This window comes from Paenibacillus sp. FSL P2-0322 (assembly GCF_037975315.1).
Lineage (GTDB): Bacteria > Bacillota > Bacilli > Paenibacillales > Paenibacillaceae > Paenibacillus > Paenibacillus polymyxa_B.
On record NZ_CP150243.1, the window covers coordinates 5,107,844 to 5,165,514 of the forward strand.

At 46.5% G+C, this 57,671-nt stretch carries 54 protein-coding genes and 1 pseudogene (2 of these 55 running past the window's edge); 15 read left to right on the plus strand and 40 right to left on the minus strand.

Annotated features, from left to right (window positions below; all coding sequences use genetic code 11):
* Positions 1 to 21, plus strand: the final stretch of a protein-coding gene (locus tag MKY24_RS22685) for a stalk domain-containing protein (protein ID WP_028541813.1). It extends 1,389 nt beyond the left edge of the window; the window shows 21 of its 1,410 coding nt (coding positions 1,390-1,410); its start codon lies off the left edge, out of view; the stop codon is at positions 19 to 21.
* A gap of 184 nt (positions 22 to 205) precedes the next feature.
* Here MKY24_RS22685 and MKY24_RS22690 read toward each other — a convergent pair whose 3' ends face one another.
* From MKY24_RS22690 to MKY24_RS22710, 5 genes are all read right to left on the minus strand, one after another.
* Positions 206 to 1,180: a polysaccharide pyruvyl transferase family protein gene (locus tag MKY24_RS22690; protein WP_023990345.1), complete on the minus strand. Its 975-nt coding sequence runs from the start codon at positions 1,178 to 1,180 to the stop codon at positions 206 to 208.
* Positions 1,155 to 2,534, minus strand: a complete 1,380-nt coding sequence (locus tag MKY24_RS22695; protein WP_279835125.1) for an oligosaccharide flippase family protein — start codon at positions 2,532 to 2,534, stop codon at positions 1,155 to 1,157. Before MKY24_RS22695 ends, MKY24_RS22690 begins: the two co-directional genes overlap by 26 nt.
* Before the next feature lie 73 nt (positions 2,535 to 2,607).
* Positions 2,608 to 3,561, minus strand: a complete 954-nt coding sequence (locus tag MKY24_RS22700) for a glycosyltransferase family 2 protein (RefSeq protein WP_339202392.1) — start codon at positions 3,559 to 3,561, stop codon at positions 2,608 to 2,610.
* A 41-nt stretch (positions 3,562 to 3,602) separates the two neighbouring features.
* A complete protein-coding gene (locus MKY24_RS22705; protein ID WP_264454523.1) occupies positions 3,603 to 4,544 on the minus strand; it encodes a glycosyltransferase family 2 protein in 942 nt (313 codons plus the stop codon).
* 204 nt (positions 4,545 to 4,748) lie between these two features.
* The gene (locus MKY24_RS22710; RefSeq protein WP_068938264.1) at positions 4,749 to 5,549 is read right to left on the minus strand and encodes a DUF1836 domain-containing protein; all 801 of its coding nucleotides are present in this window, start codon (positions 5,547 to 5,549) and stop codon (positions 4,749 to 4,751) included.
* Between the two features lie 206 nt (positions 5,550 to 5,755).
* On the opposite strand from MKY24_RS22710, the gene MKY24_RS22715 reads away from it, so the two are divergent.
* Both MKY24_RS22715 and bacA read left to right on the plus strand, forming a co-directional pair.
* A complete protein-coding gene (locus MKY24_RS22715) occupies positions 5,756 to 7,144 on the plus strand; it encodes a hemolysin family protein (protein WP_175405194.1) in 1,389 nt (462 codons plus the stop codon).
* 125 nt (positions 7,145 to 7,269) lie between these two features.
* Positions 7,270 to 8,067 carry an undecaprenyl-diphosphate phosphatase gene (bacA, locus tag MKY24_RS22720; protein ID WP_013312007.1) on the plus strand — a complete coding sequence of 266 codons (798 nt, stop codon included), beginning with the start codon at positions 7,270 to 7,272 and terminating at the stop codon, positions 8,065 to 8,067.
* 135 nt (positions 8,068 to 8,202) lie between these two features.
* On the opposite strand, the gene MKY24_RS22725 is transcribed toward bacA, so the two are convergent.
* From MKY24_RS22725 to MKY24_RS22755, 7 genes are all read right to left on the minus strand, one after another.
* Entirely contained in the window at positions 8,203 to 8,529 is a 327-nt protein-coding gene (locus MKY24_RS22725; protein ID WP_025721930.1) for a thioredoxin family protein, read from the minus strand.
* Between the two features lie 148 nt (positions 8,530 to 8,677).
* On the minus strand, positions 8,678 to 9,589 hold the full coding sequence (locus MKY24_RS22730; RefSeq protein ID WP_053326119.1) for an aldo/keto reductase: 912 nt from the start codon (positions 9,587 to 9,589) through the stop codon (positions 8,678 to 8,680).
* Between the two features lie 157 nt (positions 9,590 to 9,746).
* Positions 9,747 to 10,490 carry an alpha/beta hydrolase-fold protein gene (locus MKY24_RS22735; protein ID WP_339200938.1) on the minus strand — a complete coding sequence of 248 codons (744 nt, stop codon included), beginning with the start codon at positions 10,488 to 10,490 and terminating at the stop codon, positions 9,747 to 9,749.
* A gap of 33 nt (positions 10,491 to 10,523) precedes the next feature.
* Positions 10,524 to 11,504 (minus strand): siderophore ABC transporter substrate-binding protein, encoded by a 981-nt coding sequence (locus tag MKY24_RS22740; protein WP_028541805.1) that lies wholly within the window; start codon positions 11,502 to 11,504, stop codon positions 10,524 to 10,526.
* Positions 11,505 to 11,516: 12 nt separating this feature from the next.
* A complete protein-coding gene (locus MKY24_RS22745; protein WP_053326121.1) occupies positions 11,517 to 12,275 on the minus strand; it encodes an ABC transporter ATP-binding protein in 759 nt (252 codons plus the stop codon).
* Positions 12,269 to 13,219 carry an iron chelate uptake ABC transporter family permease subunit gene (locus MKY24_RS22750; RefSeq protein WP_339200939.1) on the minus strand — a complete coding sequence of 317 codons (951 nt, stop codon included), beginning with the start codon at positions 13,217 to 13,219 and terminating at the stop codon, positions 12,269 to 12,271. Before MKY24_RS22750 ends, MKY24_RS22745 begins: the two co-directional genes overlap by 7 nt.
* Complete coding sequence (locus tag MKY24_RS22755) at positions 13,209 to 14,162, minus strand: ABC transporter permease (protein ID WP_023990357.1); 954 nt, start codon at positions 14,160 to 14,162, stop codon at positions 13,209 to 13,211. Before MKY24_RS22755 ends, MKY24_RS22750 begins: the two co-directional genes overlap by 11 nt.
* Before the next feature lie 328 nt (positions 14,163 to 14,490).
* Between MKY24_RS22755 and MKY24_RS22760 the strand changes: the two genes are divergently transcribed.
* From MKY24_RS22760 to MKY24_RS22775, 4 genes are all read left to right on the plus strand, one after another.
* Complete coding sequence (locus MKY24_RS22760; protein WP_028541801.1) at positions 14,491 to 15,168, plus strand: response regulator transcription factor; 678 nt, start codon at positions 14,491 to 14,493, stop codon at positions 15,166 to 15,168.
* Positions 15,165 to 16,082 (plus strand): HAMP domain-containing sensor histidine kinase, encoded by a 918-nt coding sequence (locus MKY24_RS22765; RefSeq protein WP_028541800.1) that lies wholly within the window; start codon positions 15,165 to 15,167, stop codon positions 16,080 to 16,082. Before MKY24_RS22760 ends, MKY24_RS22765 begins: the two co-directional genes overlap by 4 nt.
* Before the next feature lie 108 nt (positions 16,083 to 16,190).
* Positions 16,191 to 16,868, plus strand: coding sequence for an ABC transporter ATP-binding protein (locus MKY24_RS22770; protein ID WP_023990360.1), 678 nt, complete (start codon positions 16,191 to 16,193; stop codon positions 16,866 to 16,868).
* Positions 16,865 to 19,405: an FtsX-like permease family protein gene (locus tag MKY24_RS22775; protein WP_023990361.1), complete on the plus strand. Its 2,541-nt coding sequence runs from the start codon at positions 16,865 to 16,867 to the stop codon at positions 19,403 to 19,405. Before MKY24_RS22770 ends, MKY24_RS22775 begins: the two co-directional genes overlap by 4 nt.
* A 189-nt stretch (positions 19,406 to 19,594) precedes the next feature.
* On the opposite strand, the pseudogene MKY24_RS22780 reads toward MKY24_RS22775, so the two are convergent.
* Positions 19,595 to 19,910, minus strand: a pseudogene (locus MKY24_RS22780) (transposase); the annotation flags it as partial.
* A 290-nt stretch (positions 19,911 to 20,200) separates the two neighbouring features.
* Complete coding sequence (locus tag MKY24_RS22785; protein ID WP_264454520.1) at positions 20,201 to 20,668, minus strand: Lrp/AsnC family transcriptional regulator; 468 nt, start codon at positions 20,666 to 20,668, stop codon at positions 20,201 to 20,203.
* Between the two features lie 172 nt (positions 20,669 to 20,840).
* Between MKY24_RS22785 and MKY24_RS22790 the strand changes: the two genes are divergently transcribed.
* Positions 20,841 to 21,038: a hypothetical protein gene (locus MKY24_RS22790; protein ID WP_264454519.1), complete on the plus strand. Its 198-nt coding sequence runs from the start codon at positions 20,841 to 20,843 to the stop codon at positions 21,036 to 21,038.
* Positions 21,035 to 22,555, plus strand: coding sequence for an MFS transporter (locus tag MKY24_RS22795; protein WP_339200940.1), 1,521 nt, complete (start codon positions 21,035 to 21,037; stop codon positions 22,553 to 22,555). The genes MKY24_RS22790 and MKY24_RS22795 overlap by 4 nt, the downstream gene beginning before the upstream one ends.
* A 231-nt stretch (positions 22,556 to 22,786) precedes the next feature.
* Here MKY24_RS22795 and MKY24_RS22800 read toward each other — a convergent pair whose 3' ends face one another.
* Positions 22,787 to 23,317 (minus strand): GNAT family protein, encoded by a 531-nt coding sequence (locus MKY24_RS22800; protein WP_209940463.1) that lies wholly within the window; start codon positions 23,315 to 23,317, stop codon positions 22,787 to 22,789.
* Positions 23,318 to 23,568: 251 nt separating this feature from the next.
* Here MKY24_RS22800 and MKY24_RS22805 point away from each other — a divergent pair, with 251 nt between their 5' ends.
* A complete protein-coding gene (locus tag MKY24_RS22805; protein ID WP_028541795.1) occupies positions 23,569 to 24,540 on the plus strand; it encodes a ring-cleaving dioxygenase in 972 nt (323 codons plus the stop codon).
* Between the two features lie 261 nt (positions 24,541 to 24,801).
* On the opposite strand, the gene MKY24_RS22810 is transcribed toward MKY24_RS22805, so the two are convergent.
* The 7 genes from MKY24_RS22810 to MKY24_RS22840 all read right to left on the minus strand — a co-directional run bounded on the left by MKY24_RS22810 (position 24,802) and on the right by MKY24_RS22840 (position 33,076).
* Positions 24,802 to 25,479, minus strand: a complete 678-nt coding sequence (locus MKY24_RS22810) for a hypothetical protein (protein WP_028541794.1) — start codon at positions 25,477 to 25,479, stop codon at positions 24,802 to 24,804.
* Positions 25,480 to 25,996: 517 nt separating this feature from the next.
* On the minus strand, positions 25,997 to 26,131 hold the full coding sequence (locus MKY24_RS22815) for a hypothetical protein (RefSeq protein ID WP_256026502.1): 135 nt from the start codon (positions 26,129 to 26,131) through the stop codon (positions 25,997 to 25,999).
* A 21-nt stretch (positions 26,132 to 26,152) separates the two neighbouring features.
* A complete protein-coding gene (locus MKY24_RS22820) occupies positions 26,153 to 26,494 on the minus strand; it encodes a hypothetical protein (RefSeq protein WP_339200941.1) in 342 nt (113 codons plus the stop codon).
* Positions 26,495 to 26,570: 76 nt separating this feature from the next.
* Entirely contained in the window at positions 26,571 to 28,268 is a 1,698-nt protein-coding gene (locus MKY24_RS22825) for a M3 family oligoendopeptidase (protein ID WP_339200943.1), read from the minus strand.
* Positions 28,269 to 28,505: 237 nt separating this feature from the next.
* Positions 28,506 to 29,315 carry a pyridoxine/pyridoxal/pyridoxamine kinase gene (gene pdxK / locus MKY24_RS22830; RefSeq protein WP_209940464.1) on the minus strand — a complete coding sequence of 270 codons (810 nt, stop codon included), beginning with the start codon at positions 29,313 to 29,315 and terminating at the stop codon, positions 28,506 to 28,508.
* A 197-nt stretch (positions 29,316 to 29,512) separates the two neighbouring features.
* The gene (locus MKY24_RS22835; RefSeq protein ID WP_023990369.1) at positions 29,513 to 30,919 is read right to left on the minus strand and encodes a hypothetical protein; all 1,407 of its coding nucleotides are present in this window, start codon (positions 30,917 to 30,919) and stop codon (positions 29,513 to 29,515) included.
* A 246-nt stretch (positions 30,920 to 31,165) separates the two neighbouring features.
* Positions 31,166 to 33,076, minus strand: coding sequence for a bifunctional 2',3'-cyclic-nucleotide 2'-phosphodiesterase/3'-nucleotidase (locus MKY24_RS22840; RefSeq protein ID WP_339200946.1), 1,911 nt, complete (start codon positions 33,074 to 33,076; stop codon positions 31,166 to 31,168).
* A gap of 252 nt (positions 33,077 to 33,328) precedes the next feature.
* Here MKY24_RS22840 and MKY24_RS22845 point away from each other — a divergent pair, with 252 nt between their 5' ends.
* The 4 genes from MKY24_RS22845 to phnE (MKY24_RS22860) all read left to right on the plus strand — a co-directional run bounded on the left by MKY24_RS22845 (position 33,329) and on the right by phnE (MKY24_RS22860) (position 36,846).
* A complete protein-coding gene (locus MKY24_RS22845; RefSeq protein ID WP_025722520.1) occupies positions 33,329 to 34,297 on the plus strand; it encodes a phosphate/phosphite/phosphonate ABC transporter substrate-binding protein in 969 nt (322 codons plus the stop codon).
* 133 nt (positions 34,298 to 34,430) lie between these two features.
* Complete coding sequence (gene phnC, locus MKY24_RS22850) at positions 34,431 to 35,201, plus strand: phosphonate ABC transporter ATP-binding protein (protein ID WP_023990372.1); 771 nt, start codon at positions 34,431 to 34,433, stop codon at positions 35,199 to 35,201.
* Positions 35,198 to 36,052, plus strand: coding sequence for a phosphonate ABC transporter, permease protein PhnE (gene phnE, locus MKY24_RS22855; RefSeq protein WP_034095097.1), 855 nt, complete (start codon positions 35,198 to 35,200; stop codon positions 36,050 to 36,052). The genes phnC and phnE (MKY24_RS22855) overlap by 4 nt, the downstream gene beginning before the upstream one ends.
* Positions 36,049 to 36,846: a phosphonate ABC transporter, permease protein PhnE gene (gene phnE / locus MKY24_RS22860; RefSeq protein WP_013312028.1), complete on the plus strand. Its 798-nt coding sequence runs from the start codon at positions 36,049 to 36,051 to the stop codon at positions 36,844 to 36,846. The genes phnE (MKY24_RS22855) and phnE (MKY24_RS22860) overlap by 4 nt, the downstream gene beginning before the upstream one ends.
* An 85-nt stretch (positions 36,847 to 36,931) precedes the next feature.
* Here phnE (MKY24_RS22860) and MKY24_RS22865 read toward each other — a convergent pair whose 3' ends face one another.
* The 14 genes from MKY24_RS22865 to MKY24_RS22930 all read right to left on the minus strand — a co-directional run bounded on the left by MKY24_RS22865 (position 36,932) and on the right by MKY24_RS22930 (position 50,651).
* Positions 36,932 to 38,062, minus strand: coding sequence for an aminotransferase class V-fold PLP-dependent enzyme (locus MKY24_RS22865; RefSeq protein ID WP_209940466.1), 1,131 nt, complete (start codon positions 38,060 to 38,062; stop codon positions 36,932 to 36,934).
* A 162-nt stretch (positions 38,063 to 38,224) separates the two neighbouring features.
* Entirely contained in the window at positions 38,225 to 39,100 is an 876-nt protein-coding gene (gene cysW, locus MKY24_RS22870) for a sulfate ABC transporter permease subunit CysW (protein ID WP_013312030.1), read from the minus strand.
* Positions 39,101 to 39,192: 92 nt separating this feature from the next.
* Positions 39,193 to 40,026, minus strand: a complete 834-nt coding sequence (cysT, locus tag MKY24_RS22875; protein WP_013312031.1) for a sulfate ABC transporter permease subunit CysT — start codon at positions 40,024 to 40,026, stop codon at positions 39,193 to 39,195.
* A 78-nt stretch (positions 40,027 to 40,104) separates the two neighbouring features.
* Complete coding sequence (locus MKY24_RS22880) at positions 40,105 to 41,169, minus strand: sulfate ABC transporter substrate-binding protein (RefSeq protein ID WP_339202395.1); 1,065 nt, start codon at positions 41,167 to 41,169, stop codon at positions 40,105 to 40,107.
* Positions 41,170 to 41,523: 354 nt separating this feature from the next.
* Positions 41,524 to 42,207, minus strand: a complete 684-nt coding sequence (locus MKY24_RS22885) for a hypothetical protein (protein WP_053326131.1) — start codon at positions 42,205 to 42,207, stop codon at positions 41,524 to 41,526.
* A gap of 116 nt (positions 42,208 to 42,323) precedes the next feature.
* Positions 42,324 to 42,512, minus strand: a complete 189-nt coding sequence (locus MKY24_RS22890; RefSeq protein WP_254349014.1) for a hypothetical protein — start codon at positions 42,510 to 42,512, stop codon at positions 42,324 to 42,326.
* A 120-nt stretch (positions 42,513 to 42,632) separates the two neighbouring features.
* Entirely contained in the window at positions 42,633 to 43,682 is a 1,050-nt protein-coding gene (locus tag MKY24_RS22895; protein WP_023990379.1) for a leucine-rich repeat domain-containing protein, read from the minus strand.
* 134 nt (positions 43,683 to 43,816) lie between these two features.
* Positions 43,817 to 45,118, minus strand: a complete 1,302-nt coding sequence (locus MKY24_RS22900) for a pyrimidine-nucleoside phosphorylase (protein WP_023990380.1) — start codon at positions 45,116 to 45,118, stop codon at positions 43,817 to 43,819.
* Positions 45,119 to 45,150: 32 nt separating this feature from the next.
* The gene (gene deoD, locus MKY24_RS22905; protein ID WP_023990381.1) at positions 45,151 to 45,858 is read right to left on the minus strand and encodes a purine-nucleoside phosphorylase; all 708 of its coding nucleotides are present in this window, start codon (positions 45,856 to 45,858) and stop codon (positions 45,151 to 45,153) included.
* Positions 45,859 to 45,949: 91 nt separating this feature from the next.
* Positions 45,950 to 47,134, minus strand: coding sequence for a phosphopentomutase (gene deoB, locus MKY24_RS22910; RefSeq protein ID WP_023990382.1), 1,185 nt, complete (start codon positions 47,132 to 47,134; stop codon positions 45,950 to 45,952).
* 29 nt (positions 47,135 to 47,163) lie between these two features.
* Positions 47,164 to 48,342, minus strand: a complete 1,179-nt coding sequence (locus tag MKY24_RS22915) for a NupC/NupG family nucleoside CNT transporter (RefSeq protein WP_023990383.1) — start codon at positions 48,340 to 48,342, stop codon at positions 47,164 to 47,166.
* 75 nt (positions 48,343 to 48,417) lie between these two features.
* Positions 48,418 to 48,813, minus strand: a complete 396-nt coding sequence (locus tag MKY24_RS22920) for a cytidine deaminase (RefSeq protein ID WP_023990384.1) — start codon at positions 48,811 to 48,813, stop codon at positions 48,418 to 48,420.
* Between the two features lie 30 nt (positions 48,814 to 48,843).
* On the minus strand, positions 48,844 to 49,506 hold the full coding sequence (gene deoC / locus MKY24_RS22925) for a deoxyribose-phosphate aldolase (protein WP_025722509.1): 663 nt from the start codon (positions 49,504 to 49,506) through the stop codon (positions 48,844 to 48,846).
* A gap of 209 nt (positions 49,507 to 49,715) precedes the next feature.
* Positions 49,716 to 50,651 (minus strand): sugar-binding transcriptional regulator, encoded by a 936-nt coding sequence (locus MKY24_RS22930; RefSeq protein ID WP_023990386.1) that lies wholly within the window; start codon positions 50,649 to 50,651, stop codon positions 49,716 to 49,718.
* Positions 50,652 to 50,926: 275 nt separating this feature from the next.
* Here MKY24_RS22930 and MKY24_RS22935 point away from each other — a divergent pair, with 275 nt between their 5' ends.
* Positions 50,927 to 51,340: a chemotaxis protein CheW gene (locus MKY24_RS22935; RefSeq protein ID WP_023990387.1), complete on the plus strand. Its 414-nt coding sequence runs from the start codon at positions 50,927 to 50,929 to the stop codon at positions 51,338 to 51,340.
* Positions 51,341 to 51,400: 60 nt separating this feature from the next.
* Here MKY24_RS22935 and MKY24_RS22940 read toward each other — a convergent pair whose 3' ends face one another.
* The 4 genes from MKY24_RS22940 to ribD all read right to left on the minus strand — a co-directional run.
* Complete coding sequence (locus tag MKY24_RS22940; RefSeq protein WP_023990388.1) at positions 51,401 to 52,519, minus strand: slipin family protein; 1,119 nt, start codon at positions 52,517 to 52,519, stop codon at positions 51,401 to 51,403.
* Between the two features lie 347 nt (positions 52,520 to 52,866).
* Positions 52,867 to 53,004 (minus strand): hypothetical protein, encoded by a 138-nt coding sequence (locus tag MKY24_RS22945; protein ID WP_155990463.1) that lies wholly within the window; start codon positions 53,002 to 53,004, stop codon positions 52,867 to 52,869.
* A 352-nt stretch (positions 53,005 to 53,356) separates the two neighbouring features.
* Positions 53,357 to 56,275: a glycosyl hydrolase gene (locus MKY24_RS22950; RefSeq protein ID WP_339200948.1), complete on the minus strand. Its 2,919-nt coding sequence runs from the start codon at positions 56,273 to 56,275 to the stop codon at positions 53,357 to 53,359.
* A 589-nt stretch (positions 56,276 to 56,864) separates the two neighbouring features.
* Positions 56,865 to 57,671, minus strand: the 3' portion of a protein-coding gene (ribD, locus tag MKY24_RS22955) for a bifunctional diaminohydroxyphosphoribosylaminopyrimidine deaminase/5-amino-6-(5-phosphoribosylamino)uracil reductase RibD (protein ID WP_339200949.1). The gene runs 294 nt beyond the window's last position; only the last 807 of its 1,101 coding nucleotides appear in the window; its start codon lies off the right edge, out of view; its stop codon occupies positions 56,865 to 56,867.

Below are 57,671 nucleotides of genomic sequence, written 5' to 3' on the forward strand. Positions count from 1 at the left end.
GTAACTGTCAATAATCAATAGAAGCCAAGAAAGAACGAGCGATCATCCCATTAAATATGAATAGCCTTAATAGTTCACAAGCTTAACTCTTAACTATCCTTATTAATTTAACACAAGCAAAAATCTCCTATACCAATGAAATGGTCAGGAGATTTTTTGCCGTTATCATACCTTTGAAATTAATCATACGTATCTTTTCTTACTATTAAGATGGCTGCTCCAACGCACTTGGAGCTTCACTAAACAGCTGCGCCTTTGGATTCGGCTGTGTCCAGGTATTATAATATTGCGAGTTCTTGCCGTAGGAATTGTCAATGACAACGTGCGGCATATCAAGCAGACAGGCCAGAATGTGACCGTGCAGCCGTGAAGTGCGAACCTCGCGGTAAGAGCTGAACAGCGTAACCGCTTTGTTCATGAGATGGTCTGTGTACTTGTACCAGAACGTACGTGTAGGCAACGGTCCACCGATTTTCTTATCCAGTCGATAAAACTTCTGGAAATAGACAATTCCCTTCACTTCCAGCGGAGTGAACAAAGTATCCCAGTCCAGCCGGTGAGCGGCATCTGCCTCGTCATCGAACTTCTTTTGTCCACCCACCGTTTCAATATCAGTCCGCAGGAAATACAATACATCCTTCACTGTTTCCGTAGTCGGCTTCAATGGCCAGAGCTGGTGCGCCATATCAGGGCATAGTGTGATACTGCACTGGTTCAGCTTGTCCTTAGCCCACTGATAAGAGCGTGTATCCCGCACAAACATATGTAGATCCGGATGAGCATTGAACAAGGCAGCGACTTCATTAGCCTTCTGTTCAGATTGAAAGTGGATCGTCTGCGGCATAATTACAATTCGGTGGTTAGGGAAATCGCGAACGATGCGTTCTCGCAAATTTTGGTGATTTGAATAGAGATCGCCGAAGTTGCCGCCGCCGTGGCACACGATAATCCAGTCACCCGGAATTTGAAGCCGATCGGGAATATCCATAGCGCTATAACGGGCACGGACACGGATGCCATTATCCTTGAAGAACGCTTCGGTGCCTTTCATGATGAGTACATCCCCACCGTTATTATAGACGGGATAATCGACATAAATGATATTCGAACCTTGGGGGACTACGTCGAGAATGACGCTCAGCTTATTTTTCAGTTTAGCCATGGGATGCAAATTCGGCATCTTTCAGTTCTCCCTTCCTGCGCTTCTTTTGTATAGTCTGAATGACAAATGTAATGTCACTTTTATCAAAAATGATCCGTGATAGCGGAACATTGAAAAACATCGGGAATGAGAACAGTGAGAACGCCAATCGTACACAAGCGCCTACAAGCAAAGCAATCGCAATGCCGTCCAGACCAAAGATCGGTGTACAAATAAAAAATAGACCGACGGTGATCGCATAGGCTACAATTTGCCGGAACAATACCAGTCCCGGACGTCCCAGCGCGTTAAAGGCCGAAGCCAGAATCCATGAGCCGCCACCAATGATACATTCCAGTGACAGCAGGTAGAACGTTAGCGATGCTTCCAGAAAAGCGGGGCCGTACAGCAAACCCAGCATATAGCGTCCAATGAAGAGAGCAGGCACAATGACGATTAGCATCGCAGCCATAGAGATGCGAAAAGCACGACCTACTGTTTCGACAATCTTGCTGTGCTCCATCCCCGTCACCTTAGGAAAAGTAACGTTAGTGACAGCATTTTGCACCACATTGAACACACGAGACAAGGCGTAGACAACAGAGTACAGACCGAACGCTTTGGGTGATAGCAGCGCCACAATAACGATTTTGTCCGTTTGTGTGGACAGCGTCCCCATCAGCTCCATCCCGTAAACCCTCGCTCCATAGCTATAATAAGGACGAAGCACTTGACGGCTGGTAAATGGGCGGAAAGCACGCACATTCATATACTTGCGCAAACGGAGGAACGCCCATACTAGCGCAAGGAAACTCGCGGCAAAATTCACTGCTCCTGCCAGCTGCACATTGAGCAGGCCCATCAGCCACAGTGTCACCAGACCGATGAAATTCAGTAACGGGTAGTAAAACAACAGACCGTTATATACGCTAAAGCGATCCAGCCCTTGCGACAATGCTGTCGTCAGCGCTGTAAGCACTGCCAGCGGTATGGCTGCCGCACAATAAAGCTGGGACAGCTGGATGATATCCGCACCATAACCATTCAGCCACAGCGGCATGCATATCCAGGCCACCGCTCCCGCCAACAAGCTGGCAGGCAACTGAATCCAGAGTGACAACGTCAGTAGTTCTTCCGTCGTGCCTGTTTTCTTCTTGATGTTATAAATTAACGACGTTGGTAATCCGAAGCTCAACACACTGCCGATCAGCGTAGGCCAGAACAGAACTGCCGCCAGTTCTCCTTTCCCCTCTACTCCGAGCATACGTGCGGTCAGGATGGAAGTCAGGGTCGTGACGATTAGCACAAAAAAATTGTTAAAGCTCGTGCGCATGATCGTTTTGGCGAGACTGTCACCCGTGAATACTTTCCTTGCTGCTGTCCATGTGCTCATGTTACGTCCAACTCCTGTTCCTTATTAAGCCTCTCGTCTCTATGCTCACATTGCGTCTTTTGACGCACCTCCATCAGCCTACCGTTTTTTTGGAATTGCGTTCAGGCAACTGTCCCCCGCCAACAGGCTCCTTCTGACTTGAAAAGATCGCTTTCAACGCTCTTCTATAGCCTTGAATGGCAGTATGATTTTTCTTGGGCTTTTCTCTCAAAATCTGATACAACGTCGTCCAGTATAGTGCTGCATAACCAATCGGCCCAGATCCCTCTTCACGCAGGAGATGAATATGATTCATCACCCGCATATAAGTAACCTGCTCCATATTGTCGCGCGAGGACGGCGATTCGTGATGAAGCAGCGTAAGCGCCGGGTTAATGTATAATGGGCCGCTTTTCATTGCGATGCGTGAAAGTAATAAATCCTCGCCTACGCTATAGCTTTGCAACCAAGATACCGGCTCCAGACTGCGAATCGCTTCACGACGAAATGACATATTACAGCCATGGAAAAACTGGGTTCTAAACGTCTTCTTGGCCTTATGCCAGTTATACATCGAGCCGGACTGACCGCTGAGGGACAGCCTTCCTTTGGACAAAGACTGCTGGAATGACAGCAAGCATCGAATTGTTCCCATGAAGCTGTTACTCATTCCCTGTGCGATACCGCCGACACCAGCGGCCTGCGGGTAAGCCTCATAGGTACGCATCAACTCATTCAAATAGTTGCTCGGCAGCTCAACGTCATCGTCAAGGAACAAAATGATGTCACCCTGCGCAAGTTCAGCTGTCTTTACACGAGATAACCATAATCCCGGCTGCTCCTTGCGATGATATCGGTAGGTAATTCCCGCTCTACCCAACTGACGCTCATAACGTTCCAGCACATGCTTTGGCAGTTCTCCGTCGTCAATAATCCATAGCTCGGTTTCACATGCCTCCGGTGCTCCCCCAATGGCAATTGAATTAATGCATCGGGTCAGATCATCAACCCGATTTCGGGTGCACAGAGCAATGGACAAGCTTAACATCATACTCCCCCTTTATCCTGTCAGTGTGTAAAGAAAACAGTTTACTGAACCGCCGGGCCTAAATATTCGTTATATTTTTGCTTGCGCGGGTTCAGAATGAACAACACCCCCTGCTTGTATCCATCTGCGGCATTAAAATTGCGACGCAGCGTTTCTTTGAGCATCAAGTAGGATAAGGTCCATAAAAGGGCTCCATACTGAATCACTCCAGCCTTTTTCAAGGCAAGAAAATAATAGTGGTTAATTGCTGTAGCCTTGGCTACTTTGCCCGCCTTATCGCGCGAGCTTGGAGATTCATGATGAATGATGGTTAAGTCAGGATTGATAACCAATTTGCCGTAACGGCTCGCCAACTGGCACATGTACAAATCGTCAGCCACGGCATAACTGGTCATCCACGGATACGGCTTCATGTCCCGAAGCGCATCCCTCCGAAATGACATATTGCAGCCATGGAAAAATTCTGTATCGAAAACCTCAGTCGCTTCGCCCCAACGTAGCAAAGAACCTGCCAGACTACTAGGCGAGAGCTTGCCGAGGGATGAAGACATCTGAAATGTCAAAACGCCCAGCAGCTTTCCTGCCCGGCTCGAATGTAATCCCTTTGCAATCCCTCCAACACCCACAATCGTTTCATCCTGATCATAGGTATCGAGCAAGCGCCGGATATAGAGTTTATCGTCCAGTTCTGCATCATCGTCAAAATACAGCACAATATCATACCGCACAAGAGACAAGGCCTCATAGCGGGACAACCAAACGCCGGGACGACTTTTTTTATAATATTTCAAAACGCCTTGAGGCAATCCGGATACCATGTGACGGTACTGCTCGATCTGTTGGTCGGAAATATCGCCGTCATCAACAATCAGCAGTTCTACAGCCGTATGCTCCAATTGCTGCTGTACTGCAATAGATTGTATACAGCGTGTCAGGTCTTCGATCCGGTTGCGGGTACAAATGATGATGGAGACATCGGACATGCCATTACCTCCTGTGTGTGTATCCAGATGCTTTGGAAGAGATATTCTAAGTTTTTCCAATTGCTGGATTATATATGTTTATTGTATCTTTGACAGCGTTTTAGTGTATATACCTCTTTTGTATACTTTTTCAGTCTCCAAAAGGGTAGACAATCCTCTAAAAAGAGCAAAAAAATAGGATTGGCTTCTAGTGCCAATCCTGATTTACCCCTGGAAGTCCAGAAACAACGTCGCATTCACATACCGACGTGCCATGGACAAAAAATAACTATTTTGCACCGCTACCGCTGCCACCAGCAAAGTATTACGCACTGCTTCACACTGGTTAGGGGTCAAATGCTGTAAACGGCTGGTGTATTGATCAGCCGCCTGAACCAGCAGCTCCTCTGTCGCAGCTTCCTGGCGCTGCTGTCCTGTAACGGAATTTCCGTTGTCCTTTGCATAGCCTGCTCCAGCAACATCGAGCAGTTGGTCTCCGTTCGCATCCAGCTCCTCAAACAAAGTTGAATAGGCGGCGTACAAATCGACCGGCTGAATCAGATCGTCCGTATCATCTTCGGGTTGTTGGAACAGGATATGAAATAGCTGACGAATGGATTCAAAATCAAGACATGATTTTAAATCTTCCACAATGAGCAATATAGCTGCCTGGTTGACCGAGTATTTTTTGCCGATCTTCGGAGCGCCGAGAAATTCCTTGAAGTCGCGTTTGACCCAATTTTGCATAGATGCCAGTGAGACATGACTGTATTCGACCAGTTGACCCAGGGAAACGATCTCCTGCAGCGAAAAGGCTGCGCTGTGCTTACCCTTGATGATTTTATCTAGCACAGGTGTCACGTCGGTGTATAAAAATGTCGGCATCGTGCTCCCGGAACGGGCGAGATGGCTATGAGTGCGCCTCCAGGCGTCCTGTAGAACGGCCAAAGGCTGCAATTCGCGGCGACCTTCCATGGCCAGCAGCAAATGGGCCATATCACGACGAGTAAGGGTAAAAGACTCCATCTGCTTTCCTCCCTTTATTACATTTCAAGTTCATTTGAACTCATCATACGCCCTCAAACTAGGCTTGTAAAGTGAAGCAATGATCCGTGCGGGTTCTATTATGCCTTATTTTCCGTGTAAATTGGAGGTAGGTGACCTGCTATGATTCCATATGAACCTTGTATATTTCCTTTTAAGTTCTTAAAATAAGTTCAAGTGAACTTAAAATGGAGTTCCTTAAAAAATTGAACGAAAAAGGGATGAGTGAAAATTATATGGGTATAGGTGTCAGTCTATTTTTGTTTGCGGTGTTGATTTTATTTAGTGCTTTTTTCGTGGCTACCGAGTTTGCGATTATTAAAATCCGTTCCAGCCGGGTCGATCAGCTGGTCGTGGAGAACCGTAAAAACGCACTGGCGCTACAAAAAGTCGTCAATAATCTGGACGGCTACCTGTCCGCCTGTCAGCTTGGTATTACGATTACAGCGTTGGGACTCGGCTGGCTCGGTGAACCGACCGTAGTCAAATTGCTGGAGCCTCTCTTTCAACAGCTCAACATCAATGGGGATTTTTCACATATCCTGGCCTTTATTATTTCATTCGTCATTGTAACTTACCTGCACGTGGTGATCGGCGAACTGGCTCCCAAAACATTGGCGATCCGCAAAGCGGAAGCTGTCAGTCTGTTAACCTCCCCAGTCATCGTGTGGTTTAATCGGATTATGTATCCGTTTATTTGGCTCCTTAACGGCTCGGCCAATCGTCTGGTTCGTCTGTTTGGTCTTCAACCGGCTAGTGAGCATGAAGAAGCGCACTCTCAGGAAGAAATTCAGATCATTTTGTCCGAAAGCGTGGAAAGTGGTAAGATCAATAACACCGAATATGGCTACGTAAATCGTATCTTTGCTTTTGACGAGACCGTTGCCAAAGAAATTATGGTACCACGTACAGATATGGTATGCTTGTTTACGAATCGCTCGCTACAAGAAAACATGCTGACTATTCACGAAGAGCAGTATACCCGTTTTCCGGTGGCGACAGACAGCAAGGATCAGATCATTGGTATGATTAATACCAAACAGCTATTCCTTGAGTATGATCGCAATCCAGAGCTTGTTTTCGACAGTCTGATTCAACCGATCTTGACCGTTCCGGAAGTTATCCCCGTCAACACACTGCTGAAACGTATGCAGAAGGAGCAGGTTCATATCGCTCTCCTGGTCGATGAATACGGTGGAACCTCCGGCCTCATTACCATTGAGGACATTTTGGAGGAGATTGTTGGCGAAATTCGGGACGAATTTGATAAGGATGAACGGAAGGAAATCGAGAAACTGACGGAGAACAGTTATTTGATGGATGGTAAAGTGATGCTTTCCGATCTGAGTGATCTGACGGGCTTGACATTGGACGATGAAGACGTGGATACTGTCGGAGGGTGGGTGTATAGCCGGGTTCCGGAACCTAGACAGGGCAAGGAATTCATAGAAGAGAATGTGAAATTTATCATTCGTGAAATGGGTAAAAATCGTATTCGTCGGGTGGAGATTATTTTACACCACACATCCCCCGCATCTGAATTGGAAGCAGAATCGGACACTTCTTCCCGGGAGTGAACCGTGTGACCTGAGCGTTTATCTTTGCACTTGACACTTGTGTTCACTCCTACTGAAATGACATATTCCCAGGGCAAACGGCTTAGGTCGTTTGCCCTGCACGCGTGTAAGGAGGAGCTAGTAAAGTGGATATTTTATCTTCTATTATTATGGGAATTATTGAAGGACTGACAGAGTTTTTGCCGGTCTCTTCGACGGGTCACATGATCCTCACGGCTGATCTTCTAGGATTAAACACAGAGAATGATACGGTCAAAACGTTTGAGGTTATCGTACAATTAGGTGCTGTGCTGGCAGTCGTCGTATTATACTGGCGCAGATTCCTGAGCCTGTTTGATTTCAGACGCAAAATCTCGAGTCAGCCACGTCTAAACCTGTTACATATTATTTTAGCCATGATCCCAGCGGGGCTAATTGGCGTACTGTTCCGTGATGTAATCAAGCAATACCTGTTTGGTCCTGAAACGGTTTTATACAGTTTGGTGATCGGGGGCCTGCTCATGATCGCGGCTGAAAAATTTCATCCGCCTATTAGATCACATACGCTGGATGAGATCACTTACAAACAAGCTTTTACGATCGGTTTGTTCCAAGTCCTAGCCCTATGGCCAGGATTCTCCCGTTCAGGCTCAACCATGTCTGGGGGCCTATTCGCACGTGTAAGCCATACGGCAGCTGCGGAATTTACATTCCTCGTATCTGTTCCGGTCATGCTGGGTGCATCGGGTATTGATATGATCAAAAGTATGGATCACCTGTCTATGAGTGATTTTCCAGTGTTCGCGGCCGGCTTTATTACTGCCTTTATCGTCGGGATGCTGGCGATCAAAACATTCCTCGGTCTGCTCAAACGCTTGAGCCTGACTACGTTCGCCATTTACCGCTTCGTGCTGGCGGCTGTGTTCTTTTTCATTATTTTATAAGCCATTGTTTGGTACCAATAACTAAAAAGGGATATCCATAGGGTCTGAATGATCAGCCTTGGATATCCCTTTTACTATTTTGCCAGAAAGGATAGATCGTACTGAACTATCCCTATTCCCTATCATGCGTTCTGATTATTGTTTGGATTCCAGCGTAGTCAAATATTCCGAAATTTGAGCTGGCGTTTTAGCGTATTTGCTGTGCAAATGAGCAATTTTTTCGCCATTACGGAACACGAGCAGACTCGGAATACCGCGCACTTGATTTTCGTCGGCAATCGGCTGGAATTTCTCCGCATCAAGCGCAAAGAAACGCTTATCTGCGTTTTCCTCAATAATGCCGTCCATAAATTTATCCAGTGTCTTGCAATCCGGACACCAGGTTGTATCAAATTTCACGACAGTCAGACCGTCACCATTAATTAAATCCTGATATTGCTGCTGAGATTCGATGCGTTCCATTCGTTGGTCCCTCCTAGAGTGTATTTATAACGTCTCCATATTCACATATGAATTATAAACCGAGGCTTATTCCTATATTGTAATGATTCTTTTATAAATTGCAACTGGGACGGGTACATGTTTGACACTTGTCCTATACTTGCTCGGATTAGCGATATTGCGCATCATACCGATTGGCTCGGCTGATTTGCTGTAGCGTCTGCCGCTCTTGCCTGGTTAGCGGTGCAATATCCGCAGCAGAAATATTATGCTCCAATTGTCCCAAAGAGCTTGCACCCGGGATCACAGCAGCGACAGTCGGATGAGACAGGCTATAACGGATCGCTGTCTGAACCATACTACGATCCGCCCCTCCAAATGCCTTTAATTGCTTACGCACGTCCAGCAACTCTGCTTCATTGTAGTCCAGATATCCCTTGGCTATCTTCCCTTCCCCTTCGTCAGCCAATACACCACTGGCCACTGGCCCACGTGCAATCACGCTAATTCCCCGTTCCTGAAGCAAAGACAGTACCTCTTCCTCTGCACGCCGATCCAGCAAACTATACTGATTCATAACACTAACGATATTCGAGCGTTTGACATATTCACGGATGACATGAGGGCGAATTGAGGAAATACCATAATAACGGATGACTCCCTCCCGCTGCAATTGCTCAAAAGCCTCAATGGTTTCGTCCATCGGATCGTCAATCGTCCCTCCGTGCAACTGATACAGGTCGATGTAGTCCGTTCCAAGGCGGCGTAGGCTCTCTTTAACAGCAGACAGAATATATTTCTTGGATGGGTCCCATCCCCAGCCCTCCTGCCCCGGTAGACGCCGATTGCCAACCTTGGTCGCCAGGATGACCTCCTGTCGCCGTCCACGGATCGCTGCACCTACGATTTCTTCATTGCGTCCGTGCTGGTACAAATCTGCCGTATCCAACAGGTTTACGCCCCTGTCTAGCGCTTCATGAATCAAGTAAACACCTTGCTGCTCCTCCGTACCGACCGACATACATCCCAGACCAATTTCACCTACCAGCAAATCCGATGATCCCAGGCGGTTTTTTTTCATTTATGCTCCCCTCACTTCCAATAACGTATAACTTTAAATTTTTAATATTCCTCTATTATACGAAAAAAAATATACAAAAAAACAACCCCAAAGGCATAGAGACTCCACGCTCTCCAATCCTTTGAGGTTGTTGTATGAAATTCGTATTCCATTCATGCTATCCGAACAGCCATCGGACGGCCCTAGGAAATTGACGCTGAAAACAATCCACACGATGCACCGCATCCTGATCCAACTCAAGGAGCACATCTTTTGCATCCAGTCCCTGTGTCCGCAGCACCTCGTGTGCCTGGAGGGTCAGCGGAACCATATCTTTTTGTACATTCGTCTTCCCTTCACCTTCACGGGTCCCGACAGATATATAAAAGCGATGTATCCCATCCCTCACAGTTGCACAAGATGCAGATTGCATATAACCAATCATACCCGGATACCAATACGAGCCTGAGATGGAACCGACGCGTCCGAATATGTCCTTATACTTGAAGACGGCATACATGGAAATTAATCCGCCCAATGAGGCGCCGATGATTCCCGTATGCTCCGGTCCGGTTTTTACCGGATATCTCCCCTCGACGTACGGCATTACTTTTGTAACCACAAACGCCAGATAGGCATCTCCGCCACCGCCAAAAGCAGGTCTTCCTTCTACTAAAGCAGCTGCCTTCCAAGGCGTATAATCATCCAGCCGATTTACGGGCTGAATACCTACCAGCACGACACGGGGCAACTCTCCCGTAGAAAAACCTCTTTCCAGCTCATCCAACCCGCTTAGAAATAAAGAGCTGCCATCCTGCACATACAGCACAGGATACAGCTCATTATGACTCACGGAGACGGGAGGTGTATAGACGTGCACAAGGTACCCATCTAATGGAATTTCATCTACATGACCTTTCATCCTACACAGTCCCCCATGATGTGAATGTATTCATTACAGTGCAGCATCCATTTCCTTGATCATTTCAGATACGGATTCCAGACCATTACCTGACAGGTACCAGTAGTTAGGATCAAGGTATACAATATGACCGTTTTTAAATGCATTGGTTTTCTTCACCAGTTCATTCTCAATGGTTTGTTTACCTGTAACCTGTTCCTTGCCTTCCTCGACCACCACAGCCCCACGGTCAACAACAAAAATATAATCCGGATTTTTTTGCTGTACATATTCAAAAGAAACCTTTTGTCCATGCGTGGATACTTTAATGCCCGGATCTACAGGGGTTACGCCAAAAGCATCATGAATGATACCGAAGCGGGATTGTGAGCCATATGCGCTCAGGCTTCCTTCATTCGTCAGCACGATCAGTCCTTTAGCTTTGCTCGCTACAGCCTTGTCATGTACGGCCTTGATGGAGCTATCAATCGCAGCCAGCTCCTGCTTGGCAGCATCCTCTTTATCGAAGATTTTTCCCAATGTTTCAACGTTTTTCTTAAAGGAATTGATATAATCCTTGGTGTCTACAGCCATCGAAATGGTCGGTGCAATTTTACTCAACTCTTTATATGCATCAGCTTGTCTGCCGCCGATGATGATGAGTTCAGGAGACAGATCACTGATTTTCTCGTAATCCGGTTCAAACAGCGTGCCTGCACTTGCATATTTGGAATCTTTATATTTGCTCAAATACGTAGGAAGATCCTGCTGCGCTACTGCCGCAACGTCAACGCCCAGCTTATCCAGCGTATCCAATGAACCAAAATCAAAGACAACGACATTTTTTGGATTAACTTTGACTTGGACCGGGTTTTCATCCAGTGCGTGTTTGACCGAGATGGTTTTGGATTCCGTTGTTGCAGCAGAGGAGCCGTTTCCAGTCGCTTCCGGTGTTGCCGGAGCTGCTTTGCCACAGGCTGACACAATCAGTACCAATGCAAGCATTAGCGTTAAAAACATCATATTTTTCTTCATTTAACATTCCCCCTAAGTGAAATAAACGCAAATTTTATGGTCACCGATCTGTTGAATCGGAATATCCATATCGTACAAATCCTTTAATACCTGACTATCAATCATCTCGTCAGCCGTTCCTTGTTTTAGCAACCTGCCATCCTTCATCCCTACAATATAGTCTGAATAGCAGGATGCAAAATTAATGTCGTGCAACACGACCAGAATCGTTTTGCCGAGATCATCCACCAAACCGCGCAACGTCTTCATAATCTGAACCGAATGCTTCATATCCAGATTGTTCAGCGGCTCATCCAGCAGGATGTATTCTGTGTCCTGAGCCAAAATCATGGCAATAAAAGCCCGCTGTCGCTGTCCCCCACTAAGCAAATCAATATGCTTATCTTTCATGTCCTCCAGTCCCATGTAGGCCATAGACTGCTCCACCATTTTGCGATCCTCGCTGTTCAATCTGCCCTTGGAATACGGAAAACGGCCGAAGCTAACCAGCTCCTTCACGGTTAAGCGGATATTGACATCGTTCGTCTGTTTTAAAATAGATATCTTCCGGGCTAGCTCCTCACTTTTTGTCAGGCTCACGGCCTGCCCGTCGATGAAGATTTCTCCCTCATCACTGTTAGTCAGGCGACTGATCATCGACAACAAGGTGCTTTTTCCAGCGCCGTTAGGTCCAATAAAGGAGGTAATGGTACCTTTAGGTACAGTGACGGATACCTGATCCACCACATTTTTATTCCCGTAGCGTTTGGATACGTTTCTGACTTCTACCATGACTTATTCTCCCGCAGCAAAAGATACAGGAAGTACACACCCCCGATAAAGTTAATAATGACACTGACCGTTGTCGATAAGTCGAATACTCTTTCTGCCAGCAGTTGGCATCCTGCCAACGCAATGACACTGACACAAATAGAGGCCGGAATAATATAACGATGCTGATAGGTTTTCATCACCTGATAAGCCACATTGGCCACAATTAACCCTAGAAACGTAATCGGCCCGACAAGTGCCGTAGATATGGAGATAAGAATCGCTACGATAATTAGCAGCCTTTTGATAATAAAACTATAAGGGAGCCCTAAATTAATCGCATGCTCTCGTCCGAGCGACAGCACGTCCAGATACTTGATGAATCTCCACGCATAAGCAAATACGAGCACAAGAATGAATACAGAAAGCCACAGTAGTTCGGTGTTTACATTACTGAAGCTGGCAAAGCTCTTGTCTTGGATTTTCGCAAATTCGTTCGGGTCAATCAGTACCTCCATAAAGGTAGACAGACTGTTGAATAGTGTGCCGAACACCAGACCGATCAGCAAAAGTACATAAATACCGCGTCCATCTTTGCGGAAAATTAATTTGTATAGCAGTCCTGCGAAAAGCATCATCAGCCCCACCGACAGCAAAAAGTTCAATTCTTTGCTGGTCGAAATGAAGGGTACGGAACCAAATGCAAAAATAATCGTCGTCTGAATCAGCATATACAGTGAATCCAGACCAATAATACCCGGAGTCAAAATCTTATTATTCGTAACCGTCTGGAAAATAACTGTTGCAAAAGCAATGGAGCCACCTGTCAGAATGAAGGCTGCGATCTTTTTCAATCGTCGTGGCAGCGCGTAATGCCAGGTATGCGGAAGATCTATAAACACGAAAGCAGCAATCAACACAAGCGCGGCAGCGGCTAATATTCCGATTTTTAATTTAGGATTCATAAGCCCTTCTCCTCAGCAGCAAATACAAAAACAACGCGCTCCCGATCACACCAACCGTAAGCCCTACAGAAATTTCATACGGATAAATGATCACCCGTCCCAAAATATCGCAAAACAGCACAAAGACGGCGCCCAAGATCGCTGTATGGGCCAGGCTTTTTTTAAGATTATCCCCCATATACATGCTGACTAGATTGGGTACAACCAGCCCCAAAAAGGGAATCGTCCCGACCGTTAAGATGACAACAGAGGAAACCAAAGCCACGATCACCAAACCGACATTGACGGTGCGCTTGTAATGTACACCCAAGTTGGCCGCAAAATCCTCACCCATGCCTGCAATTGTAAAACGATTCGCATATATGTACGCCAACGCAACCAAAGGAATACTAAGATATAGCATCTCGTAGCGACCACTCATGATTAGAGAAAAGTCTCCCTGCATCCACGAAGAAATGCCCTGGATCAGATTGTATTTATAAGCAAAAAAGGTCGTTACCGAATTTAAAATGCCTCCAAACATCAAACCGACAAGCGGGATAAATACCGGGTCCTTGAAACGGATTTTATCCAGTATTTTCATGAAAATCAGTGTTCCCCCTAGAGCAAATCCGAAAGCCGTCAGCATCTTCGTCCAAAATCCCGCCGCTCCAAACACCATAATAGCCATCAGCACACCCAATCGTGCCGCGTCCATCGTCCCCGCAGTGGTGGGAGATACAAATCGGTTCCGGGTAAGTTGCTGCATAATGAGCCCACAGATACTCATACTCGCCCCTGCGATAATGATACTGATCAATCGTGGGAATCTGCTAATCAGGAGTACCTGCGCCTGATCGTTGGTTAAGTGGAACACATCAAGTGGAGTTACATCATGAACACCAATAAAAACCGAGGCGAAGGCCAGTACCAGAAAAGCCAGTATTAAATAACGCAATTTCATGTTCTAACCAAGGGAGCCTGTTCTCCAACAACCTGTACCAAGCTTCGGCCCTGTCCTCCCCTCCAATAATGATAATGATTATCAAAATCAACTAGCATAAATTATATCAGTCATACCGTATCTGTCAATGTGATGAGGTTTTAAAGCAGGACAAAAAAGCTGCAGAGAACTTTCTCGACACCCCACCTGGACAACCCAATGAGCAAATAAGAGTAAAATCCGGTAAACTAGAAATAGAGAGTTTGGGAGCCCTTTTTTATGTTTATGGTGAGCAGTTCTGGAAACCGAGTTCATTAACTTTGGTTAGTAAAAAAATAGGAGGAGAATGATGAATCACATATTAATCATCGAGGACGATATCGCCTTGAGTAACGGTATTGTTCTTGCCCTTAAAGAACCTAACAACGTATTTACGCAAATGTATGACATAGCTACTGCAAAAGAACAATTGAACGTTACCGCCTTTGACCTAGTGATTCTTGATGTAAATTTGCCGGATGGAAGTGGACTCGATCTGTTAACCCATATACGAAAAAGAACAACTTTACCAGTCATCGTTCTGACTGCGAATGATATGGAAACAGATGTCGTCACTGGTTTTGAGCTGGGTGCTGACGATTATATAACCAAGCCTTTCAGTCTTATGGTACTGAGAGCAAGAGTTGGCGTTCAGCTAAAGAAATCCAGATACTCGCTTGCAGACTCCATTCAGCTCGACAATTTTTCCTTTTCATTCGAGAGGATGGAATTTACTAAGAATGGTACGCCCATTGAACTAAGTAAAACTGAACAAAAATTGTTGCGCATCCTATTCGATAATCGAGGCAATACTGTATCTCGCGATCATTTAGTAGACAGCATCTGGACTGATGGAGCTGAGTATGTAGGTGAAAACGCCTTGTCTGTTACAGTAAAAAGGCTACGTGACAAGCTCGAGGATCATCCTTCCTCCCCACAATATATTAAAACGGTTTACGGGCTGGGCTACACATGGGCGTTGAAATGACAACACTCCTATATATATGTATTGGAATTGCCGTTGTTGCTGTATGCACCGCTGTGTGTGCTATTATGCTTTATCGCAGGAGCATCCATAAAACAATGAAAACTATTGAGAACATGCTGGATGCCGCGATAAATGGCAGCTTCTCAGAGGATGTCTTTGATGAATCCGTTCTTTCTTCAATAGAAGCTAAATTTGTGAGATTTCTTTCCATTTGTTCCGTGTCCTCCAAAAATCTGCTTGCCGAAAAGAATAAAATAAATGAGCTGATTTCCGATATTTCACACCAAACGAAAACACCATTGGCCAACATCCTGCTTTATTCCCAACTACTTAGCGAATACGAACTATCACAGGATACCTCCACTTGTGTGAAAGCTCTATCTGCACAGGCCGAAAAGCTTAACTTTCTGATCCAGGCATTGTTGAAAACATCGCGGCTTGAAACGGGGATTATCACGGTATCGCCAAGGCGAGAATCTGTTCAAAAGCTCCTTGATGCTGCACTGGAGCAAATGATGCCAAAAGCTGACGCCAAAGGGATTTCAGTTGTTATGGAGGACACAGTTACCCATGCTTATTTTGACCTAAAGTGGACGAGTGAAGCTGTCTATAACATTATGGATAACGCCATAAAATATACAGAGACAGGCGGAAGCATGAATATAAAAGTAATGGCATACGATTTGTTTTGTCGAATTGATATTACCGACAGTGGTATAGGCATTGCAGAAGAAGAACAAGGTAAAATCTTTACCCGCTTTTATCGCTCCCCTACTGTTAACTCGCAGGAGGGTGTAGGTATTGGACTGTTTTTAGCTAGAGAAATCATCGCTGCGGAGGGGGGTTACATCAAGGTACGATCACGCTACGGCCGTGGTTCTACCTTCTCTATTTTTCTTTCTATGGATACTTAATTCTTTCAATACCGTTAGATTTCAGAAAGATTGTAGAAAGATCAGTGTGTTAATGTCTGTACTGTAGATGACTACGATCCAGACATTTTTTTGTGGAGGAGAACGTATATGGGTCTATTGAAAACTCAGGCATTAAAAAAACATTATGGAAACGGAGATACTGCTGTTTATGCCTTAGATGGTGTGAATCTGGAGGTGGAAAGCGGAGAATTTGTCGCTATTGTCGGTACGTCCGGGAGCGGCAAATCTACCCTTCTCCATATGCTGGGTGGACTTGATCGTCCAACAAGTGGAAACGTTACGATTGACGGCAAAGATATTTCTACATTAAAAGACGAAGAATTGACTATTTTTCGCAGACGAAAGATTGGCTTTGTGTTTCAAAATTACAACTTGGTACCTGTCTTGAATGTCTACGAAAATATTGTGCTTCCTATTGAACTGGACGGTAAAGAGCCAGACAAAACCCACATAGATAAAATTGTACATACCTTGGGCCTTGACCACAAAATGAATAACCTGCCAAACAATCTTTCCGGTGGACAACAGCAACGTGTAGCTATTGCCAGAGCACTGGCAGCCAAGCCCGCCATTATCTTGGCAGATGAACCCACCGGAAATCTGGACAGTAAAACGAGTCTGGATGTGATGGGATTGATCAAAGTATCCAGCCAGCAGTTCCGCCAAACGATAGTGATGATTACCCACAACGAGGAAATTGCGCAAATGGCAGACCGGATCATCCGTATTGAGGACGGTAAAATTGTCGGCGGTGATGCCAAATGATCAAGGTAAAGAACAAAAAAGTAATCCGCAAGCTGGCAGATAAAAGTTTCAAAGTAAACAAAGCCCGTAACCTCTTTGCTATTGTTGCCATAGCACTAACCTCATTGCTATTTACAACACTGTTCACTATGGGGATTGGCGCTGGGGAAAACTTACAACGGGCGACCATGCGCCAGGTCGGTGGAGATGGACATGCCGTACTTAAATATATAACGGATGACGAATTTAATCATGTCAAGGATCATCCGTTGATCAAGGAAATAGCTTATAACCGTATATTAAGCGATCGAGTTATGAACGATAATTTTCTAAAACGCCATACGGAGTTCTGGTATTACGACGATGTAGGGATGAAGCTTGGTTTTATTGAGCTTAAAGAGGGGCACAAGCCTGCGGCGGAAAATGAAGTAATCGCAGACTCCAAGACGTTGCAGCTATTGGGTGTTCCACTGGAGGTTGGAGCACCTTTGAGACTAAAGCTTGACATACGAGGTAAAGAAGTACAGCGTGATTTTATCCTCTCCGGCTGGTGGAAAAGCGATCCTGTGTTTAACACAGGACAAATATTCGCCTCCAGATCCTATGTCGATGCTCATGCAAAGGAATTACAAAGCACCTATAAAAAAGATCATTTCTATACAGGAACCATTAGTGCATATATGATGTTCGACAATAGCCTTGATTTGCGGGGAAAGCTCAGTAAAGTGATTACCGAAAGCGGGTATTCGCTTGACGAAGATGCACCGAACTATATCGCGAATAATGTAAATTGGTCATACATCTCGACCAATTTTAGTATGGATGCGGGAACAATCATGGCACTTACTTCTGCCCTGATACTGATCGTATTTACCGGCTATTTGATCATCTATAACATTTTTCAAATATCGGTGATGCGAGATATTCGTTTTTATGGTCTTTTAAAGACGATCGGCACAAGCGGCAAGCAGATCCGCCGGATCATTCGCAGACAGGCGTTAGTTCTTTCAGTGATAGGAATCCCGTTTGGATTAATAGCAGGTTTTTTTGTCGGTAAAGCACTTATACCACTTCTTATGAACAACACTACCTTTGCTGGCACCGAGATATCGGTATCTCCCAACCCATGGATTTTTATAGGATCGGCTTTGTTCGCGCTCATTACCGTAATGATCAGCACTTTCAAGCCAGGCAGGATTGCGGCAGCTGTTTCGCCGGTTGAGGCAGTAAGATACACAGACGGAAATACCAAGGGCAGCCGTAAGCTGAAAAAATCCACCAAAGGCGCTAAAATGATCCACATGGCTCGCTCCAACTTGGGGCGCAATACAAAGCGTACCGTGTTGGTAGTCATCAGTCTTTCGTTGAGCCTTGTACTTCTTAACACGGCCTTCACCCTGTCTAAGAGCATTGATATGGATAAGTTTGTATCCAATTTCAATGACACCGACTTTCTCATTGCTCATGCTGAATATTTCCATAGCCCCTTTTTTAAAGGCCCTGAAAATGAGACCTCCGAGAGTTTTATTCAGGCTGTACAGACACAGCCCGGCTTTGAAGAGGGCGGTCGCTTGTACGGCGGCAAATTAGTGCTTACTGTCGAGAATGGAAAAGACACCCATGAGGACGATGTGACTGACTCTCGCGGCAACTTCATGGCGACAGTATATGGGCTGGAAGATTTACCATTGCACCGTTTGCAATTGCTAGACGGTGAGCTTGATTTTGAGAAGCTGGCTTCCGGTAAGTATATATTGGAAGGGGTAGATTTAGATGACCATAACATCCCCCATATGGAAGAAGCTCTTTATAAGGTGGGTGAAAAGGTCACGCTTCACAGTTATATGGGAGCAGCAGAAGCTCCGCTGGATAAAGAGTATACTACGCATGCATTCACAGTGCTTGGTCATGTTGCAATTAAATATATGACCAATTCTGATCGCCTTTCAGATAAGTATAATTTTTATCTTCCAGCGAATATTTACAAGCCGCTTGCGGAGCAACCTGCTGTGATGAGCTATGCCTTTAATGTATCCCCTGATCAGGAAGAGGCCATGGAGGTTTTTTTAAAAAGTTACACCGAAACTACAGAGCCGGTAATGAACTACACATCCAAATTTACTTCAATGAATGAGTTTTCCGGTATGCAAAACACCATCATGATGATCGGCGGCACGCTTAGTCTGATTATCGGCCTAATTGGTATCCTCAACTTTGTAAACGCAATTCTGACGAGTATATTGACACGGCGTCAGGAGTTTGCCATGCTGCAAAGTATCGGCATGACCAAAAAGCAATTGCGGGGTATGCTGATCTATGAAGGGCTATATTATGTTCTCGGCACCGCCCTATTCTCCATTTTATTAGGGATCATATTTTCTATTTCAATTGTGAAACCCCTAAGCAGTATGATGTGGTTTTTGAGCTATCACTTTATAATCTGGCCACTTCTAGCCTTATTGCCTTTACTGTTATTGCTTGGGATACTTATTCCAGTAGCGGTCTATTCTATGAACGACAAACAAAGTATTGTGGAACGACTTCGAGAATCAGAGTAGATTTACCGAGAAAGTCCATAATACCAGTGTGAATAATAAAAAGATGACTCCTGATCAATTCGAGGCCACCGAAAAACCAGCCTTTCGTGAAAAAAACAAGAACACGAATCAAAAAGACGACGGTTTATTCTGAATTCACAGAATGAACCGTCGTCTTTTCTCTTGCTCTCCGCCTCATGTGGCCCTTGCTTACTCCATCAGTTTCAATATTCGTTTTAAATTGACAGTGAATATCGCCATAGCCCCCTGGATTTCCATACCTATCAGACCCGAGGAGGACGCTACATCGTACCCGTGTCTGTGCTTCAGTTCACTATTCTTCGCCTCAATTTTGTATCGTTCTTTGGCCTTGGCTTTAAAGCTTTCGCTTTCTTGAAACGTAACTTCTTCAAATGCTCATGGCTTTTTATACTTTTTTGCCTTCACGCGCTCTGCGGATCGCCAGATGTCCAGCTTTGCATACGTACATTCCCGCATCTTTGTTAAACTCGAACTCGTCTTGTCGTGACAATAGGTTTCGTTCAGTTCCTCATAAATAAAGCTAAAGTCCACCAATTCGTCCATTCTTCCGTAACAGATGGTCTTTGGGAATCAACAGATTGTATAGTTCAATATATGGACTTAGGACCATGCTTTGCTGTTTCGGAAGCACCGGAACCACCCGCCTTTATTTGGATATTTTAATTATACCGAAAAAGCGAGACAGTAACCTCTGTTATGGAGGAACTGTCTCGCTTTAGAGTTTAGGACTTTTTCAGTGGCCTCGGGATATCCGGGGTTGTCTTTTTTTCATCCTTAATCTTTTTCTGAATGAGCAGCTCCACTTGCTTCTTCCAGAGAATGAATGAGAAGTCTATGATCGATCGGTGACGACATGACAAGCAGGCTCGTGTAGGTTCCATACTTATCGCACTGGTTGCTAAACTCTTCGAGGGTGCGCGTCGAGCTGGTCACTACTTTTAATAAATAACTGTGTTCTCCGCTTATACGATGGCACTCGGCAACATGTGGAGATGTATGAACAAAATCAAGAAATGCATGGCAATCTCTAGTCCGAAACAATATATAGGCTGCCGTATCCTTTCCTATTTTTTCAGGAGAGATGATAGTGCGATACCCCTTGATAACCCCTTTTTCTTCCATTCTTTTAACTCGTTCTGTTACAGCAGGTTGGGATAAACCCACGCATTTCCCTAGCTCTGTCATTGAAATTCTCGCCTGACTTTGAAGATAAAAGAGGATTTGTTTGTCTACATGATCCACTTTGAATTCCCTCCTTTAAATTTAACGTTTTTATGAGAAATTCATTTAATTACTTTGTATAATCATCATAATGGATTGATTGCGTTATGTAAAATGAATGATTTAGATTATATAATAAAACTCATATCGATAAGGTGAACCAAACATGAAAAGATAGAGAGGATGGCTGCCCTTGAGCAAATACGTTTTTAATAAGGTAGGAACAGTAGCAGATTTAGAAGTACATATTGAAGAGGCTATTGATCGTACAATTGTCGAAAAAAGGCTGGTTGGTGCTGGTATACGAGTTACGCTTAATGAGGCGCAATATTATAGTTACGCTGCCGGATGTCCAGACCGTGAACAAAAGTCTGGGGGGACCTCTCAGTGAGCCTCTCCCTCTCCCGCAAAAATATAATTGCATTGGTTGCTATATGTTTGTCCGCATTGATGTTCGGCCTCGAAATTTCCAGTGTGCCAGTGATACTGCCAACTCTGGAGAAAGTATTGCATGGCGATCTTAAGGATATGCAATGGATTATGAACGCTTATACCATTGCATGTGCCACAGTTCTGATGGCTGTTGGAACGCTGGCTGACCGGTATGGAAGGAGGCGTATTTTTATTATCAGCCTCGTCTTGTTCGGTGTTACATCCTTGATTTGTGGCTTGGCGCAAAGCACATCGGTTCTGATCATCAGTCGGTTTCTTCAAGGGGTGGGTGCTGGTGCGATGCAGATTTGCCAGATAGCAATTCTTTCACATCGGTTTCAGGAAGGACAAGAACGCAGCAAAGCCTTTGGCATATGGGGGATCGTGTTCGGTATCGGCCTCGGTTTTGGACCTATCATCGGCGGCATAATCGTGGCCGTGTTGAACTGGCATTGGGTTTTCCTGGTCCACGTTCCGTTGACCATCCTCACTTTGATTCTTGTTTTTGGTGGCATAGAAGAGTCCAGAGATCCGCAGGTGAAAAAGCTGGACATTATCGGCATCGTCACGCTTTCATTGACAGTTTTTGGCCTTGCATACTTTATCACGCAAGGGCCGGAACTCGGCTTTACCAGCAGAGCATCCATCAGCATCCTTGTTGCAGTAGCAATAAGTTTTATGATTTTTCTATTTGCGGAAAAGCTCAGCGCCCATCCGATGTTTGACTTTTCAGTATTCAAGATACGTAATTTCTCCGGCGCTCTCCTTGGCTCCATCGGCATGAACTTCAGTTTCTGGCCGTTCATGATCTATCTGCCGATCTATTTCCAGAGTGGCCTGGGTTACGGCATCGTAGCCGCCGGGCTGTCTCTCTTGGCTTATGCGCTGCCCACCTTGGTAATTCCACCTCTGGCAGAGCGTTTTTCGCTCCGCTACCAGCCGCGCATAGTCATTCCATCAGGTCTGTTCATCCTCGGTATGGGCTTCATTTTGATGAAATATGGCAGCGGCAGCGATCACGCCAGTTGGTTGACCATGCTCCCTGGCTCCTTGTTGGCTGGTATTGGGCTTGGCTTAACGAACACGCCTGTGACCAACACGACCACCGGCTCTGTTCCAAGTGCCCGTGCAGGCATGGCTTCCGGTATAGATATGAGTGCTAGATTGATCAGTCTAGCCATCAATATCGCTGTGATGGGATTCATCTTGCAGGCAGGTATTTTGTCTTATTTGAAGAGTGCCCTTTCCGGGACTCTCAGTGCAGTGCAATTGCGGTCTGTAGCCGAAAAAGTAGCCGCCGGAAATACTGTATCTCTCAGGCAGAGTTTGCCAGAACTCTCCTCTCTGGATGCGTCTGGAGCCGTCGTCCATGCGGCGCTTATGCACGGCTTTGGCTTGATAATGCTCTACGGCGGTATTGGTGTCTGGGTTCTAGCCGCGATCAGTTTTATGATTTTTGGACCTAAGAGAGCATAAAGACAATCCTGGGGATATCGAGGTACTGAAAAAGTCCCCATTGTAGAGAGTAAGAGAATATCCAAAGAAAAACGAGCCTCTAGAATCGCTTCTAAGGCTCGTTTCGCGTTCAGGGAGACATATTTGTACCCCTAAAATCTTTGTATTTTCGGAAATCAACAGTTTTTCAGTGGCCTCGATCAATTCAGAGGTCATCTTTTTATGCTTAGAAAGGTATCTTTGTATGAACAACTACAGTTTCCACTCTTCCCGTAAAAGCCCCATTCGGATCGAGTCATAATACTCTCCATTATAATATCTGCACTTTCGAAGCCTGGCTTCGAGGGTCATGCCCAGCTTCTCCCCCACCTTCATCATCCGATGGTTTCCTGACCAGGTTGTAAAACCTACTCTTACTAGAGGCAACGTATTAAACAAATGCGTGATCCATAGTCGGAGTGCCCTCGTACCGTAACCACCGCTCCAATACTGCGAATCAAAGATACCTATCCCCATTTCAAGCCATTGAGAAGGCTGATGCTCCCAGTAGTAGCTTACTGACCCAATGACCTTGCCTTCCACTTCAATGATCCAAAAGTCATCTTGTCCGATTCGCTTTTCCTTCTCTTTTAAATAATCATCAAAAGAAAGTGGCTTATGTTCATAATAAGGTGCATCCCATTGCTTCCATTCCGGTGCTTCTTCCTTAAAAGTTAACGTCCAAAGGGCGTGTAGGTCTTCTTCTGTAACAGGCCTAATCGTCAAATCCTTATCCGTATACATGGAGCACACTCCTTTTATAATAAAAATCATTCTAGCTACATTGGGCTATTTTTGGGCTTTATTGTATCTGCTTTTGCATTATTTTGAAATTCTATTTTTGTCAGTCTTCCAAGAAAGATCGTAATTCAAGTTGACAAACAATCAAAAATAATATATCTTAATATCAAGATAATAAATATAAAGAAAAGTTTTACGACTGGTTATTTTGTTTTAAAAAAACTAATCATATATAAACCAAGGAGGGCAATAATATGAAACTGTTAGGATTGCATCACGTATCGGCGATTACAGCGGCGGCGGCTAAAAATGTTGATTTTTATACTCAGGTAATGGGACTTCGGTTGATCAAGAAAACGGTGAACCAAGATGATGTTAGTGTGTATCACCTTTTTTACGGAGATGAGCGTGGAACTGCGGGTACAGAAGTCACTTTCTTTGAAATTCCACATGCGGGACAAACTCGTACAGGAAATAACAGCATTTCAGCACTCTCCTTACGGGTACCGAACGACAAGGCACTGGATTACTGGAAAAACCGCTTCGAGCAGCTGGATGTAAAGCATGGTGAAATTACGGATCAAGCAGGACGCTTGGCGCTTTCGTTTGAGGATTTTGAAGGACAACGCTTCTTCCTCGTTTCAGATGAACATGATCACGGAGTGCGCGGCGGCACGCCTTGGGAGAAAAGCCCTGTCCCTGCCGAGTACGGCATTGTAGGACTTGGGCCGGTTCATCTGACCATTCCTAAAGCGGAGAATACCATTCTCATTCTTGAACAGGTTATGGGCTTCCGCAAAAAAGGCTCTTACCCTTCCCCCGTTGCTGGACAACCAGATGTGGTCATCTATGAAACGGGTGAAGGCGGTACGGGAACTGAAGTTCATCTGGAAGAGCGCAACGATCTGCCACAAGAACGACCAGGACGTGGCAGTGTGCATCACGTAGCCTTCCGTGTTGAAACTGAGGAAGAGCTCAAACAGTGGGTAGACCGTATTGGGCAGCTGCAAATTTCCAACTCAGGCTTTGTAGATCGCTTTTACTTCCGTTCATTGTATTTCCGTGAGCCGAACGGCATTCTGTTTGAATTGGCAACCGATGGGCCCGGCTTTGATACGGATGAAGAACTGGAGTTTCTGGGTGAATCGCTGGCGTTACCACCATTTTTGGAATCACGCCGTGCCTCTATTGAAGCCAATCTCAAACCGCTTAACACCAAACAATAATTGAAGTTTAAAGATACGATCAGGTATGGTCAATTCGCCCCATAAATATTTTTATCTCATGTTATTTATCTCATGAATTGTGACCGTTTATTGTGCATAGAACGACCAGAATGACAGAGCAGATCGAACACATTCTACCATCTCCCGGATCTCCTGGACTATCTGGCCTCAAATTTCAAAATGAGCCGATAAATGAAACAAAGAAAGCTTCAGACCGATGAAGGCCTGAAGCTTTCTTTGTTTATCGCGCTTTACTTAACATCAAGCACCATACACTTTAGCTGTAACGAAGTTTACTGCTTGGCTAGCAGGGTCACCAGCCCAAAATGCATCAAAATAAACCCCTCTGCCATTATCCGCATAAACAATGCTTGCACCTTTAACTAAAAATATCCCTACAACAATACCTCCAATCCAGCCTGGTAGACCCAAAGACGAAAGAATACCGGTAAGAGTTGATCCGGATATTGCACCAATTCCCCCAGCGTAAAGGGCTTTTGATTTGATATCATTTATTAATTGATGAGAAAAATAGATACGGTATCCCCACCAAAGTAATTCATAATCCCAATAAGAGGAAGTATTAATCGAGGCTGTAGAGAATTTATTAGTAGGTACTACTTTTAAACTGTTATTATCCGTTGTAGTAACTGTTACATCACCTGAGATATTTTTCGCTTGATTATTTGCTGAATCTAAAGCTTTATTAACGAGTCCAAGTTCATCTTCAGTTAAATTTTTTGAAGCCTCTTCACTTAAAGTGAATGTTTGTGACTGTAGTTTTATGTAGGGATTTGCTTTGTTAATCAATTCTTGGCTGAGTTCAGAGGTTGATTCTCTCTGTACTGCATTTGGCGTTGTTGCTGCCATTGCTGCTGTACTGCCGATAACAAGCATTAACATAACTGATGCCATCAAAGTCGATACAAATTTCTTCATTTTACCACTTTCCTCCTAATAATACGATATAATTGTAATAAAAATATATAGAGTACCATATATAAGCTATTTTGGGTACATATTTTTAGAAGGAGTTGTCAATTTTGAAAAACTTTTCAAAAATCTTATTCATTGGATTTTTCACTGGAATCTTGACTATATTTATACTTACTGGAAAAGTAGAACTAAATGGTTTACTAGTTTGCTTTTTAAGCGCAGGAATAGTAGCAGTAGGATATCTGGCTATATTTTTAATAAAGAAAAGGCGTAAATGATTTAACACGGGATTGGAGACCTCGAGTGTTCCAGCTCGCTTGGACTGATTTATATAATTACATCACCTAATACAGTGCTATCACATTACCTAGATGGCATATGTATAAAATCCAGCATTTTTTGCATATGTCTAGCCTTCCGTGGAACAATGCAAAAAAGCAGAGATTTGGCCATCCAGCTGATCTCTGCTTTTCTCCCGATTCCTTTGATTTTCGCCTATGCCCATTTCCGAAAAAACTCCTTATTCTGGCTTACCCTTCGGTGGAACATGGCCGTTCACTTCATCCAAAAGCTTCAGCACGTTGCCCCAATTTCTCGGCAACCGGTTTTTTACCTGTTCTGCCGGCATTTCTTCGTCGCCAAAATGACTCCCCACGGATAAACTTTCCCTTCTGCATCAATTCATGGTTAATTTAGAACAACCCAAAAAATCGTTTGTGCTTGCCGTGCAGCTCCAGCCGCGAAACAGCCCCGCAATTTCCGTGAGTTGCTGATCTGCACGTTCTTGAGCTTGGCGCACTTCCTCCAGCACACCATTTACCTGGTCACCAACCCCGGAATACGCCCACTGCTCCACAACAGCATTTATGGCGCTCTGATACTCAATGCCACGATTCAGGAAGTCCAGCAGCGCACAAAAGGCTACTTTGTCGTGATTTACAAAGGCTCGATGCTCTTTTTCATCCTTAGCAAACGCATAGCCAGCTTCTTCAAGAGTTCTCGCATACTTATTGACCATTTACACAAAGAGGCATTCCGCTATCTGTAAGCTTTTCAGCTTTGACAGGTAAGCGAAATGCCCTTTTTAATTATGCTTACAGCTTTTTATCATCCACACTGTTCAGCCATGCTTCGATTTCTCCGATTACAGAGGCGATACAGCCATCTTGGAAGGGCGAGATTAGTCCAGCCAACTCAACCAATCCGGTAAAAGAGCGACTTCCCCCGGCACGGCATAGCTTCAAATAATCTTCCCACGCAGCTGTCCGGTCGATACTCATGCGTTTCCAGAATTGGAACGCGCACAGTTGCGCGAGTGTATAGTCAATATAGTAGAACGGGGATTGAAAAATATGACCCTGTTTGTGCCAAAACCCGCCCTGCTCCAGATACTCGTTGCCTTCATAATCCAGATGCGGTTTATACTTACGTTCAATGGAGCGCCATGCGCTTTTACGTTCGGCTGGGGTCCAGTCTGGATGTTCGTATACGGCATGCTGGAATTCGTCCACGGCTACGCCGTAAGGCACGAACAGCAACGATGAAGATAGATGTTCAAAGTGATATTTGTCCGTATCTTCTTCGAAGAACAGATTCATCCAAGGCCATGCGAAAAACTCCATGCTCATAGAGTGGATCTCAGCCGCCTCCATAGTTGGCCAATGGTACTCAGGAATTTCAAAATGTCGGCTTTCATAGACCTGGAAGGCATGACCTGCTTCATGCGTCAATACGTCGATATCCCCGGATGTACCATTGAAATTGGAGAAAATAAACGGCGTGCCATATTCGCTCAAAAATGTACAATAGCCTCCGCTTTGCTTGCCTTTTTTGCTGATCAAATCCATCAATCCACGTTCAATCATAAAGCTGAAAAATTCATGTGTTTCCGCTGAAAGTTCCTCATACATACGTGCTCCATTGCGAATGATCCACTCCGGGTCACCTTTAGGCGTAGGATTGCCTGACAGGAAGTTGAAGCCCTCGTCATAATAGCGAAGCTGATCTACTCCGATCCGTTCGCGCTGGCGTTCCTTCAGCTTGGTTGCCAGAGGAACGATGTGCTTCAGCACCTGCTCGCGGAAATTGGCTACCATTTTGGCATTGTAATCTGTACGTCCCAAGCGAGCATAGCCCAATTCTACGAAGTTGTCATAGCCCAGCTTGTGTGCCATGCGCGTGCGCACCTTCACCAGTTCATCATAAATCCGGTCCAGCTCGTCCTCATGCTCACTCATAAATTGATATTTAGCCTCGGAGGCCTGTTTGCGCGTCTCCCGGTTGGTAGCCATTTCAAAAGGCAGGAGCTGCGACAATGTGCGTTCTTCTCCCTCGAACGGGATCTTCGCTGAAGCAATCAATTGAGCATATTCCGAGGTCAGCTTATTTTCCTGCTGCAAATCCTCAATAATATCCGGATGGAACGACTTGAGTGCTACCTCGGCAATACTGAAAAGCTGGCTGCCCCATTGACTCTCCAAATCGGTTCGGAATGGAGAATCCACCAATGCCCGGTAGTAATCGGTTACATACTCCTGAATAACCGGCATGAAATCATCAGCGTACTCTTGCTCCGCTTTGTAAAAGGCGTCCTCCGTATTAATGGAGTGCCGAACTTCCACCAATTGCAATTGCGTTTCCACGTTACTGCGCAGCTTGTTAATCGCATGAATCACTTCATTTTGACGTTCTACGCTGTCCGCTTCACGAAACTGCTGCAACAGCGTTTTAAACCGCTGTTCAATTTCAGGTTGCTCTGGTCGGCTGTAAGCCATTTGGCTGAATAATGTCATTGCTTCGGTTCCTCCTTAAATATAATAAATCTGATGCCTATTATACAGTACGCTTAGACCAAACTGGAAGATATAATTCCAATAAAATACAACCTCAAGAGCCGCAATACCATGTATTGCGGCTCTTGAGCCTCATCTAATTCTATATATCAAAAAAGTCATGGTCTAAAACAATCTAATATATATTCAGCCTGATGGAGATTTATAAGTCTTTCTAAGATCGCAGACCTTTATGCTTTATTGATTTTGCAAACGATGTGCCGCATGCAAAGTCGGACCGACGAATTCATTCAGCTTGAAGCTACCTTCAATGGCCTGTGTAATGAATCTCTTGGCCTGATCCACTGCTTCACGTACAGTCAGCCCTTGAGCCAAACCAGCCGTTACCGCTGCCGAAGTGGTGCAGCCTGCACCGTGGGTAAAGTTTGTTTTTACAACATCGGCTTCAAACCAGTCAAAAGTGATTCCGTCATATAGCAGATCCATCGCTTTACCTGCGCGAATTTTGCCACGGTCCTTGATCAGTACATGCTTAGCTCCACGCTCATGGATAATCGCAGCCGCTTCCTGCATCTGCTCCAGTGTCGTGATCGGTCCATTCTTCGCCAGTTGCGAAGCCTCGAACAAGTTCGGTGTTACCAGGTCAGCGCCAGGAATCAACAATTCCAGCATCGCCTCTGTATTTTCCGGCTGGAGCACTTCATCCGTGCCTTTGCAGACCATGACCGGGTCAATTACGATCCGCTTCAGATCATGCTTTTTCAAATGGCTGGCTACCAGCTCGATAATTTCAACGGAACCAAGCATACCTGTTTTCATCGCATCAAAACCGATACCTTCCAATACAGTACGCAGCTGCGCTTCTACCACATCCAACTCAACAGGATATACAAGATGATCCCAGGTTTTAGGACCCATCGCTACTACGGTTGTCAATACGGTCATGCCATATACGCCAAGCTCCTGAAAGGTTTTCAGGTCTGCCTGAATACCCGCTCCACCGCTTGTGTCGGAGCCGGCTATCGTTAATGTTTTGGGAATCGTCATTTGTACATGCTCTCCTTCACTTTCTGTGCTGCATTTATCCTAATCCCGCTCGCGAAACTTGTCAACGCGCAAAACGGTCCTCTCTATGCTAAAAGTCACAGGCGACGACAGTAGCTAAAAAACGAGAACATCCCCTTTTGAAACAGGAACATCCTCGCAATAACGTGTTATATGAAGAATTCGAATGAAATTTAGAATTATAAATACCCACCGGTACTATGATCATAGGCATGATTCTTTTCATTTGCACGTACGCCTAAGCACAGACTCTGATACAACTGCTGCTGTTCCAGTGTAGCAAAATTCCGATGCTGCTCAAATAAAGCCATACAACCAATGATATGTTCTGTATAGCTATTATCGACAGACAGTTGCAAGCAATGCAGTGTTTGTCCCACTCCCTCGGGGTAATCGCCTTTTCGGAAATAGTATTCCGCATACACCTTACAAAAGGATGCAAAGCGAAATGCGTTAAAGTGCTTGCGATAATGAGTGTCCCATCGTTCCGGTGCAAGCTGCCAAAAGCTTTTGAGTTGCTGACTAAATAGTCCCAGTTCGGCATCCACGAAATAACCAAACCGGTTCGCTGATTCGAGCAAGGTGTTCAAGCCCTCCAGTGTCTCATCCGGATGCTCACGCAGGTAAGTAATATAATCATAGATTGCAGAAGTGTTGCCCATTTTAATTTCAATACAAAGTCGGTTGCCCTGTGCATATACACGATGTAGGTTGACCACTTTCCAGCCTTCCTCGTCTAAACCCTCAAACCAGCTCAAATCTGCATAACCTTCAATCCATTGCTTGGATTCCTCATATCTACCCTGAAACTCATAGCAACTGGCCTTGAGCAGATGCCCCTGAGCATAGTAATAAACGAGCGGCTTAAGCAGCTCCAGGTGCTCATCTCCAAAACGGTTCCGATTGCGATACAATGCCTGCGCCAGCTCTCTTAGCTCGTCCGCATACATTTCCATCTCGGACCATTGCATTTTTAAAGCAAACACTTGAGATAGCATATGTAAGCCTTCCAGTGCGTAAATTTCCGGTAGACGACTACGGTACAAATGGAATTGTACAGCAGCCTTCAAGTTCCGTTGGTTATCCTTAATCTGAATCTGGAATATACGGAAATAGCTGATCGCCAATCGTTCAGAGTGGGTATACTTTTCACTCTCAATGACACAATCATACAGAAGCATGGAAGCTTCATGTCTGCCATCCTCAAACATCGCTTCTGCGGTCTCAAAAATAGCAGGAACGTTCGATAAATCGTCCATCAAATAGCCAAGTACACTGCGTATACACTCCAGCTTGTTCAACTCTGAGCAACGCAGGAGAAACGGACGCAACCTTCTCCAGTGTGGTAAGGAATGAATAAAACATTCATCAACATACATCTCGAACAAAGATCCTTCTTCCAATCCCATGGCCTCGGTAATCAAATCCAGCTGATTGACTGAGATCGGCCGTGGTGGGTTCCGGTTAAGTATACCGCTAAGTGTACCCGGATTTACCTTGGAAGCATCTGCAAAACATTGCATTGAAATGCCTTCACTTTGAATATACTTTTCTATTTCTGCGCGGATCGTGGTGTTTTTTTCCAAAGGGACACCCCCTCAAACGAATGATGGTGACTTTTTCATTACCTTTTAAACCAAAATTTGTTTAATCAAAGTATATGTCTATTTATACGAGAGGTCAATAACTTTAAATACGACTCAGGACATATAAAATCACGAATTTTGTACGATTTTAAAACTGTTTTATGAAAAAAGACCGTCCTCTGTGGGACAGTCTTTTTCTATTATTTTGATGCTGTGGACTTATAGGACAAAAACAAGTTAGCAGTTTTACCGTGAACGTCCGAAATCGAGGGCAAACTTAGCGTATCCCTCTACCGTTAACCCTTCATAAAGCAACTCCGAATAGGCATTAGCGGCATCCGTTGCTTGCGGTGAGGTCAGGAAGGTCACATGCGGACGCCCTGACCATGGGGCGAGGGACCAATGGCCATCAGCTTTTGGCGTCAACGTCTTCATATGCCGCACGTATTCAGTCAGCACATGACGGTTCTCATCCGGTGAAGCAAGTATGATTCGCTCTCCACCCGGATTGACCAGCGCAGAGGAAAACGCGCGATAGTTATTCGTAACAACCAGATAATTTCGCTGCATATCCATCGGTTCGTCATCAAAAGACATCTGAATGATTCTGTGTGCATCTGGGTCCTTTAGGCCCCCGTCAGCATCATATCTGGCTGGCTGTGTTACATCAATCTGATACCTGATGCCGTCGATGATATCGAAATTAAAGCTTGGAAAATCAGAATTAATCAGCTCTTGCTCTTGTTCTGCTGAAGGATCAATTTGCCGGAATTGTCCAGCAGACCACTCCAGCCATTCCCGGATTTCCGTTCCGCTCAGCCGAACGACATGCAACGTATTCGGAAAATTGTACAGATCGGCGATATGCTTGATCGCCAACGTCCCCGCAGGAATATGGGTATAGTACGATGGGCCATATCTGCCACCTGTTTTAAAAGGAGCTGCTGCCGACAGAACGGGCAATCCTTCGTGCTCGCTCCCTTGCATCTGCTGCTTCACATACCACATTTGCGCATCATTCACCAGCTGAACCGAAGCATCATCCATCACCTGAGCAAAAAAGCTGTTCACCGCCACCGTCGTCTGACCTACAGGTGCACGAATATACTCCAGTGTTCCGGCGTGCTCTTCTGCTACCGCCAGCTGAATGGCAGTATTCGGTTGTACCAGCGCCTCCTTGCGTATCGGATCATACACCGGGCGTACCTCGGCAGCAGATGCAGCCACTTGCCACTTCTCTCCACTAAAGGTCAGCTCCAGATCAATGATACCCAGATGATCCCCCCAAAAGCCCGACTCCACTGCTGGGATATCGTGGATGGTACCTCGCTCTACATCAACACCTGTTTTCCCCATAAACGATGGTCCGGGAAATACTTTATGTGCATGACCAAACACAATGGCATCGATCCCTTCCACCGTGCTCAGATGCAGCACTGCATTTTCCATATCAAGCGTTTCGGGAATATCCTCAAAGCCTGCATGGGGCATAGCAATGATGAGATCGGCTCCCGCCGCCTTCATTTGTGGAATAAACCGTCTTGCCGTTTCCAGCATATCTTTGACGATGATTTTCCCCTCCAGCCACGCCTTGTCCCATTGCATAATTTGCGGAGGGACAAAGCCGATGACTCCCACCTTCAACAGATGCTTACCACCTGCTTCATCCTCTACCGTCTTATCCAGCAATAGATAAGGTGTAAAGTAATTTCGTTCTTGTTCTCCCGCTATATAAATGTTGGCATTCACATAAGGAAATTGCGCTCCTCGAAGGCAAGTCTGCAAGTATTCCAGTCCGTAATTAAATTCATGATTCCCGATATTGCCTGCCTCATATCCAAGCAGATTCATAGCTTTATAGGCGGGATGCACCGCGCTTGGGTCCTGTTGGATTCGCTGTACAGCATAATCTCCCATTGGATTCCCCTGAATCACATCTCCGTTATCCAGCAGCAGGTGATTGGGTACCTCCGCCTGGGCTATTTGAATCAAGCTGGCTGTTTGCGCCAGACCGTAATGCAGCGTCTCCTGATCCGTATAATAATCGTAATTCCACAAGCTGACATGCAAATCGGTTGTAACCATAATGCGGAATTTCACTCTCACAAGGCTTACACTGTCCTGGTCTGCCTTTTCGTTAATATCCAAAATATCCAATCTTGTTCTCTCCCTCAGCTTCGGTCATAGAGCTTGAACAAGTCTAACAGAGCACTGTTAAGAGAATGTTAAAACAAGCATTTTGCATAAATCCAGAAAATGGTTTTAATTATACGATAAATTTTACATCATTTTTACCAAAGTCAGGAGTGGTTTTTACCCTAGCTGCGGGACTAGCTGTTAAGATTTGGTTTGTCACAGCATTTACAGGTTTTTTATTATCGTTATCACTATGTTTAGGGGGAAATTATTTTGTTCAAAAAAGCACTGACCTTGTGCATGACCTTCACACTGGCAGCGGGTCTAGCCGCTTGTGGCTCCAATGCAAGCAATAACAACAGCGCGTCCACTCCGGGTACAGATGGCTCTAAAAACGAAAGCACAGCCTATGTTCCTAAGGAGTTAAAGGTACAGTTCGTTCCTTCTCAAAATGCAGATACGCTCGAAGCCAAAGCCAAACCGCTCGAAAATCTACTGGGTGACAAGCTTGGAATCCCGGTGAAAGTAACTGTATCTCCTGACTACAATACGATTGTGGAAGCCATGTCTTCCAAACAGGTAGATGTAGGATTCCTTCCGCCGAATGCTTATGTACTGGCCCACGATAACCGTAAAGCAGCCGACTTGCTGTTGCAAGCTCAACGCTACGGCATTGAAGATGCTACAGGCAAGGACACGACTGAAAAAGTAAACTTTTATAAAGCAATGATCGTGGTGAAAAAGGATTCTCCGATTCAAAGTCTAGCTGATCTGAAAGGCAAGAAGGTTGGCTGGCAAAATGTAACCTCCTCCGCAGGCTACGTGTACCCTGCAGCAGAGCTAAAAAAAGCTGGCGTGGACCCGGATACGGATGTGCAGGGTGTGACAATCAAAGGCCACGATGCTGCTATTCTGGCGTTGCTGAACGGTCAAGTTGATGCGGTAGCTGTTTTCCAGGATGCACGTAACACGGTGAAGAAGGAAATCCCGGATGTATTTGAAAAAACTCGCGTCATTCATTACACAGCTAAAATTCCAAATGACACCGTCAGCGTACGTTCTGATATGGATCAAGCGTGGAGAGACAAGATCAGCCAAGCCTTTATTGACATCGCCAAAGATCCTGCAGGCGGCGAAATCATTAAAGAGATTTACACCCATGTAGGTTATGAAAAGGGCGACGATAAAAACTTCGACTCCGTGCGTGAATACGCCGAAGCCGTTGGCCAAGCGGTTAAGTAATCGGAGCAAACAAGGTACTGTAATGAAGTAACAGCTACGAAACAGGCTTTACGAATGACAGGGCAGCACCGTCCATGTATTCATGGCGGTGTTGTTTTCATTCCACCCCATCGGGGGAGAAAGTTGGGAGCATATGATCGAATTCCGTAACGTATCGAAAACATACCCGAACGGCACCAAAGGGTTGAACAATATTAATTTGACGATTCAGGAGGGAGAAATGGTCGTCATTGTCGGCTTATCCGGTGCAGGTAAGTCTACCCTGCTGCGTTCTATTAACCGACTGCATGACATTACGTCCGGCGACATTGTCGTGGGTGGCAGGTCCGTCACGTCTGCTGGAAGCAGCGAGCTGCGGCGCATTCGCCGTGATATCGGCATGATCTTTCAAAGTTTCAATCTGGTTAAGCGTTCGACGGTGCTCCGCAATGTACTTTCCGGCCGCGTCGGCTATCATTCAACGCTGCGAACCATTCTCGGCCTCTTTCCGAAGGAAGATATCGAACTGGCACTAACAGCGCTGGAGCGCGTGAACATCCGCGAAAAGGCCTACAGCCGGGCAGATGAGCTGTCTGGTGGCCAACAGCAGCGCGTATCCATCGCCCGTGCTCTGGCGCAGGAGGCTAAAATCATTCTGGCGGACGAGCCTGTCGCATCGCTGGATCCGCTGACCACCCGCCAGGTCATGGATGACCTTCAGCGGATCAACCGTGAAATGCAGATTACGACCATCGTCAATCTGCATTTCATTGATCTCGCGCGCGAATATGCAACGCGGATCATCGGATTGCGCGCCGGGGAAGTGGTCTTTGACGGCACACCGGAGGAGGCTACGGATGAGGCCTTTGCGGAGATCTACGGCCGGGCCATCAAGCATGATGAGCTGCTGGGAGTGGGATCATGAAGCCCGACTCTACTGCCCAGCCGCTCTCTTCGACGCAACCGTCACCGCATGCTGGACCGCCGCAGCCTGGCAAGACGCCCGCAGGGCCACCTTTGCCAGGACGTTACAAGCGTTATGCCACCTGGATGATTTTTATCGTGGTGCTGGTAGCCTGCTCCATTCATACGGATGCCACACCGTACCAGTTGATCGTCGGCTTGCCGGAGATGGGCAAATTGTTGGGGGAAATGTTTCCACCCGACTGGAGCTACTTGCCTACCATCTGGAAACCGATGCTGGAAACGATCCAGATCGCCATTGTTGGCACGACACTGGGAGCCATATTGGCGATCCCTGTCGCGTTGCTGTGTGCCTATAATGTGATGCCGCGCAAGCTGATTTCGCTCCCGATGCGCACGATCCTGAATCTAGTACGGACGATTCCCGATTTGCTGTTTGCCTCGATCTTTGTGGCGGTGTTCGGCATCGGGCCGTTTGCAGGGATGCTCGCCCTGCTCTTCTTCTCCTTTGGCATCATAGCCAAGCTGACCTTTGAGGCGATTGAAGCCATTGATCCCGGGCCGCTGGAAGCCATGACCGCTGTTGGCGCGAGCCGCATTCAAGTCATCGCCTTTGGTGTGGTTCCGCAGGCTCTTCCTTATTTTGTGTCGTACTTGCTGTATACCTTTGAGGTTAATGTACGCGCAGCTTCCGTTCTGGGCCTGGTCGGGGCTGGCGGTATCGGTCTGTTGCTTGACCGTTCTCTGGGGCTGTTCCGATATGATCGGGCAAGCATCATTATTCTACTGACCCTCGTCATCGTCCTTGCGATTGATTACGGCAGTAACCTGCTACGGAGGAAATTATTATGAATGATCCTACGCTTCGCAGACCTATTGGCTCCCGCCTGCGCCTATGGGCGATAGCTATTCTGCTAATCATCATTTATATTTGGGCTTTTCGCGGGATGCAGTTTGAAGGATTACAGGGGACGGCTAAAAGTGTCTCTGTCGCTATATTGGACGGCTTCCTTCATCCCGACTGGTCGTTCGTCTACATCCCTGAAGGAGAGGATTTGCTGCGCGGGTTGCTGGATACGCTGGTCATTTCAGTGCTCGGAACCTTCGTATCCGCATTTGTCTGCCTTCCGTTCGCCTTTTGGGCGTCCAGCAATATGACCCGTCTGCGTCCCTTATCGGGTAGCGGGAAATTTGTGCTTAGTGTCATCCGGGTATTTCCCGAAATGATCGTCGCGATCTTGTTTATCAAAGCCGTAGGGCCCGGCTCGTTTGCGGGTGTTCTCGCCCTTGGCATTCACTCCATCGGCATGCTGGCGAAGCTTTTCTCGGAAACGATCGAAAGCGTCGATCACGGGCCCCAGGAAGCTTTGATCGCGTGCGGCGCCAATCGTTGGCAGGTGATCTTCTTTGCCGTGCTACCACAGGTGATTCCACAGTTTCTTTCGTATTCGCTTTACCGTTTTGAAATTAATATCCGTTCCGCTACCACGCTCGGTCTGGTCGGTGCAGGTGGTATCGGTACTCCGCTACTATTTGCACTCCAAATGCGCAACTGGAACCGTGTAGGCGTTATTTTGCTCGGCATTGTGGTTCTGATCATTTTGACGGATCTGATTTCCGGCTGGCTGCGCAAACGGATCGTATAATTAGAACTCTAAAAGCCCAAAAAGCCTCTCCTGTGTAAAAAGGGACATGTCATGCTCCCATTCACTCGGAAGAGGCTTTTGTCGTTCAACATCTCCCTGCCAATTCATCTATGACCCGTCGGACTTCCTCAGCCGTATTGTAAAAATGAGGAGCCACACGGATAACATCCTTTCGTGCTGAAACGATCATATTTTGGCTTCTCAAATTCCTCTCCATAGCCGACACGTCGGCTACTTCAACAGCGAGCAGGCTTGGTAATGTGCCTCCCCTGTAAGGTACACGTATGTGTAGCCCTTTGCGCCGTCCATATTCAACGGAAAAATCCAACAACTCACTCATATAGGCCTGAATATTCGTGACTCCGATCTCTAGCAGCAGCTTTAAAGCCGCATTGGCGGCAAAAATGCTAATAAAAGAAGGCAATCCCGTCTCAAAGCGTCGGGCTCCCGCCGCCGGAACCGGGTGAGCAATATCAAACCGGGAAGCGAGCTCCTGCCCAAGCCAGCCTGTAAGACGGGGCTTGAAGCGGTCTATTCGATCCTTGCTTACATAAAGAAAAGCCACGCCCGGAATTCCCAGCATATATTTGCGTGCTCCCGCGACCAAAATATCTACGCCCATTGCCTTAACATCCACCGGAATGATTCCTGCAGACTGATAAGCATCCACAAACAGAAACGCCTGATTTCGGTGAGCTATATCTGCAATGGATTTTAAATCCTGCTGAAATCCGTTGGTATAGTTCACATGGGACACCATAACGAGCGCAGTTTTCTCCGTAACATGCTCCTCATACTGCTCTATCATCACTTCTCCCTCGATGGAGGGGATACAGCAGATGTGATCACGGAACATCTCCTGTGCGTGCCAGATGTGTCCCACCGTCGGAAAGTCGGTGTCCGCATACACAATGCCTTCTTTACCTGGTACATAAGGAAGGGCTGTAGCTACCCCAGCAATCGCCTCAGAGGCTGAGGACAGGACCGCAATTTCGTCAGGCTCCGCCCCGATGAGCTTGGCAAAATGCCCTCTCGCCTCCTCCAAACGTGCCATAGACAGATCGCCGTTATGACCGTGTTGCAGCAAACTTCGATGATATTCCTCAATGGCAGCGGAAACCGGCCTCGATACGGCCCCCTGGGAACAGCTCCCTACATGGATATGTGAGGACAGCACTGGAAACAGCTGACGGTAGGACTGAAACGGATGTTTCATTTTTCCCTTCGCTCCTCCTGGGCACACCAACGTGCCTTGATATGATCATTTTATTATCCATATAAGCCACCTTAGAACAAGGGCCTCTCTTCCCATCTTCTCGCCGTTAACAGACGATAGACGCAAAGAGAGGCCCTGAGAGATCATATACAAAATCATAAATTAATGCACGCGTTTGCGTCCAAACCAGCTTTTAAGCACCAAGGTTGCCAGAGCAAGTAACAATAACAACGAAGCCACCGCAAAAGATGCCGAGAACTGATATTCGTTATACAAAATTTCCACATGCAGCGGCAGTGTATTCGTCTCTCCCCGGATATGTCCAGAGACGACGGACACTGCACCGAACTCACCCATGGCTCGCGCATTACACAAAATGATGCCATACAGCAGACCCCACTTGATGTTCGGCAGCGTCACTTTCCAGAAAATGCGCCAGCCGCGCGCGCCCAGCATGACCGCCGCTTCTTCCTCCTGCTGTCCCTGATCTTCCATCATTGGAATGAGTTCTCGCGCCACAAATGGAAAGGTGATGAACAGCGTCGCTAAAATAATACCAGGCAAAGCAAATATAATTTTAATATCATGCTCGTCCAACCACGGTCCAAGCCAGCCCTGTGCGCCGAACACTAATACATACATCAGCCCTCCGACGACAGGAGAGATGGCAAAGGGTAAATCAATCAAGGTGACTAGCAAACCTTTGCCGCGAAATTGAAATTTCGTGATCAGCCAAGCGGCAGCTACACCAAATACTGTATTCAGCGGTACCGTTATCGCTGCCACCAGCAGCGTCAACCGCAATGCAGACATGGCATCTGGGTCCCGTAACGCTTCGACGTAGACGCCCCATCCTTGCTTGAGCGCTTCGGTAAGCACGACGATTAGCGGCAATACCAGTACCCAGAGCAAAGCTAAAAAAGCAGCACCAATTAGCGTCCACTTCACCCAAGCGGCCTCGGTCGTGACTCTGTTGGGCGGTGCAGATGAAGGCACTGGTGCAGAAGCAAGCTCCTGCCCAGTTATCGCTTGTGACATGGTGTATCCCTCCTTAGAACGTGGGTATCATGCGCAGCCCTGCATGTTAACGTTAGATAGTTACATTAGACAGTTGAGTTTGGGCAGTTACGTTAAACTGCACGGCGCCGTGACCAGCGCTGAATGCTGTTAATCACGAGTAACAGCACGAATGAAATTACCAACAGCATCAACGCTACTGCCGTAGCTCCTGCATAGTCATTTTGCTCCAGCTTGGACATTATGAGCAGTGGAGCAATTTCCGTCTTCATCGGCATATTGCCAGAGATGAAGACGACAGAGCCGTACTCGCCAATGCCACGAGCAAAGGCGAGCGCAAAACCCGTCAGCAGCGGTGGCACCAGCTCCGGCACAATAACGCTGCAGAAGATACGCCATCTGCCAGCTCCCAGCGTAGCAGCGACCTCCTCCTCGTCCTTGTCCAGCTCCTCCAGCACCGGCTGAACTGTCCGTACGACGAACGGAATACCAATAAACATCAATGCTAGCGTAATCCCCGTCTGTGAGTACGCCATCCTCCATCCAAGCGGTTCGAACAACGAACCGATCCAGCCATTCTGCGCATACAGAGCAGTCAAAGCAACCCCTGCTACCGCAGTAGGCAAAGCAAAGGGCAGATCAATCACCGCATCAAAAATTCGTTTCCCCGGAAACTCATAACGCACCAGCACCCAGGCTATCAATAAACCGAGAAACAGGTCGATCAGCGCCGCAGCCGCGGCACACAAAAAGCTTACCTTGTAGGAAGCCAGCACCCTGACATCAGTCGCCACGTCCCAAAATTTCTCCCACGTCAGTCCAGTTGAATTCAGAAGCAGTGCCGATAAAGGCACCAGCACCACCAGACTGAGATACAGCACACTATAACCCATTGTTAACCCGAACCCGGGAAGTACACGTTTTCGAGTGGCTTGCACTTGACTCATGTTCTGTCCATCCCTCTCTGAATCCATTCACTATGACACTTGCGGCTACCGACCCAATCCCTACACAGTCCACCTATTTTATGAACTGCCGGGTACATAAATCTGGTCAAAAATGCCCTTGTCGCTGAAATGCTTCTGCTGCGTCTCCTTCCATGTCCCGAATACATCCTTCAAGGTCACGAGCTCCAATTTAGGAAATTGATCCCTGAACTTTGCCGTCACGCTCTCCAGTGTTGGGCGATAATAATTTTCGGCAGCAATGGTCTGCCCTTCTTCACTGTACAAATATTTCAGGTATGCGTCCGCCACCTCGCGTGTACCTTTTTTATCTACCACCTTATCAACTACCGCTACCGGTGGTTCCGCCAAAATACTGATCGACGGATACACGATATCGAATTTGTCCGCACCCAGCTCCTTCACCGAGAGCAGTGCTTCATTTTCCCAAGCGATCAGTACATCGCCAATTCCACGCTCTACGAAAGTCGTTGTCGCTCCACGTGCTCCGCTATCCAGTACCGGCACATGCTTATACAGCTCCTGTACAAACTGCTGGGCCTTGGCTTCATCGTTATTGTTCTTCTTGAGCGCATAGGCCCAGGCTGCAAGATAGTTCCAACGTGCTCCACCCGAAGTTTTAGGATTCGGTGTAATAACTTGCACATCGCCACGGATTAAATCGTCCCAGTCCTTAATCCCTTTCGGGTTCCCTTTGCGTACCAGTAACACGATGGTTGAAGTGTACGGGGCGCTGTTATGCTCATATTTACTTTGCCACCCCTCTTTAACGAGTCCTTTTTCCTGTAGCGCATCAATATCATAACCCAGGGCCAGAGTTACCACGTCCGCGTCCAGTCCGTCCTGCACAGAACGACTTTGCTTGCCAGATCCTCCGTGAGATTGCTTGATCGTAACCTTCTGCCCTTTCTCCTTCTCCCAATGGGCGGCAAATGCTTTATTATATGCCTCATACAGCTCACGGGTCGGATCATAAGAAACATTGAGTAACTCCACGTCCTTGGAACCGGCAGCAGAGCTACCATCCGCCTGCGTCCCTCCCTTGCTTGCCCCGCAAGCGCTTAGCATAATCGTTAAAACCAAAGATAGTCCGAGAATAAGTCCACTTTTCCATTGCCTCTTCATCAAGACACCCCGAATTCTATGTAATTTGTATTCATTTACGCCTGTTATTGACAGACATAATCAAAAAAAGAGCGGAGAATTCCCTGATGCAGCCCTGATAGGTCAAACCTGTCACGTGGACAGTGTCTGCCTGCTGTTCCTAGAGGTTCTCCGCCAAAATGGCGAGATCATACATTAATTCTTTAATTCCTACCTGTTTAATGAGTTATATGGATATAATACGAGAGTTTAGGAGTGATGTCAAACCTTTTTTTGGTATGTATCATCTGGACTTTTCTTTCTTTAGGGGGGGGCAGTCAGAAACATTATATATGTTTCCGACCGTTTAGAGGTCATTTACACACGAAGTACGACTTAGTTGGCAACCGTTTCAAGATTAATCGAAAAGACTCCAAAAAGCTTCGGATTGTCCGTAGCTCTTCTCAACCACAGTTCACCCGATCCCACCATGACTCCCTGATAATTAACAAACAAATCATCTGTCTTTTGATTCACCAGCGCCTCGCGAATTGCGTCCGTAAAAATCTGATCATACTTGGCCATAAAATCTTTCTTATTCGGAATCGTTAGCGACTTTTCACTATCATTAACACGCAGAGGGTACAAAATATAATTGGCCACTTTTTCCTTGTCATTGTCGGCAACTGCCTTCTGCAGCGCTTTGAACGTGTTCAAAAACGCTTTAGGATCTTGAATACCTGCTACCTCAAATGGATTTTGCGATGGATTGGAGGTTGCCGGAGAAGAAGATGTATCCGATGAAGCAGATGGAGCCGAAGGAGTTGATTTTTGTGCATCAGTACCGCTGTTTTCTGCACTCTTGCTCTCTTTCGCTGTTTTGTCACTTTGGGCTGAACCGCTACGACTACCACCGGCTCCGTTCTCGATCACGCTTGTACTGCTTCCAGTATCAATGGTTTCAGCATTCTTATCCTGACCACAGCCAGTAAGCGCTACAAAGGTAAGTGTAAGTAAAATGGCTGTGAGTGACAGCCTCCGTGACATCTTTTGATTACCGAATTCATGGTTTTTGGGCACAACGGGTCATCCTTTCTGCTTTCTGCTCTGACCTATTCTGTTCATTAAGTCTTCAACCGTTCTATTGTAACATAAGTAGACTAATGACCGCATGTCGTGCCCTTTCTGGAAGGAGCTTACAGTGTAATATATGCGAAGGTTTTAACGTTTCCTTGCGATCCATCGTCCGTACTTACTTTCAAAATCATCTCTTTCAAGGAGTCATTTGCAGCTTCATCCTGTCCCTCTGGCTTTACAAACACCAGATCGTGGCGTTCTCCCGGCTGCAACGTTCGGCTGGAAAACCCGCTCGTTGACCCTTGCAAGTCTAATCCATTCGCACTATTGAGCTTGTATTGTACGGGTTGCTTACCTGTATTCTTGATACTGATGTACAGCTTGCGTTCCTCTCCACCATTTGATTTCCTCCTCTTCTTATCTTTCCTTCAGTCGTCACCGTGATTGCACAGATGGAACGGCTTATCTTCTATAAGGAAGCGATTCAGCCAGGTCATTTTATATATAAAATCGGGTGCCGATTCGATGAATCCATTCACAATGTCCAAGGAGCGTAGATTTTTCAGGTTTTGTAATTCAGGAGGCAACGTACGGATTCCGCTATACTGAATATCCAGATACTCCAGTTGTTGCAGCTCTCCGATTTCAGGAGGCAAATGCCGAAATGCCAGCTCCGCCTTGGGAATCACTTTGAAATCTGGGGCCGGACGATCATAGCATCCACAGCTGATCCTCAGGTTTTTGAGATGGGTCAGCTTGGCAATGTCAGCGGGTAGCTCTTCCAAATCCGCTACTTGTATCGTCAGTGACTCCAACGATTCCAATTCGAACAAAGCGTGCGGTAGTGTTCGTATATCCTGCTCGAAAATAGTCAGATGCTTCAGGGAATACAATTCTCTAATCCGTTCCGGTATCTCCCTCAAGCCAAACCCCATAAGCTCTACTCGATCCGGTTGATGCCGAATAGCATCGTCCAGAAAAATATCTATATTCTGATGATATTCAGGTTTGTGAATAAACACACCAGGTATAAGCTTCTCCAATTCATCCGCTTCTTCTGTAGCCATGTTTAGTCCACCTATTCGTTCGTGAGCTATGTTAATGATCCAATCCCTTCCCTCCGCATTCTGGAAGCACAAATCCTCAGGTAATTGGGGATGTACCCAGGAAAACAAACTAGACGCCGCCTGCTTTAATAATCCCCCTGCCTCGGGCGCACACTGGTATCGGTAAAATGTTCCTTGTGTGTAGGCAATGGAATGGATGCCCCTAATTTCCTCATAGGAGTGTGTGGACAGCATAAAAGGATTCAATTGCTGTAACAATTCCTTGAACAGGACATCCTGGTCGATCACTCCATTCTCATCCTCTGTCGCCCATTTATGTATGCCCAGCATAAACGTGTCTGCCCGTTCCATAGCATAATCAATCAGTCTTTCATAGGCTGCTCCCCGGACATCGCTGTATAATCTGAACATGTCTCTCCCCCTCTGTGCAACCCTCGGCCTTACAATAAAAAAAGCCGAACTCATATCTATTATGAGTCCGGCTGTCATATTTTTCAAACTTGATCAAAGACACTCAACACGACTTTATAAATATGGCTTATCGCTTACTCTGTCACTGTTCCGTAGATTAGTACTGGCGCTTCCGCGTGATCCGCAATACGGATGTTGGCGTAGATTTTCTCCAGCACTTGGGCTACATCTTCACGGTTCGCATGGATAGTAACCAGTGAATCGCCTTTTTGAACAGCATCCCCGACCTTTTTGTTCAGCATCAAGCCTACAGCCAGATCAATCTCGGATTCTTTGGTCGCACGTCCTGCTCCAAGCAACATCGCTGCGGTACCGATTTCGTCAGCCACGATTTCAGCTACCACACCGTCCTGCTTCGCTGGCACCTCAATAAGATACTGTGCTTGCGGCAAGCGTTCAGGATGATCCACTACAGAAGCGTCACCGCCCTGATTCGCAATAAACTCTTTGAATTTCTCAAGTGCTTTGCCATTGCGAATGACTTCTTTGAGCTTCTCTTTGGCGTTTTCGAGAGATTCTGCTTTCCCTGCCAAAAACACCATCTGACTGCCCAAAGCCATACACAGCTCTTCCAGATCTTTTGGTCCTTCGCCACGCAGCGTATCAATCGCTTCTTTCACTTCCAGCGAATTACCGATGGCCAGACCCAGCGGTTGACTCATATCGGAAATGACTGCCATCGTTTTGCGACCCACATTGTTACCGATGCTCACCATAGCATGTGCCAGTGCTTTGGCATCATCTACGGTTTTCATAAATGCGCCTGCACCTGTTTTTACATCAAGCACGATGGCATCGGAGCCGGCAGCGATTTTCTTACTCATAATCGAGCTGGCAATCAGCGGAATCGAGTTGACCGTCGCTGTAACGTCACGCAAGGCATACAGCTTTTTGTCCGCAGGTGTCAGGTTGCCGCTTTGTCCGATGACCGCAATTTTGCTGCGGTTCACCAAATCCACAAATTCGTCCTTGCTGATTTCGACATGGAAGCCTGCAATAGCTTCCAGCTTGTCGATCGTTCCTCCGGTATGTCCGAGGCCGCGGCCTGACATTTTGGCTACCGGAATGTCCAAGGCCGCTACGAGCGGAGCCAGTACTAGCGTTGTCGTATCACCCACACCGCCAGTGGAATGCTTATCGACCTTCACACCTTCAATCGCGGACAGATCAATGGTATCACCCGAATGAACCATCGCCATCGTCAGATCAGCGCGTTCGCGTTCATTCATATCTTTGAAGAAAATGGACATCGCCAATGCACTGACTTGATAATCAGGAATTTCACCCTGAGTGTAGCCTTGGATAATAAAATTAATTTCCTCCGTACTCAGTTCTTTTCCGTCACGTTTTTTCTCAATCAAGTCTACCATTCTCATATGTCATTTCTCCTCACTGTGCGTATGATCGTTTACAGAGATACTGCTGTATCCAGTGCAACTTCCATCATTTCTTTAAAAGTTGTTTGCCGTTCTTCTGCGGTCGTTTCTTCCCCCGTTAGCAAATGATCGCTTACCGTCAGAATCGTCAGTGCGTTTACGCCAAACTTGGCTGCCAACGTGTATAAAGCCGAAGTTTCCATTTCTACACCCAGCACGCCGTATTCCATCAGCTTTTGTACCACTGATTTGTCATCACGGTAGAAGCTGTCTGAGCTGAATACATTGCCGACATGCATGTTCAAGCCTTTGGCAACACCGCGATCATAAGCGCCCTTCAATAGATTGAAGCTGGCAATCGGCGAGTAATCGTAGCCGCCAAAGATATGGCGGTTCATGCCGGAATCCGTACAGGATGCCTGTGCCAAAATGACGTCACGAACGTGCACATGCTCCTTCATTCCGCCGCATGTACCCACGCGGAACAGGTTTTTCACACCATATTCGCTAATCAGTTCGTTGACATAAATACTGATGGAAGGCAGCCCCATCCCAGTTCCCTGTACAGATAGGCGTTTGCCTTGGTACGTACCCGTGAATCCGAGCATTCCGCGTACCTCGTTGTAGCAGGTCACGTCCTCCAGATACGTTTCAGCAATAAACTTAGCCCGTAACGGGTCTCCTGGCAGCAAAATCGTTTCTGCAATTTCTCCGGGTTTGGCTCCAATGTGTACACTCATGTTTTTTTATTCCTCCGTCCCATTTGTCCATGCTTGTATCGTTATTTATATCGTTACTAGTAATCTTGCTTGTACTCTTGCTGGTCCTTGATTACTGAAGGTCTGCCAAAAAGCTCGTTCCGTGTTCAGGCAGTTTCACACCAAAGTTATCCGCCACGGTCGCTCCAATATCAGCAAAGGTTTTACGAACTGCAAGCTCCTTGCCCCCAGCTGTAAAACGCGGGGAATATGCCAGCAAAGGTACATATTCGCGGGTGTGATCCGTTCCCCGATACGTCGGGTCATTCCCATGGTCCGCAGTGATGATTAGCAGATCGTCATCGGTCATTTTGGCAAAAACCTCTGGCAGACGCGCATCGTAATCGTCCAAGGCTTGACCATATCCCTGCGGATCACGACGGTGACCGTATACAGCGTCAAAGTCCACCAAATTCAGAAAACTTAATCCGGTGAAATCCTCATCGAGCGTAGCCACCAGCTTATCCATGCCGTCCATATTGGACACCGTACGCACCGCCTTCGTCACACCCTCACCGTCATAAATGTCGGAGATTTTACCCAAGGCGATCACATCCAGACCTGCATCCTTCAGCTCGTTCATGGTGGTGCGACCAAACGGTTTGAGCGCATAATCATGTCGGTTGGAGGTACGAGAGAAGTTCCCTGCCTCGCCTACGAACGGACGTGCAATAATGCGACCCAGCATGTACGGATCTTCCAGCGTGATTTTACGGCAGAACTCGCAAATCTCATAGAGCTCTTTCAAAGGTACAACTTCCTCATGCGCCGCAATTTGCAGCACAGAGTCCGCCGAGGTATAGATGATGAGCGCTCCAGTTTTCACGTGTTCTTCGCCCAGCTCATCCATGATTTCCGTTCCGCTGGCCGGCTTATTGCCAATAACTTTGCGGCCTGTGTGCTCCTCAATGCGCTGAATCAGCTCATCCGGGAACCCATCAGGAAATACACGGAAAGGAACAGCAATATTCAAGCCCATGATTTCCCAATGACCCGTCATCGTATCCTTGCCATTGGACGCTTCCTGCATCTTGGTGTAATACGCAAGCGGCTTGTCGGCCGCTTCCACACCTTCTATGGAACGAATATTGGATAGACCGAGCTTACCCATATTCGGCATCTTTAGACCACCGCGTTCGCGGGCAATATGACCGAGTGTATCTACATCGTAATCATCAAACTGGGCAGCATCCGGCGCTTCGCCGATACCAACCGAGTCCATAACCACCAAGTGAATTCGTTTGAATTTAGACATCATAAAAATCCTTTCCTAACTCGCTGTTTTTTTTACAAAAACAACCCTGCAATCGTTGCCGACAGCACGCTAACCAGCGTTGCCCCGTACAACAGCTTCAGACCAAAGCGGGCCACCACATTTCCTTGTTTTTCATGCAAACCCTTCACAGCCCCGGAAATGATACCGATGGATGAGAAGTTAGCAAAGGATACGAGGAATACCGATACGATCCCGACCGTGCGCTCCGACAAGCCTGTTTGCTTGGTCAGATCAAGCATAGCCACGAATTCGTTGGATACGAGTTTGGTAGCCATAATGCTGCCCGCCTGAACGGCTTCGTTCCACGGAATACCCATGACAAAAGCGAAAGGCGCAAACACATATCCAAGCAGCGCCTGAAAGCTGATTCCAAACAACCAAGAGAAAATCCCGTTAACCATGGCAATCAGCGCCACAAAACCGATCAGCATTGCAGCTACCGTAATAGCAACCTTGAAACCGTCCATAATATATTCCCCGAGCATTTCGAAGAAGGACTGCTTCTCTTCCTCCTGAACCTCCAGTAAATCGTCTTCCTTCTCAATCTTGTACGGATTAATAATGGAAGCGATAATAAAGCCGCCGAACAGGTTCAATACCAAAGCTGTGACCACATATTTGGGATTTAACATTTGCATGTAAGCTCCCACAATCGACATGGACACCGTAGACATCGCAGACGCACACAGTGTATACAACCGATGTTTTGGCAGCAGACCAATTTGCTTCTTAACGGAAATAAACACCTCGGATTGACCCAAGATAGCCGAAGCTACAGCGTTGTAGGATTCCAGTTTACCCATTCCGTTTACTTTGCTCAAGACAAGCCCGATATATTTAATAATAAAAGGTAACACTTTTACATATTGCAATATACCAATCAGCGCAGATATGAACACGATTGGCAGCAGTACACCGATAAAGAACGGTGCTGCGCCTTCATTCGCAATTCCGCCAAAAACAAAGTTAATCCCTTCAGTTGCATATGCCAAAAGACTATTAAAACCTTTTGCAAAGCCTTTGACCAGAAATTCGCCAATTCCTGTATTCAGCAATACGAAAGCAAGCGCTGCTTGCAGAACAACCATAACTATCAGCGGACGATACCTGATTTTACGCTTGTCACTGCTGGCAACGTAAGTAAGTGCAAATACAACGAGCAGTCCCACCAGAGCGATTACATATTTCATTTAATTTCCCCCTCATTACATTAAGCGCTTACATTCCCCGTAAAAAGAATGCGCTCCAAAGAGGCATTCTTTTTTTTATTTCCCCAGATCCGCAGGTCGAAAAGCACCCGGCAGTAATTGATCCACCGTCCACTCTTCCGTGTTGCCATGAAGGTTTGTCAGATAAATTTTGGTATCTTGATGAGCAAATTCGGAAATAACCTGACGACAGGCCCCACATGGAGACACAGGCCCTTCCGTATCAGCTACTATCGCAATCGAATCAATTTGACGGCAGCCTTCGGATACCATTTTGAAAATCGCTGTCCGCTCTGCACAATTGCATAAGCCGTAGGAGGCATTTTCCACATTACATCCGTGATAAATCGTGCCATCGCTTCCGAGAACCGCAGCACCCACCTGAAAATTCGAATACGGAACGTATGCCTGTTTACGCGCCTCAAGCGCTTTCTGAATCAATTGATCCTTCATCGCGAATCCCTCCATGACTTTAAAATAAACTTAGTAGGAAGATGTAGACTGCTCGCCCTCGATGATCTTCACACCGGAACTTGCACCGATCCGACTTGCGCCAGCTTCTACTAATTTTTGCACGTCTTCCAGACTGCGTACACCGCCTGAAGCCTTAACACCAATCTCAGGTCCTACCGTTTTGCGCATCAAAGCCACATCTTCCGCAGTAGCTCCACCTGTTGAGAAGCCTGTCGAGGTTTTCACAAAATTCGCTCCCGCTTTGACGGACAGCTCACATGCCAGTACCTTCTCTTCGTCTGTTAGCAGGCATGTTTCGATAATCACTTTTACCAGTGTACCAGCAGCTGCCTCCACGACCGCACGGATGTCCTGCTCGACGAGCTGTACATCACGTGCCTTCAAAGCGCCTATGTTAATAACCATATCAATTTCAGTCGCACCGTTAGCAATAGCATCTTTCGTTTCAAATGCTTTCGTTGCGGACGTGCTTGCTCCCAGCGGGAAACCGATAACTGTACAGATAGCTACGCCTGTGCCTGCGAGCTGTTCTGCTGCATAAGCTACCCACGTCGGGTTCACACATACAGAAGCAAACTGATATTTTTTTGCCTCGGCAGTCAATTTCGTAAATTCATCCTTCGTCGCATCTGCACGCAACAATGTATGGTCGATTAATGCTGCAATGTTCATATCTAAAAGCTCCTTCATTAGATAAATAGTGTGAAGACAAAAGTCCTTTATTTCTCTGTGATGAGACCATCATAGCACGCCTTTGAACATATGTAAAACACATTTTGAAATTATGTTCAAGCTTATGCGCAAGGCGTCACCTACAATTCATATTACCCTGTAGGGAAACGCCATAACCGTGTATTTTGCTGGATTGAGAAAGACTTGCTCTATTGTAAAAGTGCTTGTGCCGTAAACTGATCTGTCACCAAGATATTCGCATACTTGCCACGCAGCGATGCCCGAATGGCCTCCACTTTACGCTGGCCTCCAGCGACGAGAATGGACTTCTCCTTCTTTCGCAAATCAGGCAAATCAATCCCGACGGTACGGCTATTGATTTCCTGACTGCATATGTTGCCCTCAGCGTCAAAAAAGCGCGAGCAAATATCGCCCTTGCCGATTCTTTGCAGTAGCTTCTGCTCTTCTCCGTTAAAATAGCCCAATCGGAACAGCAATGCATCCTCCTTGACCGTACCCACCGTAAACACAGCGATGTTCGCCTGCTTGCCAAGTTCAATGATACGCTGGATATGCCGATCCTCCTCGACCATTTTCTTAACGGCGTGACTGTCGAAAATCACAGGCAGCGGCAAATACCGTGCTATGGTATGAAAGGCTTCTGCGAACAAATTCACGGTTTCCACGGCATATGTGTTGACATGCGAATGGCTCACGCCTCCTTTGAGCTGAACCACCTCAACACCCTTGACCTGCTTTTGCTGGAGATGAAGCGCTACGGCATGCATCGTTGTTCCCCATGTCACTCCAATAATATCAGCATCCTGTACCGTTTCATGCAAATAATCGGCTGCTTTTTTGCTGATATGCTTCTTAATCTCCTGATATTCATTTAACGGCGAATAACAGACTAACACGGTATCCAGTCCGTACTTCTTCTTCACCTGCTCTCCGAGCGCGTCCATATCCTCCATCGGGTCCACAATACTGATCCGCACGTATCCCTGTTCCTTGGCAGCCTGCAGTAACCGCGATACCGTAGGACGCGAAACCCCGAGTCTGACCGCGATATCTTGCTGACTGTAGTCGTTTAGATAGTATAATCTGGCTGCCTCGATACTTAATCGCTGCTTTTCATGATCCATTCTACCTCAACCCGCTTATCTTAAAATGTAGTGCCAGCGGACACAGCTTTAGTCCCAAACATTATATATGAAGGGAAACTTGAAGCCACGCCTTGGCCGTATAGTTGTTAATTTGGAAGATTTAACTGCTCGTTTGTGATATTCTGTGATTAACTACAACTACTTTACCGCATCCTCAACTTTATCGTTCCATCTGTCAAAACGCAATAGTTAACCCATTTTACCGCTCATTCACAACCTGTGATGGCTTATCTGAATATGTAAGGAGAATTGCTATGTCTGAATTTATTGTGTGCAGTCTGGCGGACAAAAAGTTCGCGTTAAACTTTGTGGAAGTAGAAGAAGTCATGAATGCCAAAAAAGGAACGCCGCTTCCCTTTTCCGAGGCGTGGCATGAAGGAATGGTGACTATTCGCGGCAACGTATTTACGATCCTTAATTTACGCAAAAAGCTGTTTCTTCCTGCATCAAGCGATTCCGCCGAGGACAAAATGATTTTGCTCAGCCGTGCGAAGATTGCTCTGCTTGTCGATCAGGTGGAGGACACGGCTTCTGCCGAGGACAGTCAGCTACAAAGCAATGAGGAAGAGTGGCAGCGCGAGTTGTTCCCTACTGTGATGGAGCATCAGGGTACCCTCATTCCGGTGATCGATATGGACGCTTTTCTTGCATCCACCAAGACGAACTAAAACGCAAAATACTCCCGAACCTTGAGCCGGCTTGCACTCATCGTTCGGGAGTATTTTCAGTTATTGGAGTCCCTGCCCCTCTTTCATGTGAACCAGTGTGTTCAGCTGCTCCAGCAACGTATTTCCGCCAGTCAGCGAAATCGTGCCAATCTTCTCGCAGATTTTTTCCATGAATTCCAGTTCTTTAAGACGAAAGAGGGTGGCATTCTCGTCCATTAGCTTGGCCGTATTGAGCAGACTACGAGTGGATGCCGTCTCTTCACGTCGTGTGATGAGGTTGGCCTGTGCCTTCTTCTCTGCCAACAGCACGGTATTCAGAATATCCTTGATATCCCCCGGCAAAATAATATCCTTCACCCCTGCTGACGTAAAAGTCACTCCATATTCGCCGCTCTGCTCATTCAGTCGAGTCAAAACATATTCCGCAATCTCCTGCTTCATTTTCAGCAAATCATCCAGCTTCATCGTGCCAACATATTCGCGCAGCAGCAGTTGAAGCATAATGTACATTTGTTCCTCGTATGCCCGGAATTCCAACGCCCGCAACGGGTCGATGATACGGTACTGACAGACGAAGTTGAGGCGCAGCGTGATTTTGTCCTCTGTCATGATTTCCTGTCCCATCAGGTCCATCTGCTGTTGTCGCATATCTATCGTTTTGATCTCTGTATTCACTGTGGACATCCAGAAATAATATTTGCCCGGTTTTAGCTCACCCTGCAACACATTATCGTAATACAAAAATCCCAATTCATAGCTGCCCACCTGAAGTGCCTTCCAGAAGCCCGGTGTCTTGGACAAGAATGCTTGCCCCAATGCCTTATCAATCGCAGGCTGCCGAGTATCTGCACGAACAAAACGATGTTTCTTGAGCATGTTCCAAAAAGCATATTTCCCAGCCGTTAGCAGCTCCACAAATCGATTATCCTCATAATGCAACACATATTCATGGTCTTCTACATCAATGACATTCAATTGCTCAAGCAATAGGGGATCTGTCAAAAACAAACGAATATCATGATCAGGTACAAAAAAAGGTTCGGCTACATTCAAAATTTCAACTGCTTCCTGCTGAAATGTTTTCAATAGGTAAGTTCCTGGGTGCAACAACTTGTGGTAGCTTCCTTTTTTGAACAGCAACCCTCGCTCATCAGATTTAATCGTTATCTTCTTAAACATCGTATCACTCCTAGTATTTAAAATCCTCAACTTAAAAATGTACATTTCCGCGTGTAGCGGCTTCACGTTCCATTTGATCTTCCGATCGCTGTTGCAGTGGAATTCCTTCAATTACATAAAACATTCAAAGGTAGGAATTCCACTGCAAAGGCGAACGCTAACGCTTCTTCAGATTCAAAATGGACCGCTCCGCTGATTCGCATGTTATAGTAAACACACATTTTTAAAATGAGGATTTTTCACTTTTATTTGTTGTAGTAGGGTTAGTGACCCTTGCAGAGCATCCCTCCGGGTGGACGGCGGGGTCAAGCTTGAGGAAAAAGAAAGATACCGCCTGTTTCCGTGTTCTAGGGATGGAATTCATCAGCCCAACATCGATTGTGAATCTGTATCCCCGAAGCCTCGAACCCTGTCGGCGCTTGCTCTCTCCGGTATCCGCTGGCCGCATAGCCATCGCCCCGGTACCTGTCATCGAGACCAGACATGGGATGCTCTTATCCGGGTCTTTTCATTGTTTTTATTCGATCATTCGAATACTCTACCAGAAGTCGCGTGGAAGGCGATTGGGAATTGAACCCTAATGTTGGTGGATACATCAGAATTACAGGATACCTGACCCCATCAGGGCAGGCACTGCGGGACCTTTGGAAATCCACGCCTCGGTAATATCTTCCTGTATCAGCCTTTATCATTATCGCGCAACCTGGAACTCACGAACATGGCGAAAGTATTACGACCCTATAAAAAAACAAAAAAGACACAGGAGAAGCGTATGTGCTTCCCTTGTGTCTTTCTTTCTATAGTTAACTGTCGCGTTCGTATCTTAGGCCTGATCCACTAGGATGTTTTTTCGAAAACGGGATCAACGCTCGGTAACGGAAGTTGTGGAACGTCTGTCGTTGTAGAAGCAGTCTGCTGGTGTGTATAGCTGAATGAAGGGGTCTCATATTGCAATCCCGCCTTTTCATAGGTAAACCAATAGCTGACAGCCTTCCCGATATCGAGGTCTGTAATCCGCTGCTCCCAGACACCGCCGTTGTTTGTCATTCGGTAATTGAGCTGTTGTCCACCCGTTAAAGTATAATGCACGTCAACATAGACCGAGGCTGTTTTGGGTGTAAATTGAAGCAATGCTTCATGATCGCTGACAAAGCGAGCTCCTACTTTATAATCCTCCGTTTCTCCACCACCCTCATTACCGCCAGATGCTGGGTCTGTCGTTACCCCTACCGCATTGCTTGCTGCAGATAGGTTACCAGCTGCATCGCGAGCCTTAACGGTAAAGCTGTAAGTGGAAGCTGCATTCAGCCCTGTAATTGAAGCGGAAGTACCGCTTATCTCTGCTGCCTGAGCCCCGTTCTTATAAACGATATAACCCGTAACGCCAACATTGTCTGTAGCTGCATCCCACTCCAGAGTGACTACCGAAGCCGTTTTGGTCGTAGCTCGAACATTCGCCGGGATGGATGGAGCCTCCGTATCAGGTTGCGGATTGCCACCGCCGCTTCCATTTCCGGTATTAAAGGTATTCGGCTGCACGGTAATAGTGTGCCCATCTGAGAAGGTTACCGTTTTAACCTGGTTTGTAAAATTGTAGGCCACATAAGTTTTTACACCGTTTTTATGAAATACGGCATAAATAGGTGAATTAGCGATGATGCTGCGGTCGATGTTGCCTAAAGCATCCAAATTGTAGATCCAGTGGTAGGCATTCGCCTTGGAATTCCCCGCTTCCGGTGTCATGGCCGCTACGCGTGCACTGAATTTGGCCTTGGCATCGGACGGGTCCGAGATCGCTCTGTACATATACACAATATCTTCCCATGGACTGAAATTCCCACCGCTTTTTTGCAGCAGATCGTTATAATTTTTAGCCGCATACTCCGAATATTGCGTCAGATACAAGGAGGCCGAGGTAATTGGCAGCCAGTTGATACCATGCACCTCTGCGGCATTATTGGTCCACCATGTTGCATTCCCTACCGTTTTACCACCCCAGATCATGCTTGCCGTCGCGCTTTGCATCCCTGCAGGGGTGTTTGTGCCATGCACATCAAACCAGTATTCGTTAATCGCATTCATTTCCGTTGTATATAGATAAATGCCCAGATCACGAGTTTGAGTATTTCCCGTCGCCTCGCCCCATAAAATAAGACCTGCCCAAGCATTCATCGCTTCCGAGGAGGATTCATTGTTGTTGCCATCACCAAATTTGGCATGGCCGGAAGCCCAGGTATGCCCGGCATAGGGATCAAAATTACGCAAATACGGAAATTTCGAATCAGACCTGTCGGTATTGGCGATGTCACGAATGAGCAACTGTACCATCTGCCCCCATTGGGAATTGGATGCCCAGCTCTTGTCCACACGTGCAATTTCGGCCGCGGCCTTGATAAAGTATCCATAATGGAAGTGATGGTCATTTAATTCTACCGCACTGCCAAAGCTGTCGGGATAACCGATCAACGTCCCCCAATTGTTGTTATACACAAATAGACTGGAGCTTTTCAGATTATCCGAGCTGTCACTGGCCTTAAACCAGTCCTGCAGCCGGCTTTTGATCTCATTGCGGAACTGGGTCGCTGCTGCGGTATTGCCAGCCTGGTCGGCAATCGGCGCCAGCGCTGCTAGCTTGCCCAGACGTTTTCCAGTCCAGTACGTGTCTCTATCGCCGGAGTAGACTTCCGCTTTCGCTTCGTCTATATAACTGTTGAGCGTATTTTTATCGTAGGACCCCAAGTCGGGCAGGGAAGGCAGTACCCCTGTAAACTTCATTTTCGTTTGAAAAGAAGCACCTTCTGCTGTTTTCATCAGACCGCGTACAGAATTGTACGTATAGCCTAGCAGGGGTTGTGATGAATTTTTCCACTGATGCGGGTATAAGGCAAAAATAGTACCGCTTTGCGTGCCTTCCTTCGCTGTTGTCGCAACAGTAAAGGTGGTCGTCACCTCGGAAGAGGCTTCGTTATAGCTGTACTGTGCTTTGGAGTTTGTAACGAAAGAATAGGCGTATTGCTGAAATTTGTCCAATGTCGCGGTTGCTTTGTCAGGCAAAGCGGCCACTGTAAAATAGTTTTTCCCGTTCAATTGATTGATCAGAGTACTCGTTCCGAGGCCAGACCAGGTGCTGCCGGAAGGACCAAACAGACCATAATGTGAGCCATTAACCGTAATGCCAAGCACAGGGGAACTAGCTGACCCAGACCAAACCTCTGGCACCCCATTAAATGAAAGCTTGGGATTGCCACCGCCAAACTCAAAAAAAACATAGGGGGAGCCGTGTCCATAGGTAGCACTCATTTTATTGCTGCCGCTTTGAAATAATGATTTGACAAACCAGTCGCTGAAACCGTCCACCTTGGCATCAGGAAATGAAGCGCTTACAGAATGACCGACGGAAAAATCGTTCACATCATCCATCCAACCTGCGATGTATCCCGGATTTACCGTAATTTTCCCACTCGGGTTAAAGATGCGTAAACCGTTTTGCTGATTTTTCAAGGCAAGGGGATGCGGATATTGAGCCTCGGAGTACGGTACCCAGGCGAGGCTGCTCCACCAGTCATTGGTAGGCATTGGGCTGTTTACATTCGCTGTTTTGTAAATCTCGTTTTGCGGTGTTGCTGCTCCGGCAGGTAGTGTGGTTGAATATGAGCCAGCGCCTTGTGTGACCTCACCCGAAAAGGCTTTAGTAGAAACCGGTGCAGCTAAAAATATCAGACTGGCACTTAACAAGCATAATAACGTTTTTTTCACAACCTACATCCTCCTTTGAATTCTATAATCCCTTTCACTGCAAGGCTTTTCCCTTCTCTTCCAAGTTGATTTCAACTTCATTGTGCTTGATCTCAATTTCCAGGTCAATCCTTTTATTTCTATATTCTAACTAAACGAGGCGAAAGTCTCTAAAAATACATAAGAAACCAGGACGAAAAACCCAAGCATGTGTAATTATGTTATCTCGAATTCACCCCATTAGACATTTACCCTATGAGTTATTCATCCCATTAATCATTCACCCTAATAAACGTTTAGTATATAAAAAAAGAATCCTCCAGGCCTTTTAGCCCTTCAGATTCTCTGTTCTTTTAAGTATATGAGCTTTTGAGCTTTTGAGTATTTAAGTCCTTTTGCCTTTCCCATGCTCCACACCATTTCGAAAAAATGAGTGACTTTGCGGTGGGCAGTAGCGGAGCGAAGGGGTTGAATCTGGAGAAGCGTAAGCATTCGCCTTTGCAGTGGGATTCTTACCTTTAAATGTCTTATACAATCCGAAGAATCCCACTGCAACAGCGATCGGAAGATCAACCCCTTAGTGGAGTGCCTTCTCCCCCGCAAACAACACTCATTTTTCCCGCTCAAAATACCCTTCTAGTTTCCAGTCTACACCAACCTGTGTCACGCTCAAATCATGCAATGCCACCGCATCGCTCATCGCAGACACGCCCTCTCCCCCGAGAAATCCCGGGGCTGCGCGTCCTCCAACCAGCTTTGGTGCCATGTACAGCACCAGCTTGTCTGCCAGCCATTGCTGCACGAAGGAAGCGTTCACCTCGGCTCCGCCTTCTACGAACACTGATGACACCTCCGCTGCCCCCAGAATATCCAGCATTTGCGGCAGGTTAACCCGATCGCTGTTTTCATCCTGAGTCGGAAATATCTTTACACCTAGCTGTTCCAACTGGCTACGCTTGCCTTCATCATAAGCGCGTCCTGTGAATATCCAGGTAGGCGCCTCCCCATCTGTAATGACACGGGCATCCAATGGAATTCGAAGCTTGCTATCCAAAATGATACGAATCGGATTCCGTCCTTCTGGTAGACGAGTCGTAAGCTGAGGATTATCGTGAATCACCGTCTGTACACCGACCAGGATTCCCACATGCTCGTTACGAAGACGATGCACATCCTCCCGTGCAGCCTCAGATGTAATCCATTTGCTTTCCGAGGTCCGGGTTGCAATTTTACCGTCCAGTGTTACTGCCGATTTGATCGTAATAAAAGGACGCTTGCTCACAATATATTGATTGAACACTTCATTCATGCGGATGGATTCCTGCTCACATACTCCGACAATGACCTCAATGCCCGCATCTTTCAAAATCTGTACCCCTCTGCCGGAAACCAGCGGGTTCGGGTCCAGCGCTGCAAC

Bases quoted from the DNA above. Each gene is read 5' to 3' on its own strand.
- MKY24_RS22755 (WP_023990357.1), bottom strand. From the start codon at position 14,162: ATGAAATTGCGTTATTTAATACTGGCTTTTCTGGTACTGGCCTTCGCC.
- MKY24_RS22705 (WP_264454523.1), bottom strand. From the start codon at position 4,544: ATGTCCGATGTCTCCATCATCATTTGTACCCGCAACCGGATCGAAGAC.
- MKY24_RS22920 (WP_023990384.1), bottom strand. From the start codon at position 48,813: ATGAAGGATCAATTGATTCAGAAAGCGCTTGAGGCGCGTAAACAGGCA.
- MKY24_RS22800 (WP_209940463.1), bottom strand. From the start codon at position 23,317: ATGTATACGGATAAGGATTTGACGATTAGGCCTGTTACAGAAGAAGAC.
- MKY24_RS22945 (WP_155990463.1), bottom strand. From the start codon at position 53,004: ATGTCTGGTCTCGATGACAGGTACCGGGGCGATGGCTATGCGGCCAGC.
- MKY24_RS22820 (WP_339200941.1), bottom strand. From the start codon at position 26,494: ATGGTCAATAAGTATGCGAGAACTCTTGAAGAAGCTGGCTATGCGTTT.
- MKY24_RS22715 (WP_175405194.1), top strand. From the start codon at position 5,756: ATGGAGTTCCTTAAAAAATTGAACGAAAAAGGGATGAGTGAAAATTAT.
- phnC (WP_023990372.1), top strand. From the start codon at position 34,431: ATGATCGAATTCCGTAACGTATCGAAAACATACCCGAACGGCACCAAA.
- MKY24_RS22930 (WP_023990386.1), bottom strand. From the start codon at position 50,651: ATGGATCATGAAAAGCAGCGATTAAGTATCGAGGCAGCCAGATTATAC.
- MKY24_RS22765 (WP_028541800.1), top strand. From the start codon at position 15,165: ATGACAACACTCCTATATATATGTATTGGAATTGCCGTTGTTGCTGTA.
- MKY24_RS22805 (WP_028541795.1), top strand. From the start codon at position 23,569: ATGAAACTGTTAGGATTGCATCACGTATCGGCGATTACAGCGGCGGCG.
- MKY24_RS22770 (WP_023990360.1), top strand. From the start codon at position 16,191: ATGGGTCTATTGAAAACTCAGGCATTAAAAAAACATTATGGAAACGGA.
- MKY24_RS22700 (WP_339202392.1), bottom strand. From the start codon at position 3,561: ATGTTAAGCTTGTCCATTGCTCTGTGCACCCGAAATCGGGTTGATGAT.
- MKY24_RS22730 (WP_053326119.1), bottom strand. From the start codon at position 9,589: ATGAAAAAAAACCGCCTGGGATCATCGGATTTGCTGGTAGGTGAAATT.
- MKY24_RS22735 (WP_339200938.1), bottom strand. From the start codon at position 10,490: ATGAAAGGTCATGTAGATGAAATTCCATTAGATGGGTACCTTGTGCAC.
- MKY24_RS22775 (WP_023990361.1), top strand. From the start codon at position 16,865: ATGATCAAGGTAAAGAACAAAAAAGTAATCCGCAAGCTGGCAGATAAA.
- phnE (WP_034095097.1), top strand. From the start codon at position 35,198: ATGAAGCCCGACTCTACTGCCCAGCCGCTCTCTTCGACGCAACCGTCA.
- MKY24_RS22710 (WP_068938264.1), bottom strand. From the start codon at position 5,549: ATGGAGTCTTTTACCCTTACTCGTCGTGATATGGCCCATTTGCTGCTG.
- MKY24_RS22690 (WP_023990345.1), bottom strand. From the start codon at position 1,180: ATGCCGAATTTGCATCCCATGGCTAAACTGAAAAATAAGCTGAGCGTC.
- deoD (WP_023990381.1), bottom strand. From the start codon at position 45,858: ATGAGTGTACACATTGGAGCCAAACCCGGAGAAATTGCAGAAACGATT.
- MKY24_RS22695 (WP_279835125.1), bottom strand. From the start codon at position 2,534: ATGAGCACATGGACAGCAGCAAGGAAAGTATTCACGGGTGACAGTCTC.
- MKY24_RS22725 (WP_025721930.1), bottom strand. From the start codon at position 8,529: ATGGAACGCATCGAATCTCAGCAGCAATATCAGGATTTAATTAATGGT.
- MKY24_RS22940 (WP_023990388.1), bottom strand. From the start codon at position 52,519: ATGTTTAAGAAGATAACGATTAAATCTGATGAGCGAGGGTTGCTGTTC.
- MKY24_RS22935 (WP_023990387.1), top strand. From the start codon at position 50,927: ATGTCTGAATTTATTGTGTGCAGTCTGGCGGACAAAAAGTTCGCGTTA.
- phnE (WP_013312028.1), top strand. From the start codon at position 36,049: ATGAATGATCCTACGCTTCGCAGACCTATTGGCTCCCGCCTGCGCCTA.
- MKY24_RS22825 (WP_339200943.1), bottom strand. From the start codon at position 28,268: ATGACATTATTCAGCCAAATGGCTTACAGCCGACCAGAGCAACCTGAA.
- MKY24_RS22810 (WP_028541794.1), bottom strand. From the start codon at position 25,479: ATGAAGAAATTTGTATCGACTTTGATGGCATCAGTTATGTTAATGCTT.
- cysT (WP_013312031.1), bottom strand. From the start codon at position 40,026: ATGAGTCAAGTGCAAGCCACTCGAAAACGTGTACTTCCCGGGTTCGGG.
- MKY24_RS22915 (WP_023990383.1), bottom strand. From the start codon at position 48,342: ATGAAATATGTAATCGCTCTGGTGGGACTGCTCGTTGTATTTGCACTT.
- MKY24_RS22750 (WP_339200939.1), bottom strand. From the start codon at position 13,219: ATGAATCCTAAATTAAAAATCGGAATATTAGCCGCTGCCGCGCTTGTG.
- pdxK (WP_209940464.1), bottom strand. From the start codon at position 29,315: ATGACGATTCCCAAAACATTAACGATAGCCGGCTCCGACACAAGCGGT.
- deoC (WP_025722509.1), bottom strand. From the start codon at position 49,506: ATGAACATTGCAGCATTAATCGACCATACATTGTTGCGTGCAGATGCG.
- deoB (WP_023990382.1), bottom strand. From the start codon at position 47,134: ATGATGTCTAAATTCAAACGAATTCACTTGGTGGTTATGGACTCGGTT.
- MKY24_RS22900 (WP_023990380.1), bottom strand. From the start codon at position 45,118: ATGAGAATGGTAGACTTGATTGAGAAAAAACGTGACGGAAAAGAACTG.
- MKY24_RS22745 (WP_053326121.1), bottom strand. From the start codon at position 12,275: ATGGTAGAAGTCAGAAACGTATCCAAACGCTACGGGAATAAAAATGTG.
- MKY24_RS22880 (WP_339202395.1), bottom strand. From the start codon at position 41,169: ATGAAGAGGCAATGGAAAAGTGGACTTATTCTCGGACTATCTTTGGTT.
- MKY24_RS22760 (WP_028541801.1), top strand. From the start codon at position 14,491: ATGAATCACATATTAATCATCGAGGACGATATCGCCTTGAGTAACGGT.
- MKY24_RS22895 (WP_023990379.1), bottom strand. From the start codon at position 43,682: ATGTTCAGATTATACAGCGATGTCCGGGGAGCAGCCTATGAAAGACTG.
- MKY24_RS22865 (WP_209940466.1), bottom strand. From the start codon at position 38,062: ATGAAACATCCGTTTCAGTCCTACCGTCAGCTGTTTCCAGTGCTGTCC.
- cysW (WP_013312030.1), bottom strand. From the start codon at position 39,100: ATGTCACAAGCGATAACTGGGCAGGAGCTTGCTTCTGCACCAGTGCCT.
- MKY24_RS22740 (WP_028541805.1), bottom strand. From the start codon at position 11,504: ATGAAGAAAAATATGATGTTTTTAACGCTAATGCTTGCATTGGTACTG.